This is a genomic window from Roseburia sp. OM03-7AC, from assembly GCF_003462625.1.
In the GTDB taxonomy this organism is placed as follows: domain Bacteria; phylum Bacillota; class Clostridia; order Lachnospirales; family Lachnospiraceae; genus Roseburia_C; species Roseburia_C amylophila.
This window is the reverse complement of sequence record NZ_QTZJ01000002.1, coordinates 115,344-173,014: the sequence shown is the minus strand read 5'-3', so window position 1 is coordinate 173,014 and position 57,671 is coordinate 115,344. Positions and strand designations below refer to the sequence as shown.

General features: G+C 40.9%; 62 protein-coding genes (1 of these 62 only partly in view). 3 read left to right on the top strand and 59 right to left on the bottom strand.

The genetic code is table 11. The features are described from left to right. Positions 1-15: 15 nt before the first annotated feature. The 44 genes from DXB39_RS07195 to DXB39_RS14760 form a co-directional block, all read right to left on the bottom strand. Positions 16-345, bottom strand: a complete 330-nt coding sequence (locus DXB39_RS07195; RefSeq protein ID WP_117841373.1) for a type II toxin-antitoxin system RelE/ParE family toxin — start codon at positions 343-345, stop codon at positions 16-18. 3 nt (positions 346-348) lie between these two features. Continuing rightward, a complete protein-coding gene (locus DXB39_RS07190; RefSeq protein ID WP_117841374.1) occupies positions 349-597 on the bottom strand; it encodes a type II toxin-antitoxin system prevent-host-death family antitoxin in 249 nt (82 codons plus the stop codon). 159 nt (positions 598-756) lie between these two features. After that, positions 757-1,395, bottom strand: a complete 639-nt coding sequence (locus DXB39_RS07185) for a hypothetical protein (protein WP_243006004.1) — start codon at positions 1,393-1,395, stop codon at positions 757-759. Then, the gene (locus tag DXB39_RS07180) at positions 1,325-2,719 is read right to left on the bottom strand and encodes an ABC transporter permease (protein WP_117841376.1); all 1,395 of its coding nucleotides are present in this window, start codon (positions 2,717-2,719) and stop codon (positions 1,325-1,327) included. Before DXB39_RS07180 ends, DXB39_RS07185 begins: the two co-directional genes overlap by 71 nt. Then, positions 2,716-3,594, bottom strand: coding sequence for an ABC transporter ATP-binding protein (locus DXB39_RS07175; protein ID WP_117841377.1), 879 nt, complete (start codon positions 3,592-3,594; stop codon positions 2,716-2,718). The genes DXB39_RS07180 and DXB39_RS07175 overlap by 4 nt, the downstream gene beginning before the upstream one ends. 67 nt (positions 3,595-3,661) lie before the next feature. Further along, on the bottom strand, positions 3,662-4,840 hold the full coding sequence (locus tag DXB39_RS07170) for a HAMP domain-containing sensor histidine kinase (RefSeq protein ID WP_117841378.1): 1,179 nt from the start codon (positions 4,838-4,840) through the stop codon (positions 3,662-3,664). Then, a complete protein-coding gene (locus DXB39_RS07165; RefSeq protein WP_117841379.1) occupies positions 4,828-5,502 on the bottom strand; it encodes a response regulator transcription factor in 675 nt (224 codons plus the stop codon). The genes DXB39_RS07170 and DXB39_RS07165 overlap by 13 nt, the downstream gene beginning before the upstream one ends. Positions 5,503-6,133: 631 nt before the next feature. After that, complete coding sequence (locus tag DXB39_RS07160) at positions 6,134-6,907, bottom strand: N-acetylmuramoyl-L-alanine amidase (protein WP_117841380.1); 774 nt, start codon at positions 6,905-6,907, stop codon at positions 6,134-6,136. 1 nt (position 6,908) lies between these two features. Beyond that, the gene (locus DXB39_RS07155) at positions 6,909-7,370 is read right to left on the bottom strand and encodes a phage holin family protein (RefSeq protein ID WP_117841381.1); all 462 of its coding nucleotides are present in this window, start codon (positions 7,368-7,370) and stop codon (positions 6,909-6,911) included. Beyond that, positions 7,363-8,400, bottom strand: a complete 1,038-nt coding sequence (locus tag DXB39_RS07150; RefSeq protein WP_117841382.1) for a tail fiber domain-containing protein — start codon at positions 8,398-8,400, stop codon at positions 7,363-7,365. Before DXB39_RS07150 ends, DXB39_RS07155 begins: the two co-directional genes overlap by 8 nt. Position 8,401: 1 nt before the next feature. Continuing rightward, positions 8,402-9,391 carry a BppU family phage baseplate upper protein gene (locus DXB39_RS07145; RefSeq protein WP_117841383.1) on the bottom strand — a complete coding sequence of 330 codons (990 nt, stop codon included), beginning with the start codon at positions 9,389-9,391 and terminating at the stop codon, positions 8,402-8,404. A gap of 52 nt (positions 9,392-9,443) precedes the next feature. Beyond that, a complete protein-coding gene (locus DXB39_RS07140) occupies positions 9,444-18,884 on the bottom strand; it encodes an ADP-ribosyltransferase-containing protein (RefSeq protein WP_117841384.1) in 9,441 nt (3,146 codons plus the stop codon). 11 nt (positions 18,885-18,895) lie between these two features. Beyond that, positions 18,896-20,053 carry a hypothetical protein gene (locus tag DXB39_RS07135; RefSeq protein ID WP_117841385.1) on the bottom strand — a complete coding sequence of 386 codons (1,158 nt, stop codon included), beginning with the start codon at positions 20,051-20,053 and terminating at the stop codon, positions 18,896-18,898. Further along, positions 20,040-20,222, bottom strand: coding sequence for a hypothetical protein (locus DXB39_RS07130; protein WP_117841386.1), 183 nt, complete (start codon positions 20,220-20,222; stop codon positions 20,040-20,042). Before DXB39_RS07130 ends, DXB39_RS07135 begins: the two co-directional genes overlap by 14 nt. Further along, positions 20,215-22,035: a hypothetical protein gene (locus tag DXB39_RS07125; RefSeq protein WP_117841387.1), complete on the bottom strand. Its 1,821-nt coding sequence runs from the start codon at positions 22,033-22,035 to the stop codon at positions 20,215-20,217. The genes DXB39_RS07130 and DXB39_RS07125 overlap by 8 nt, the downstream gene beginning before the upstream one ends. Positions 22,036-22,046: 11 nt before the next feature. Further along, entirely contained in the window at positions 22,047-22,412 is a 366-nt protein-coding gene (locus tag DXB39_RS07120; RefSeq protein ID WP_117841388.1) for a hypothetical protein, read from the bottom strand. 67 nt (positions 22,413-22,479) lie between these two features. Continuing rightward, complete coding sequence (locus tag DXB39_RS15045; protein ID WP_242988676.1) at positions 22,480-22,800, bottom strand: hypothetical protein; 321 nt, start codon at positions 22,798-22,800, stop codon at positions 22,480-22,482. Positions 22,801-22,811: 11 nt separating this feature from the next. After that, positions 22,812-23,792: a N4-gp56 family major capsid protein gene (locus DXB39_RS07110; protein WP_117841389.1), complete on the bottom strand. Its 981-nt coding sequence runs from the start codon at positions 23,790-23,792 to the stop codon at positions 22,812-22,814. Between the two features lie 17 nt (positions 23,793-23,809). After that, entirely contained in the window at positions 23,810-24,712 is a 903-nt protein-coding gene (locus tag DXB39_RS07105; RefSeq protein WP_117841390.1) for a hypothetical protein, read from the bottom strand. A gap of 48 nt (positions 24,713-24,760) precedes the next feature. Next, on the bottom strand, positions 24,761-25,111 hold the full coding sequence (locus tag DXB39_RS07100; RefSeq protein WP_117841391.1) for a ribosomal-processing cysteine protease Prp: 351 nt from the start codon (positions 25,109-25,111) through the stop codon (positions 24,761-24,763). Positions 25,112-25,120: 9 nt separating this feature from the next. Beyond that, positions 25,121-27,094 carry a portal protein gene (locus tag DXB39_RS07095; RefSeq protein ID WP_199535123.1) on the bottom strand — a complete coding sequence of 658 codons (1,974 nt, stop codon included), beginning with the start codon at positions 27,092-27,094 and terminating at the stop codon, positions 25,121-25,123. Between the two features lie 11 nt (positions 27,095-27,105). Further along, a complete protein-coding gene (locus tag DXB39_RS07090; protein WP_243006005.1) occupies positions 27,106-28,554 on the bottom strand; it encodes a terminase large subunit domain-containing protein in 1,449 nt (482 codons plus the stop codon). Next, on the bottom strand, positions 28,493-29,254 hold the full coding sequence (locus tag DXB39_RS07085; RefSeq protein WP_158565974.1) for a terminase small subunit: 762 nt from the start codon (positions 29,252-29,254) through the stop codon (positions 28,493-28,495). The genes DXB39_RS07090 and DXB39_RS07085 overlap by 62 nt, the downstream gene beginning before the upstream one ends. A 214-nt stretch (positions 29,255-29,468) precedes the next feature. After that, a complete protein-coding gene (locus tag DXB39_RS07080) occupies positions 29,469-29,810 on the bottom strand; it encodes a hypothetical protein (protein WP_117841394.1) in 342 nt (113 codons plus the stop codon). A 20-nt stretch (positions 29,811-29,830) separates the two neighbouring features. Then, positions 29,831-30,061: a hypothetical protein gene (locus DXB39_RS07075; protein WP_117841395.1), complete on the bottom strand. Its 231-nt coding sequence runs from the start codon at positions 30,059-30,061 to the stop codon at positions 29,831-29,833. A gap of 24 nt (positions 30,062-30,085) precedes the next feature. After that, a complete protein-coding gene (locus DXB39_RS07070) occupies positions 30,086-30,664 on the bottom strand; it encodes a hypothetical protein (RefSeq protein WP_243006006.1) in 579 nt (192 codons plus the stop codon). Beyond that, complete coding sequence (locus tag DXB39_RS07065) at positions 30,661-31,158, bottom strand: hypothetical protein (RefSeq protein WP_117841396.1); 498 nt, start codon at positions 31,156-31,158, stop codon at positions 30,661-30,663. The genes DXB39_RS07070 and DXB39_RS07065 overlap by 4 nt, the downstream gene beginning before the upstream one ends. Next, the gene (locus DXB39_RS07060) at positions 31,158-31,385 is read right to left on the bottom strand and encodes a hypothetical protein (RefSeq protein ID WP_117841397.1); all 228 of its coding nucleotides are present in this window, start codon (positions 31,383-31,385) and stop codon (positions 31,158-31,160) included. Before DXB39_RS07060 ends, DXB39_RS07065 begins: the two co-directional genes overlap by 1 nt. Beyond that, positions 31,385-31,675: a hypothetical protein gene (locus DXB39_RS07055; protein WP_117841398.1), complete on the bottom strand. Its 291-nt coding sequence runs from the start codon at positions 31,673-31,675 to the stop codon at positions 31,385-31,387. The genes DXB39_RS07060 and DXB39_RS07055 overlap by 1 nt, the downstream gene beginning before the upstream one ends. Beyond that, entirely contained in the window at positions 31,672-32,781 is a 1,110-nt protein-coding gene (locus DXB39_RS07050; RefSeq protein WP_117841399.1) for a hypothetical protein, read from the bottom strand. The genes DXB39_RS07055 and DXB39_RS07050 overlap by 4 nt, the downstream gene beginning before the upstream one ends. Before the next feature lies 1 nt (position 32,782). Further along, entirely contained in the window at positions 32,783-34,930 is a 2,148-nt protein-coding gene (locus DXB39_RS07045; RefSeq protein ID WP_117841400.1) for a PcfJ domain-containing protein, read from the bottom strand. Then, the gene (locus DXB39_RS07040) at positions 34,927-35,466 is read right to left on the bottom strand and encodes a DUF7666 domain-containing protein (RefSeq protein WP_117841401.1); all 540 of its coding nucleotides are present in this window, start codon (positions 35,464-35,466) and stop codon (positions 34,927-34,929) included. Before DXB39_RS07040 ends, DXB39_RS07045 begins: the two co-directional genes overlap by 4 nt. Continuing rightward, complete coding sequence (locus DXB39_RS07035) at positions 35,463-35,960, bottom strand: hypothetical protein (RefSeq protein ID WP_117841402.1); 498 nt, start codon at positions 35,958-35,960, stop codon at positions 35,463-35,465. Before DXB39_RS07035 ends, DXB39_RS07040 begins: the two co-directional genes overlap by 4 nt. A 68-nt stretch (positions 35,961-36,028) precedes the next feature. Further along, positions 36,029-36,235, bottom strand: coding sequence for a hypothetical protein (locus tag DXB39_RS07030; RefSeq protein ID WP_117841403.1), 207 nt, complete (start codon positions 36,233-36,235; stop codon positions 36,029-36,031). A gap of 12 nt (positions 36,236-36,247) precedes the next feature. After that, positions 36,248-36,484: a DUF3850 domain-containing protein gene (locus DXB39_RS07025; RefSeq protein WP_117841404.1), complete on the bottom strand. Its 237-nt coding sequence runs from the start codon at positions 36,482-36,484 to the stop codon at positions 36,248-36,250. Between the two features lie 140 nt (positions 36,485-36,624). After that, complete coding sequence (locus DXB39_RS07020; protein ID WP_117841405.1) at positions 36,625-36,969, bottom strand: hypothetical protein; 345 nt, start codon at positions 36,967-36,969, stop codon at positions 36,625-36,627. A gap of 152 nt (positions 36,970-37,121) precedes the next feature. After that, the gene (locus tag DXB39_RS07015) at positions 37,122-37,541 is read right to left on the bottom strand and encodes a hypothetical protein (protein WP_117841406.1); all 420 of its coding nucleotides are present in this window, start codon (positions 37,539-37,541) and stop codon (positions 37,122-37,124) included. A 2-nt stretch (positions 37,542-37,543) separates the two neighbouring features. Further along, positions 37,544-37,891: an HNH endonuclease gene (locus DXB39_RS07010; protein ID WP_117841407.1), complete on the bottom strand. Its 348-nt coding sequence runs from the start codon at positions 37,889-37,891 to the stop codon at positions 37,544-37,546. Beyond that, positions 37,851-38,306, bottom strand: a complete 456-nt coding sequence (locus DXB39_RS07005) for an RNase H family protein (RefSeq protein ID WP_117841408.1) — start codon at positions 38,304-38,306, stop codon at positions 37,851-37,853. The genes DXB39_RS07010 and DXB39_RS07005 overlap by 41 nt, the downstream gene beginning before the upstream one ends. A 2-nt stretch (positions 38,307-38,308) precedes the next feature. After that, entirely contained in the window at positions 38,309-39,079 is a 771-nt protein-coding gene (locus DXB39_RS07000; protein ID WP_117841409.1) for a rolling circle replication-associated protein, read from the bottom strand. A 174-nt stretch (positions 39,080-39,253) separates the two neighbouring features. After that, on the bottom strand, positions 39,254-39,787 hold the full coding sequence (locus DXB39_RS06995) for a hypothetical protein (RefSeq protein ID WP_117841410.1): 534 nt from the start codon (positions 39,785-39,787) through the stop codon (positions 39,254-39,256). Next, on the bottom strand, positions 39,766-40,071 hold the full coding sequence (locus DXB39_RS06990; RefSeq protein WP_147343720.1) for a hypothetical protein: 306 nt from the start codon (positions 40,069-40,071) through the stop codon (positions 39,766-39,768). Before DXB39_RS06990 ends, DXB39_RS06995 begins: the two co-directional genes overlap by 22 nt. A 176-nt stretch (positions 40,072-40,247) precedes the next feature. After that, on the bottom strand, positions 40,248-40,517 hold the full coding sequence (locus DXB39_RS06980; protein WP_199535122.1) for a helix-turn-helix domain-containing protein: 270 nt from the start codon (positions 40,515-40,517) through the stop codon (positions 40,248-40,250). Between the two features lie 11 nt (positions 40,518-40,528). Next, the gene (locus DXB39_RS14760) at positions 40,529-40,675 is read right to left on the bottom strand and encodes a hypothetical protein (protein WP_158565973.1); all 147 of its coding nucleotides are present in this window, start codon (positions 40,673-40,675) and stop codon (positions 40,529-40,531) included. Positions 40,676-40,808: 133 nt separating this feature from the next. Between DXB39_RS14760 and DXB39_RS06975 the strand changes: the two genes are divergently transcribed. Then, positions 40,809-41,180, top strand: a complete 372-nt coding sequence (locus DXB39_RS06975) for a helix-turn-helix domain-containing protein (protein WP_117841413.1) — start codon at positions 40,809-40,811, stop codon at positions 41,178-41,180. Between the two features lie 278 nt (positions 41,181-41,458). On the opposite strand, the gene DXB39_RS06970 is transcribed toward DXB39_RS06975, so the two are convergent. Beyond that, positions 41,459-41,647: a helix-turn-helix domain-containing protein gene (locus DXB39_RS06970; RefSeq protein WP_117841414.1), complete on the bottom strand. Its 189-nt coding sequence runs from the start codon at positions 41,645-41,647 to the stop codon at positions 41,459-41,461. A gap of 142 nt (positions 41,648-41,789) precedes the next feature. On the opposite strand from DXB39_RS06970, the gene DXB39_RS06965 reads away from it, so the two are divergent. Continuing rightward, entirely contained in the window at positions 41,790-42,011 is a 222-nt protein-coding gene (locus DXB39_RS06965) for a hypothetical protein (RefSeq protein WP_117841415.1), read from the top strand. 65 nt (positions 42,012-42,076) lie between these two features. Next, on the top strand, positions 42,077-43,189 hold the full coding sequence (locus DXB39_RS06960) for a tyrosine-type recombinase/integrase (RefSeq protein WP_158565972.1): 1,113 nt from the start codon (positions 42,077-42,079) through the stop codon (positions 43,187-43,189). 134 nt (positions 43,190-43,323) lie between these two features. Here DXB39_RS06960 and gdhA read toward each other — a convergent pair whose 3' ends face one another. The 14 genes from gdhA to DXB39_RS06890 form a co-directional block, all read right to left on the bottom strand. Next, entirely contained in the window at positions 43,324-44,658 is a 1,335-nt protein-coding gene (gene gdhA, locus DXB39_RS06955) for an NADP-specific glutamate dehydrogenase (protein ID WP_022243643.1), read from the bottom strand. Positions 44,659-44,896: 238 nt separating this feature from the next. Then, positions 44,897-45,358, bottom strand: coding sequence for a MarR family winged helix-turn-helix transcriptional regulator (locus tag DXB39_RS06950; protein ID WP_117841417.1), 462 nt, complete (start codon positions 45,356-45,358; stop codon positions 44,897-44,899). 12 nt (positions 45,359-45,370) lie between these two features. Continuing rightward, on the bottom strand, positions 45,371-46,333 hold the full coding sequence (locus tag DXB39_RS06945) for a beta-ketoacyl-ACP synthase III (RefSeq protein WP_117698963.1): 963 nt from the start codon (positions 46,331-46,333) through the stop codon (positions 45,371-45,373). A gap of 11 nt (positions 46,334-46,344) precedes the next feature. Further along, positions 46,345-48,057 (bottom strand): acetyl-CoA carboxylase carboxyltransferase subunit alpha, encoded by a 1,713-nt coding sequence (locus tag DXB39_RS06940; protein ID WP_227700682.1) that lies wholly within the window; start codon positions 48,055-48,057, stop codon positions 46,345-46,347. 1 nt (position 48,058) lies between these two features. After that, positions 48,059-48,496 carry a 3-hydroxyacyl-ACP dehydratase FabZ gene (gene fabZ, locus DXB39_RS06935; protein ID WP_117698965.1) on the bottom strand — a complete coding sequence of 146 codons (438 nt, stop codon included), beginning with the start codon at positions 48,494-48,496 and terminating at the stop codon, positions 48,059-48,061. 14 nt (positions 48,497-48,510) lie between these two features. Beyond that, positions 48,511-49,746 (bottom strand): beta-ketoacyl-ACP synthase II, encoded by a 1,236-nt coding sequence (gene fabF / locus DXB39_RS06930; RefSeq protein ID WP_117841418.1) that lies wholly within the window; start codon positions 49,744-49,746, stop codon positions 48,511-48,513. Between the two features lie 94 nt (positions 49,747-49,840). Beyond that, complete coding sequence (gene fabG, locus DXB39_RS06925) at positions 49,841-50,581, bottom strand: 3-oxoacyl-[acyl-carrier-protein] reductase (protein WP_117841419.1); 741 nt, start codon at positions 50,579-50,581, stop codon at positions 49,841-49,843. Continuing rightward, positions 50,568-51,482, bottom strand: coding sequence for an ACP S-malonyltransferase (gene fabD / locus DXB39_RS06920; protein ID WP_117841420.1), 915 nt, complete (start codon positions 51,480-51,482; stop codon positions 50,568-50,570). The genes fabG and fabD overlap by 14 nt, the downstream gene beginning before the upstream one ends. A gap of 10 nt (positions 51,483-51,492) precedes the next feature. Further along, positions 51,493-52,419, bottom strand: a complete 927-nt coding sequence (gene fabK, locus DXB39_RS06915) for an enoyl-[acyl-carrier-protein] reductase FabK (protein WP_022243651.1) — start codon at positions 52,417-52,419, stop codon at positions 51,493-51,495. Between the two features lie 3 nt (positions 52,420-52,422). Beyond that, positions 52,423-52,653: an acyl carrier protein gene (gene acpP, locus DXB39_RS06910; RefSeq protein ID WP_022243652.1), complete on the bottom strand. Its 231-nt coding sequence runs from the start codon at positions 52,651-52,653 to the stop codon at positions 52,423-52,425. Between the two features lie 328 nt (positions 52,654-52,981). Next, entirely contained in the window at positions 52,982-54,238 is a 1,257-nt protein-coding gene (locus DXB39_RS06905; RefSeq protein ID WP_117841421.1) for a leucine-rich repeat domain-containing protein, read from the bottom strand. A 51-nt stretch (positions 54,239-54,289) separates the two neighbouring features. Then, positions 54,290-55,405, bottom strand: a complete 1,116-nt coding sequence (srtB, locus tag DXB39_RS06900; RefSeq protein WP_117841422.1) for a class B sortase — start codon at positions 55,403-55,405, stop codon at positions 54,290-54,292. Between the two features lie 143 nt (positions 55,406-55,548). Continuing rightward, positions 55,549-56,208, bottom strand: a complete 660-nt coding sequence (locus DXB39_RS06895; RefSeq protein ID WP_117841423.1) for a hypothetical protein — start codon at positions 56,206-56,208, stop codon at positions 55,549-55,551. A gap of 1 nt (position 56,209) precedes the next feature. Next, on the bottom strand, positions 56,210-57,671 hold the 3' portion of the coding sequence (locus DXB39_RS06890) for a transglycosylase domain-containing protein (RefSeq protein ID WP_117841424.1). 650 nt of this gene lie beyond the right edge of the window; 1,462 of the gene's 2,112 nt are visible here — the last part of the coding sequence; its start codon lies off the right edge, out of view; its stop codon occupies positions 56,210-56,212.

Below are 57,671 nucleotides of genomic sequence, written 5' to 3'. Positions count from 1 at the left end.
AAATCAAATAATTTTTTACATTCTGCAAGTTCTGTATGTAAATAACAAAAAAAGGTAATCGTTCCATAATACTATTTCGTATTTTACTAAAGACTTCCTCACTACTAATGAATCAATATTGGTATAAACAACATAATTCCCGCAAATCACATATTTATAATCCGTCCGAAAGCTGACCCTCTTAGCAAGATCAGATCCCATATACGGAAATTGCTGTATATTCTCAATTCGAGCATATATCTCCTGAATGGTCTTTACTGCCATTTCTTCATTCTCTTCTGCAATATACTCTTTAATGTTTTTCAAGTCCTCTGCTACAATAGGGTTAATCCGTAATTTCATCATAAGCTATACACCGACAGATTTCTTCAGTTCATCCAAACTCATCCAGGTACTTTCATCCTTAACTGCTTCTTCTGCTTCCTGCAGCTTCATCAACAGCTTTTTTTCAGCCTTTTCACGCTCATAGTCCTCAATATCCATAACCACAAACTTGCCTCTGCCATTTTTCGTCAAAAACACGGGTTCTCCAACCTGGCAATTTTTCAACACTTCATTATAATTTCTTAAATCTGATACAGGTAATATATTCGGCATAAAATCAACTTCCTTTCCTTGATATTGCTTCTTCATTTATATATATTATACACAAGAAAGCTGTAAAATTCAACGTGGAATTTTACAGCTTCTAATTTTAGATATTACAAGCACTTTGCAATATCTGCCCTCCCATACTGACACTGGATATTATATGGTTCAGAATTTCTTCCTCTTTTCATAAATCAATGCTATTGTTATAAGCAATATGCAAAGCAAAAAAAGCCACAGTTTTTCCATATAATTACCCATTCCCATAGAAAACAGATAAAAAATACTTTTACTTGATATGTCCCCAAGAAAATTAAAGAGGAAATATCCCATTGATGTTAAATAACCTGCAATAACGGAATTACTTAATACCGATATAAAGAAACCGACACTTCCCAATGCCAACTCACTTATGATTGTTCCTGTAACATAGGGAATAACAGGAAAGGTGCAATTATTTTCTTTCATTATTCCTGCAAATATACTTGTCAAAATAATAAGTGTTACCAAGGCCATTATTAGTCGTACAAATAGGATTAGCCATTGCGGCAATTTCTTTGTGCCAATTATCTCTTGTATTGCCTTTGACTGTTCTGGAGTGTTAAGCGGAACAATAAGAAATATTCCTATGAGTGTTACTGATTGTTCCAAACACTCCGCTGAGCGTACTGCATCTAAATTTGCTGTTCCTCTTATGATAGGAATTAGCAACAGATAGCAAATTGCAAGAAGCAGATTATTTCGCAGGCTTAACCCAAAATTTGTTTTGAATATATCCAAAACATTTGCCATAGATATTCGTTGCATTTATTCTTCCTTTCCGTTTCTGTCCTAAAACACATACAGAGAGAATGACAAACATAATACTAAGCCCTACTAATAAAAGCCTGTTCATACAAATCGTTTCAAATCCCTCCTGTATAATTTCATAACCTCGCAATGTATTATGTCGTATCATCAAAGTGGCAATACTCGTATCACCCGATAAACCTGTCATTCCTTTATCAATCATCCACCACAAGAATTGTAGGACAATGGCAATCGGTGAGTCGGTCAATAAAGTGAAAAACATACCTGTTGCAGAAACAATCATTACGGTAGGAAGTAACCACCACAAAATGTATTTGACGTACGCCAAGCCATCTATCGGAATACCTTTGTCTGCCACAAAAGATATCAAAGGTATGAGCGACTCAAAGCTCAACAATATAACAGGAATCAAAGCCATTGTTATACTTGCAAAGTACCTTGAAAGTACCAGTTTGAGCGTGGATATCTTTCTGCAGTAAATCAATTCAGATGTGTTACTTGTACGGTCAAAAAGCCACATAATCACCACAATAAAAATTGGATACAAACCTAATACCAATCCCATATAATCGCAGAACAACCGAGCAAAACCGCCTGTTATCTTGTCTTTCTCAATCGTTTTATTGTACTCTGCGTATGCTTCTTCATAAGTCATTTCCGACATACCAAAATAGGTAATCATCATTTCTGTTGAATATATTGAGCCTTTTTCCCCTATGATATTTTCCATTTCTTGCATCAGTTCATTGAAACGCTCGTAAGTGACCTGTGATGTAAAATGTTTGGTTTTATCTTGCTCTGCATCAGTTTCTTCGCTATTTTCCATTTTTGTTGTTAAATCGCCATTTTCATCAATGGTCATAGCATCAAATGAAATAATTGTACCTGTTATAGCAGGGAAATAGTCGTCTGGTAAATCCTCTAATTGTTCTTCTGTTAAGCCTGTTATTTCACATATTATCTCAAGCACACGGCTTTGCTCATCGCCGCTCAATGTAATTGCTTTATAGTATCCAACCGGATATGTAGCATAACTATTACTTTCATATTCTGCCAACAACGCCCTTGTTACACCCGTCATAATTGCCTCTGGATTATCCTCCGATGTCTTGCTCCCAAAATAGTCATCATCGGGACGAGGCTTTGAAAGCAAAGCCCGCTCGAAACCAATATTTGCAGGACTAATGCCATTTGCCCAATCAATTTCTGTTTTGGTTACACCTCGAAAATTCTGAAACCAACTAAAAACTAAAACGGCAATGAATAAATAAAATATAATGCTTGTCGCTATTCTGCGACATTCTCTAATATATAGCTTCATCGTACAACACCTCCGTTCACTTGACTAAGCAGATACATATAGCCATCTTCCAAAGTAGGATTTTGGAGCTTGTGTTTTTCTTCGGGCGGTGTATCTGATAAAACTCTATACTGTGTACCAGAACGAGAAGTATTGATATTCAAAACACAATATTTGTCTTTGATAGTTTTATCAAGCTTTTTTGTAGCCGTGATAAGGTAAACTTTACCCTCGGCTTTTTGCATCAATTCTTCCGTGCTGCCGCCCCAAATCAACCTGCCTTCATTTAATACACCAATATTCTCGCAGGTGGACTCAACATCGGAAGCAATATGCGTTGACAACAAAACGATCCGTTCGTCAGCAAACTCGGAAAGCAGATTACGAAAACGAATACGTTCCTCTGGGTCAAGCCCTGCTGTTGGCTCATCAACAATGAGGATTTGTGGGTCGTGCAATAATGCTTGTGCAATGCCCAAGCGTCTTCTCATTCCGCCAGATAATGCTTTTACTTTTGTTCGGGCATTATCCTGTAGGTTTACTTGTTCAAGCAATGTAAAAATTTTTTTCTTTCGGAGTTTACTTGGAATGTTAGACAACAATCCAAGATAATCCATTGCTTCATAAACACTCATATTTCTGTAAAACGAAAACTCTTGTGGGAGATAACCCACCATCTCTCTGATTTTGGTTGTTTCTTTTATTGAAACACCATTTATCATTACTTCACCTTTTGTCGGAACTGAAAGCGTTGCTAAAATCCTCATTAAGCTCGTTTTTCCTGCTCCGTTTCGTCCGAGAAGCCCATACATTCCAGCAGGAATAGAAAGTGATATATCAGAAAGAACTTCTTTTTTTCCGTATCTTTTTGAAAGATTGTTAATTACAATTTCCATAAAAGACCTCCTTACTTGTGTTGTAAGGAGATTTTAATATCTAAAAGTCAATTTTCCGAAAAGAGCTCTAAAAAACTTCTATTTTGGCAGTTACGCACGCTCCAGAATTTTTAATATTTGAAATGCAGAGTAATCCGCCATGCTTTTCACATAGCAATTTACAAATTGTAAGCCCTATTCCAAAATGTTCATTACCTTTATCTTTACTGTAAAGCAAAGTTGTTGCCTGCATCAAATCTGTATCTGTAAAGCCCTGTCCGTCATCTTTTACTGTAACAACGATAAACTTATTTTTTCGTGAAAAATGCACATCAACCTGTTTCTCGGCATATCTTAATGCGTTCTGCACAAGATTGTCTATAATCCGAAAGAAAACGCTTTTATCTATATTTACGGTTGTCGTGGAAATATTACCTGTAAAAATAATATCCTTATCTTTTGCCCACAGACGGATATCACTTTCAATTTCATTAAGTAATGCGGCTGTGTTCTGTGGCTCTCGTTTAATTTCAATATTTTCTATTTTTTCAATGTCACGAACACAATCGACATATTGCTGTAGCCGTGTTGTAGCCCCCTGCATAGACGACAATGTCTCCATCAGCATATCTTCTGTAAGTTTATCTTGGGGGATATTCTTCTCCAGATAGTCAAGATAGCCTTTCAGAACAGTAATCGGCGTCCGAAGGTCATGTGCAATTGAAGCATTTAACAATTTTCTTTGCTCTAATGACTCCCACAATGCTTTATTATTCTGCCGTAGCTCTTTGCGCATTTTTTCCATAGAACGACATAATCGCCCTAATTCATCATCACCATCATACTTGATATTGAAATCGAGGTCATTATTTTGTATACTTTCTATTCCATTCTGTAACTGTGCAATAGGTGTGCGCAGCTTTCTGCGATAATATATTGCTGTCGCAGCACCAATACCGCCAACAATATAAAGAATAGGCAGACCTATCATTGCAACATAGCACCCGTAATAAGCTGCATTATCTCCGACACTTAACGACTGCCATTCAATTTCAGAATTATTTATATCAAATACATACGCACCTGTATTTTCGTCTAATTGAAAATTTAATGGTTTTATAGTCAAGTACCGATTTTCCAATATTTTTTGCTGTACTTGATTTGCCGTAAAAATTGTAATGCCAGATAATATGGCAATCACACATATTGTAATCAAAAATGTTATGGTCATAGACTTTTTGAGTGATGATGTTTTTATTTTATCCATTTATATCCAACCCCCCATACTGTTTCAATGTAGTTTTTGTCGGTGTAAATTGATAGTTTGTTTCGTATTTTTCGGATATGTTCTTTAATTACGATACTATCTCCCTCACCGTCATAACCCCAAAGTTTTTCATATATGGTTTCCCTATCAAAAACCATTCCAGCATTTTGCGAGAGAAATTGAATAATCTCAAATTCCTTGTTTGAGAATTCCAACTGTTCCTTCCCCCAAAAAACTGTTCTGCTGTTGTAGTCGATAATTAGTTCATTATTAAATTTTAGATTTGATACAGTACTTTTCCTTTCTTCACGCCGCAGATGTGCAGAAATTCTTGCTAACAATTCATCAACACTAAACGGCTTTGTGATGTAATCATCTCCGCCAACTGATAAGCCGTTAATTAAATCCTGTTCCGTTACCCTTGCTGTCAGAAAAACAATCGGACAGGATATATGTTTCCTAATAAATTGACATAATTCCAATCCATCCATTTCGGGCATATTTATATCTAACAGTATAATATCTGGTGTAACAGACATCAGCTCCAATGCTTTTTTTGCACTCTCTGCCGCATATACCAGAAAACCCTCTGCATCCAGGCACTTACTGAGCATCGTGCGTATCATTTCTTCATCATCTATAACCAATACTTTATATCTCATAATGCAACTCCTTTTTCATATATTCGCCTTTTATATTAAGAGATAAAAGTCAAAATAACGCCAAATTTATATTTTGCTCGATAGATCTCTTTGATTTTATCCATTGCAAATTATACTGATTCCCACACATCAAATCAACTGTGCAAATATGAACTTCCCCCCCTAAAAGTAGTGACTATATATCCTATATCAGAACAATTTCAGCAACAGAAAATCCCTGTAATTGCAATAGAACAGCCTGCAGAATAAGCCTTGTGTCATCTTGAAAAGTAAAGGATGAAATGCTTCAAAAAATCATCCAAAATCAGTAAAAATGAGTGTATACCACCTGTATATCACTTGTGTATCATGTGTATATAACGACCTCAAAACAACGTAAATTATCTTCTATTTATGAATATTCTGACAATTCGCATGTCTTATCAACACACAAAGAAAAGTCCCATAAACACTGGGTTTACAGGACTTCTCCATATCATTTATTCACTTAAAAATTCTTAATTAGCAGACACCCTGAGCGAGCATAGCCCTCGCTTAAGGTATATCTTATTTACTTACATGCACGCTATTTTGTAACCCACCAGTATACAGCTATTGTCAGACTATTTGGCTTTTCTCGCCCTATAATACACTATTTTTCATACACCGATACATACTTACTCGCTGCTGTAATATATACTCCTGAAATAAGTTTATACATACTTCCGCCACCTACTTTAATAGGTCCTTCTGCAATTGTAAAGACTTCATTTTTTGCCTCACGTTCAACAACAGCACTATCATCCCAACTTGGTTCTTTTCTGACTGCCAAATTATCTACCAGTACTTTCACATACTTTTTCTTCTCGGGCAGTTGTACCGGTGCAACTGGCTTCGATTCAGCCGCTACATAATCAGATAAAGCGTATGCGATTGCTCTGCATACCTCTTCAAACTTCTGTTCATACAGTGCTGCATCCGGATTATTCACAAAGCACACCTCAATAAGCATTGCCTTTGCCTTTGTTTTGCGGATAACATATAATCCGCTTCCGGCTTTTACTCCACGGTTAGTAAATCCAAGTGCTGCAATATGTTCACATACCTCTACAGCATCAGGATACTGTCTGCCCTTGTATGTATAAGCCTCTACTCCATGTCCTGCTCTTGCAGCATCATTGTTAAGATGAATACTAATAAAATAATCCAAATCAGTTGCATTTGCCATTGCTACTACTTTCTGTAAATATGCTGCCTGTGTTGGTGCGGAATCTACTGTGCATGGTACCACCTGCACCCCCGCTGTTGTAAGAAGCTCTGTCAATCTGTTACAGACTCTTCTTGTTTCTGTGCTCTCTGAAATAACTCCAATTGTTCCACTTCCTGCTCCAGAAAGTGTATGTCCTGCATTTAATCCAATTTTCATCTTATTCTTCCTCCTTCTCTTCTGTCTTTGCAACCTCTTCCACCTGTGATTTCAGATTTTTCAACAGTGGTAATAAAAACGGTGGAACCGGTGCACCTATATCCTTGATATTCTCCAGAATACTGATGATTTCATTGCATATAATCCATATGGCTACCACGCACGCTATGAGGAATGTTATTGGCATTGTGATTCCGATTGTGGTGGCAGCATATTTCAGTAACTGGTCAACAATTGCTCCAACCACCACCAGAAGCCACATGGAAATCTTCTTTGCAATTCCCCGGAATCCCTTATAGGAATCTACTCTCTGGTTTCGATACTTTGATGCGAAAATACCTGTTGCATAGTCAATAATGTTGCATGCCACCAATAACAATACCGGTACATACAAGATACCGAGCAGGGATGATAAGAACCCCGTTACTGCTGTTATGATTGCTTTGATTGTGTTGTTATTCATTTTCTTTTCCTCCTTCTTTGTTCATTGCTTCTTTCAATTTTTCAATTTCTTCCTGCTGTATCTGCACTATCTTAATAAGATATGGAACCAATTTCGAATAATCAATTGCTAATACCTTATTTCGAATTCCCTTCTCAGCATCAAACTCTTTCTCTGAATAGTCTTCCGGTATCGTCACGCAGGAAGGAATAATACCTAATGTATCTTCGGCAATTAAACCATGCTGATTTTTTTCACCACCGTATGCTTCAATGTAATCAAAATCTACCGGTTTTAATTGAAGAATCTTCTTTGCTTCCTCTTCTGACATATCTACAACGTTTTCCTTTACTAATTTAGAGGAAGGATTTGTAAATGATGTACCATAAACAGGTGCATAAGAACTTCCACTCCAGTCTGCTTGACAATAAATTGCACTTCCTACTATTGCAGTTCCACCTCTTAATGCTCCAAATGTTCCATTCGATTGTATCCTTGCAACTTGGCTACCACTTCCATTGCAAAACTGATGGATTCCACTGTTTGTTAAATAGTTAAAAGTTGAACTTGCATCAATTAAACGACTTGTATAATCTGCTGAACTTCCACCATAGTGGAAATCAATAAATGGTACACCTGCCTGCCCAAATATCTCTATACAAGGTGGATTGTTTGGAAGATAATCGTGTGAATGCGAACTAGGTGGATATGTTGCAGGTTTGCCAGTTATTCCTTTCCATGTCGTACTTTTTGCCGTATCTGCAACTGCCGCACTGCTAACCGTCTGCTGCTTAATGTTATCTGTTGTAATTGCTTTTTTCTTAAAGTCTACAAGCTGTTTGGCAAGTGTACCCTCTTCATTTGGATTTTTTTCCCTTCCATCAAGTACATATCCTTCCTGCGTTATATTTTCTCTCTGTGTTATTTTATCGTTCGATATTTTATTTTGGTCTAAATCATAGATTCCCTCATCCATATGATTTAAATTTTCCGCTGATATCAGTGTGGTTTTATCTGGATAATTCTTCCAATTTATTTTTTCATACGCCATTTTATACTCCTTTCGGATAGCCTATCGAATCTATTACATTCTGAAGACTATTAAATAATTCTAGTGTTTTTTCATAATAAACCTTTGCTGAGTTTTTATCTCCGGTAGCGTAATTTTTTGCTTCCGTTGCACTACTCACTGCTCCTTTCGCACTGTTTGCTGCTTCCGTTGCACTTCCGGCCGCTCCTGCGGCACTGTTCTTCGCTTCATCTGCATATCCACTAGCATCTGTCGCACTGTTCGCTGCTCCTGTTGCACTGCTTGCCGCTCCTTTCGCACTGTTTGCCGCTTCCGTTGCACTTCCGGCCGCTCCTGCGGCACTGCTTGCCGCTCCTGCGGCACTGTTCTTCGTTTCATCTGCATATCCACTAGCTTCTGTTACTGACTGGTTTATTAAAGTTATTGCATCATCTGCCTGCTGCCTCAGTGTTTCCTGCATACCTGATATCTCATTCTGATACTCCTCAAGAGCTGTTGCTTTCTCGGTAAATCCGCTTTCCATAGCAGATATATTCCTCTCTGCGTTCTCCGAAAGTGTCTTGTACTGTTCTGCCTGGTTGCAATAGTCTTCTGCCTGAGCAACCTGCTGCACCAATGATTTGTATTCATTTTGAGATTCAATGATATTCGGGTCCAGAATCTTGTTATATACATAGATTACAAACTCCGGCGAAGTAATAACTGCCCCATCCTGCATAGACAGCTCTATCTGTCCAATACATTCGCCCAACACATTAATGGTCTGTGTCGTGACTTCGTACTGTATCTCAGAGCCATCTATTACACAATCGTTGTAGCAAACTTTACCATCTGGCTTCACGATGCTTACTGCCGCCACTAATACATCCGACAAGTCGTATATCTTTCCGCTCTGCATAAGTGTAAAATGCAGGCTTCTTGTCTTTGTATCTCCCTGTCTTACAGAAATCCGGGGGCGTGTCCGTTCATGATCCAGGTCAAGTCGCATATTATTTACGATATTATTCCTCATAGATAACCTCCTTCGCCCTCATTATATAAAAAAGAAATAGGGGATTTCTCCCCTATTCCGTCTCGATTTTTGACCAATCATCAATTTTTTTATTTGCTTCCGCCTGCGTATATCCGAGGTGCATATAAACTGAGATAAGCAGGTTTTTCATGTCTGCATATTTACCCTTCTTCTTTGCTTCAAGATACTTTTTCTTGTACTTATTTGTCACTGCTGTGGCAATGTCACTATCCTTTTTTCCTCCCTTGTCTTTTGCTTCCCGGATAAAGTTAAATATCTTTTCTCTGTCTGCTCCTTTTTTCATAGAATTATCAATTGCTTTGTATAATTCCTTATACGTTCCGCCGCTGTTCCATTCTTTTAATGTGGTCCATACCTCTTCATCACTCTGACTGGCTTTTTTGTTTAAGAATTCTTTGGCTTCTTTCTCTGTTATTTCTTCATTCAGGTATCTTTCTTTGGCCTTTCTCTTAACTCCTGATATTATTTTCTTTTTTTTAAGCCCTTTATCCTTCAGTTCGTCTTCTACCTCTTTATACAACTCTTTATCTCCAGAAAGATAAGCATTTAGCATTCTCTCATATTGACGAGAATCTGTTCTTTTAATTCCTCCCAGATATTTTCCTGTGGTGGTATTATAAATAGCTTTGAAATCTCTTTCCACATTATAAATTGGAATGCCTGTTATTAAAGAAACTCCATTCATGAACGGCTCTGCCGTTTCTAACCAGGTATGTTTTTCTCTGTAGTCTGCATCTGTTGCATATTTCTGTATGCTTACCACTCCTGCATACAGTTTCGACAATCCCTGCATGTCCAATCTGTTTATATCATATCCCTGCACAACCGAAAGTACATCTTTAATGTATGGGATTAACTGTACTGGATTCAGATTATCTATTACATTGTCTTTGTAATCAGCAAGCCATCTCTCCCAATATGTAGTATCATCGTCTTTCTTATCTCTAAGTGCATCCACGAATGACTGCGCTGCTGCATTCACAACATTCGTAATAATATAGGCTTTCAACGTCTGCTTAAAAAATCTTTTACTTCCTGCATTCCACTTACCCGGCATCTCATACCAGTCTCTTATTGCATTTGCTAACATATTATAAGATTTTGTTGGCTCTGCCATGAAGGACGTTGCCATTTTATGCAAACCATTGTTGCTCCTCATGATTTGCGACCGGTGAAGTACTGAATCGACTACCTGTGTCTGGTCGATAAGCTCATCATATCTATCTACACACAATTCTGTGAATTCATCAGAGCTGATATCCACGTCCGGATGTAATGCTTTTGTTTCCAGCTTTACCGCATTCCACAATACGCCCCATGTTATGTCATCCAGTTTCTGAGCAACTTTCATAGATATATCTTGCAATCCCTCTTTAACAGTATGCTGCGCCGTAATAACCTCTTTCATGGATTGACCTATGGATGTTTCAAAATATCCCCATGACTTCCATTTTGCAATAGGTACTTTTTCCTGTACCTCTCGTACTTTCGGGAGCTTAGTAAATGCTTTCATAAGATACTTCGTATCCATTACTGCCATTGCCCGGAAATAAGCCGTTGGCTGCTGTATTGCCACTCTGATATTTGCCGCCACCGATGCTGCTTTCATGTTTCCAACCAGTCCATCAATGAATTTGACCTGTACATCTCCCGTTCCTTCTGCATTGATATCCTGTATCAATTTTTCGAAATACTCCTGATATTCTTTTCCGTAGGCTCTCTCTATCTGTGCTTTGACAGATGTTTTTGACTCCAGAATATTTAATACTTCATCCTCTGTCATGTGGTCGTCCAGCCCTGCTTTTTGTCTGTAATTAAACCATTTCATTGCATCTGATAATGCCGCTGTATAGCTTCCATAGCTTGCCATATCCGTTACATGCTTTGTAAATACATCAAAGATATCATCCACTACGATGGCATTTCTTGCATTTTTCATTGTTTTTTTTGTAAATCCCTGGTTCTTCACTCCCCAGTATGAAGTCTTGTCCTTTGTATCTACAGTATTTCCGGATGTTTTAATCGGATAATAATGCTGTCCGCCGAATCTTCTGTATCCATACATCTGCATTGTGGTAGCATTACCCCATGCAGAACATCTGTTCTGCATGAACTGTTGCATGGCATCCGCTATTTTCTTCTGTTCCGGTGTGAGTTCATTGCATATTCTTCCCACTTCATATTCAGTGAGTCTGATTCCTTCTGCACTTCTATATACTTTTATTCCTTGCTTTGTATTTGTTATTACTCCTCCATACTTGATATGTTCTTTTGCCTGATCCCGGTTCTTAAGTTCATACAATCCCATCATCTGGGCTGTCGTCATTCGTAATTTCTCACCTCTGATTTTGAACTCATGAACTTCTGCATCTTTTCCGGTCCATTTCTTCATTTCCCTTTTTAACTGTTTTTCAGTGTAACCATTTTCCTCTGCAATCTTACTAAGCTGTGACTGCATATAATCCTGTGCTTCTGCGATTTTTATTATTCTGTTATTCAGCCCTTTTCTTAATCCATTGTAGATACTTAGTGCTGAATCTCCCAGGCGGTAAAAATACGACCTTGGGTCTAACATATTTGCATTCAGCATATTTTCCGCTTTGCTGATTACTTTTCCTCTTAATGTATCTTCATTCCATAGAGTCTTGTCTTTCTTTTTCTGCAATTCTTCAATTGTACTGTCTCCGAGGTCTTCCAGCTTCTGCGTGCGCTCATTTACATAGAGCTGGTTCACGCTGTTAATTGCTCTTTTCAATCCTGAAACAAGTCTGTCCAGATATCTCAAGCCATTCATATCCATGTCCGAAATTCGTACACCCTCATTATTATTTAAGAAGTCTGCTATGTCATCCAGTAAAGAACTGGTTTTCTTATCTCCTGAACTGCCATCCATGAGTGCATTGTAAAGGTCTTCATAATCTCTGGAAATAGCTTCTCTCTCATCGGATAACTTAAGCTGCATCTGGCTTAATGCATTGTACCATTTCAGTGAATTAACACTATTGGGATTCGTCCGGTCTGTCGCAAAATCTATCGCATCGATAAAGTCTGCAACTGTTTTCTTCAATGCATCCGGTACATGATTCTTATCCGTATTTTGGTTGAATGCTGCTACGATTCCCTGTGCATTCTTTTTTATACGTTCCCGGTATCTTCTCCGCTCCTCAATATTTCTCTTCGCCGTACGGTTCTCTGACTGCGCCGCTTTCAGCTTCATATACTTATCGTTGCTCTGCTGTTTCACCTTTGCCAGCTTTGCTTCGTATGACTTTATTTTCTTTCTGATTTCCGTTTCTGCCTTTGCATCACGATAGGCCATAGCCGAGCTGAGTTCTCTTTTCTGTTCATCCAGAGCCCTTTCATACTTCTGTTTCAGGCTGTCTCGTCTGGTCTTTTCCTGCTCTTTCAGTTTTTCGAATCTTTCACGGTATTCTGCATTCAGATTCTTTCTGTATTCCTGCTGCTTTGCAATCAGCTTCTGGGTTTCCGCCAGCACCTTTTTATTTGCTGCATCCGTGCTTTGCTCTACAAAAAATCTCCGGTAAATGTCTAATGCAAGGTCATATGCTGCCTGCTGCTTATTCATTCCAAAGATATTATGCTTTGCCGGTTTCATCTCATTCATAGCATCAATCAATGCTATTGGCTGGTCATTTACAGCAATATCCATATCCAATATATAATTAGAGCTCTGACACAGTTCATCCCACAAGGAATCCAGGTATACTCCATCTTCGGAAAACGTAATGTTTCCGAAATTCATCTTCCGGAACTTCTCGTAGCTATCGTAATAATGAGCCACTTCTTTCTTCTGTGCTTCATTTAACCGGATTTTCTGTGCTTTTAATGTATTTCTGAATGAGTTATACACATCCACTTCCACACTATCCACATCTGTGCTTTCTTCAATTACCGGAGCGGCAATTTCTTGCACGATTCTTACCATATCTTCATAAGATACATTCTTTGTATCCTTCAGGTATGCAAATACCTTCGTCAGATTATCCGCCAGTTCCTTCGCATTGTAGGTACTCTTATATTCCTGCTTGACCTCGGATGCTATCTTACGCATTGTCTTATCGTCAATGCTCACATTTTTAAGTGCTTTAAAGCCGTCCTCAATAATAGAACCCATTTCCTTTTCTGTATCGGAATATTCCTCTTCCAGGATTGCCATGAGGTCTTCATCAATGTCCACTGAATGTCTGATGTCCGGGTCCGCTGTCGGCTTTTTATTATCTACGTTTTTAAACTGATTGGATTCAAACGCTACATATACTTCGCCATCTTCATACTTATTTTTTTCTATAAAACCATCATATCCAAGGAGGTTTCTTGTTGTTTTTAATACAGTTTCATTGTCTGAGCCAGTGTTTACTATCTCCGCAAGAATTTCTGCATCATTTTTATTTTGTATTAATGATTCTACTGCATCATTCATAGCTCTATTGTACCAACTTTGGGATGGATAACCCTCTCCAGTATATTCATAATTACTTAATATTTCATCTCCGGTCGGGTCAATTTCTTTTAAGATTTTCCTCAAATCCTTTGGTTTCAAGGTTACTTCTGACAAAGATAACGGCTTCTCAATGTTTAAATATCCCTTCATTACGCCAGTACCATTTTTTTGATATCCCTTGGCCTTATCCAGATTATCTGTAAAATAAAAGCCTCTTCCTTCTGCCGAACCCAATTGTCCAATATAATCATGTGAAAATACTGTAAAATCACTTCCGGTTCCATGATAAACTTCCTTAAGCCGTCCCTCTGAATCCACAACCTTTGAATCTTTAAAATACTCTTTCTGCTCTTCTGATAATTTTCTTCCTTCGGAATCTACATCAAGTGAAAAAGTTGTTGCATTTTTCTGATTCTGTGATATACTGCTTTTAGAAGCAGTTTCATTATCGTTGTAAAACCCTCGGGAGTTTGATCGTGAAACTGCTTCTTTTAATGTTACATCATATACATAATGTTCATTTCCAGTATCTTTTACATTTATTAGCACATCGAAGTAGTCTCCCTCAAATTCAATTGTTTTGATATAATAATCCCATGTTTTTGCATTTCTATGGAATCTGTTTGTTTTCCCTAGCTCTGTTTTACTTCCTGTATAAATACTATTTTCTGCAAGCTCAATATACTCTCCTTCTGCGCCTATGCTGATTTTAGCTCTTAATCCTTTCCTGCTAGATTTTTTATCTCCATATATCCCCTTTCTAATTCCGCTTTCATCATAAAGTGCATAATATACATGTCCATTTTTTACAAACTTTGCTGCACGACCTGCATATTGTTCTCTCATGATATTCAGCATTCTTTTTTTACGTTCTTTAAAAGTCAGTTTTTTCGTTTCATTACTTAGCGCATATCTTTCTATTCCATCTGGTCCAATTGTTATTGAGTATCTGATTCCACTCTCAGTTGTCTTCATCCGCTGTATACCATCTATCACAAGTGAATCCGATACGTCGTATTCCCAACTTTTTTCAAGCGGAAGTCTAAAGTGCAATTCATCCCCAAAATCATCATCCAGCACAAGCTTCTCGACCGGTATAGTAAATTCCAATATTTCCTTTCCATACCCTACAATCTGACCATCTTTCTTAGTTGAAAAGAAGATGCCGTCTTCCTTTGCAACCATTATCTTTTCTTCTCTAATTTTCTTTGCCGCTTTTTCGCTTGTTGCATGATACAATCTTACATTTCCATACTCATCTACTTCCCCGCCTGCTCTTTTTATTTCCTCTATCATATCGAGAGCATTTAGCAATTCATCTCCGCTTAATCTCTCTTCAATGTTTAAAGAATATGTTTTAAAAGGATTCTTCTTGTCATCTTTAGAAACCGTTTTTTTCGAGCTAATGTCTATTGTCTCTGTTTCTCCCTTCTCTGCCGTTACATTTTCCCGCTTATAATTTTCCTGCGCCTTTGTCAATTCACCCAAAAACATATCTCTTATCCTTTGTGCTTCTTCTGCATCTGCTCTCAGTGCTTTCTTTGCTGTGCTGGATAATACATGATCATTCAGGTATGATGTGATTTTGTCGTAAACTCCCTTGAAGAAGTCAGCAATCGTCTTGAGAATGCTCTTATGCTGGCTCTCTGTCATGTTCTCTGACATATACTTGGAAAATGCTTCTACTCCCTTTTGGTCAGCAAACAGTCCTGCTACATAGTCAAATACATACTCATTTGCAGAATCTTCATAGGTCTTTCCTTTTTCTACTGTCTTATAGGCCTTATGGTACTGTTCAATAGCATTTGTAAGGTAAGCAGCTCCTTCTTTCGTTGTAACATAATTCAATACCGTATCTACTACTTTCTGCATACCTTCATGATTATATGCCTCGGAGAATTCACCCAATTCATGCACAAGTGTTGTGTATTCATTAGTAGTATTTCCCTTTCCTGTGGTCTTTGCTAACGCTATTCTTGACAATGCTTTCTGGAAGTTACCATTTTCTCCATGCTCCAGTTCATCATTCAATTCAATGTCTAGCCCGGTTTTCTTTGCTACCATTTCCACAACCGATTTCATGCGATTGTCAGATTTATCCAGTCTGTTATCGATTACGGATCCAGTTCCCATCTTCACGGCCTGCTGCACATTGGAATTCTGTGATAACGGACTTCTGCTGTTTTCTCCGAGATAATACATTTCCAGCAAGGTTGATGGTGACATTTCACTTACAATTCTTGCATTTACCGGATTATTCATAATACTCTCATATGAAGTTTTTCCAAGTTTTCCAGCATTGTAAAATACTGCGGTTGATTCCAGGTAAGTAGGCATACTTTCCCCGTTGTAATTCTCAATGACTGCATTGGCCGCTTTTGTATCATCAAATGTTGCCGCAAAATTATACAGATTTCGCATGGTTGGATTACCTATCTCCACTGTCTTATAATCTACAACTCTTCCATCTGACAGTTTTACCATGGTTTTCTCCGGTGTGCTCTCTGCAATCTCTACAACGATATCCTGTTTTCCTGTATTTCTATTTACTGCTGCAGTTACCCCTGTCTGATTTCTGCTATACGGTTGCACCGGTGCAACTTTCTCATTTTCTATCACTATTCCTTCCGCATTTTTTACTCTGCCTGTCATGTTGCCCGTGGTGTTCTCAATTGCATTATCTTCCCTTGCAGCACTGGTATCTGCAGTATTATTCATCAGCTCCTGCGCCTGCTGCTGTGCCTGTTCCTGTTCAGCTCCTTTTCTGACAAATCCCTCTGTTATAACCTTGTCCAGATTTACGTCTTCACTTTTTGCCATGGACTCTATAATCTGGCTCATTTGCGAATCAGTAATATTATCTGCTTTTACTGTAGCAGCAATCTGCTTTGCTGTAGAATTCTCCGGCATCTGCTCTGCTGTTTCCAGGATAGTATCTCTCATTGTATTATCCTGGTTAATTGTCTTTCCCATTTTATGATACTGTACAGAATTTACAGTATTTGCAACTCCACCAAATACAGCACCGGAAATAGCACCGGCTACAAAGTCCTGCCCTACCTGATTCCAGAACTGCTCATTAGCCGCTGTTTTTGCTTCGTCTTCTGACATTCCATTTTTCATATATTCCTTTACATTTGTGCTATATTCAGATAATCCGCCATTAATCATGCGGTCTGCTGCTTCATCTGCAAAATCGGTAAATACTTCCTCACTGCCCTCGATTCCAGACTGGGCAGCCCAATCCAATATCTTTTTCTTAAATGTAGTTTTGGTTGGATTCTCCGCCATGCCATATAAATGGTCTAAGCTCAACTTTTCAAATCCTGCCTCTGCTGCTGCATTGGCAATTCCAATAGCGGCGGCTTTATTCGTATCTACACCACGCTCAGACGCATCCACATATGCCTGGGAGCCGGCACTTGCCGCCATGATTCCAAGAGAAACCGGTTCGCTTCCTGTTGCCATGGCTGCGGCCGAATCTGCCATACTCATTCCAACATCGTATACAAACTTTCCTATTGTGGAATCAATGTCATTTGATACTGCTTCTCTTTTTCGGTTTCTCGACTGTGTGAAGCGAGCGGAATACGGGTCATAAGGTGTATAGGCTTCATCTCCTCCGAAATAGTTCTTTGCCGAATGACCCAACTGGTCTACAAAGTCCGCTCCGGAAAGCAATGAATCACCTACAGACGTAGCAGATTCCTTTGCATTAATGAGGAATCCTTTTAATCCTTCCTGCTTTGTTTCCTCTTCCAGTTCTCTCCGTTTCTTTGTATCAATCTGGCGATTATGAATCCAGGAATAGTATTCTTCCATATCATCAGCGTTAATTCCCTGACTTTCCAAGTTTTCTTTTGCGCTGTTATATGCCTTTTCTAATTCGAATGGGTCTCTGCTTCCAATTGTATCTCTTATAGCCTGTTCCTGCTCTGTTGCTTCCTCCTCGTCATGGTCTGTAATATACATCTGCATGACAGCCTGTTCCTGCTCCGTAGTGAGTTTTGCATAATCCTCCGACCATTTCTTGATTGCTTTCTGGTTTTTTCTTACACTCTGCTCATTCTCGTACTTGTCGATTGCTGTATTACCTTCCAGTGCATCATGCTCTTCTGCAGACATGGTTTCCCCTGTTAATCTATTTCTGTATCCTGCGAGCTTTGTATCCTTGGTAATGTTTCTTGCCAGCACTGGACTATCAAAACTACCGTATACCGGTTCATAATTCTTAAGCTTATCTTTATTTCCTTCTTTTTCATCCTTCGCACTTGTAATTTTTGCTGATAATTCTTCATCAGAAAGACTTGCAAGCTCCGGGTCAGATAAGCTCTGATAATATTTATCTATGTAGTCTGCATATTCCTTTGCAGTTTCCGGTTCTTTTTCCGGCATCCATGCTGTATTCTCCTGCTGCTTTAACGCTTCTTCAATCGCACGTTTTCTTGCACCTTTAAAACTGCTTACTGCGTTTCCGTGCTTTCCTTTTTGATTTGAATTCAGTGTGCTTTTTGCATTATTATAATCTTCCACCGTCATTGTCTCTCCAGTGCTTTCATTTCGGTACTCTGTCGGTGTAAGTTTTTCTCTGCTTCTTCCTGTCATTGTTTTATCTTCATTGCTGCTATCATATACCGGTTTGAAGCTATCTAATTTTTTCTTTGTTTCCCGGTTTCTTTTTGCAATATCCAAAGCTCCCTGTAATGCTCTTCCATTTTTTGACATTGCTCTTGCGGTCGTATTTGCCGTGTTCCGTACCTTTTCCAGTGCATAGTCAAATCCAGCAGGTTTTTCCTGCTGGTATCTGCTCATGCTGTTGTGAAAAACTGAAACATCCGGCGAAGCATTTCTATTCATTCTTGCCTGTCTAAGTTCTTCCAGGCTCTTTCTCTCTCCGCCCGATTCTCTTGTTATTGCAGCGCTCCGTGTATTCAGTTTTCTTTCTGTATTTTCATGTGTTCCTTCCTGCCTTTTTTTCTTTAATTCTTCCAAAGATAATCTGTCTGCCATATTGTTACCCCCTACTTTTTCTTCTTTTTGTTGTTAAGAAATCCACTCAAGCTAGGTGCAGAACTTCCCCCTGCTAATGTACTTGTTGCGCTTCTAGCTGTTGGTGCATCAAAGCCAAGGTCGTCATATAGTTTATTCCATATTCCCTCGTCAATAATTCCTGCCTTATACAAGCTGTCTGCATATGAGCTTCCCTGTGATGCGGCTTTATTTTTTAGCTCATTATAGTAGCTGTTGCTGATTGTTCCGCTCGTTGCCGGCCGTGTTCCACCGGATGATGAACTAGAAGAACTCCTGCTTGAGCTACGTCCAGATGAGCCGCTTCTTGCTGCTCTTGCCTGCGACAACGCGAATTCCTGTGCCCACTGTTCATCTGCGATTTGATCTCTCTGCCTCTGATAATCAAACTGTTGCTGCCACTGGTTATCTGCAACATTATCTCTGTCTACCTGATAGTTGTAATCATTCAAATACTTATCGTTAGTCTGTGAATTCTGAAGTGCATTAAACAGATAATCTCTGTCATTCTGCCAATTACTTACTTTCTGCTGATATTCGTCAAAATCATTTCCATGAAGAATGTTATATGCATTCAATGCATTACTGGTATCATTCTGCCAATTCTGGTATTTATCCTGATACTGTCCATATGCTCTATCCTCTGCCTGTCCCAATGCGGAATACTCATTATACATATTGGTGAGGTCTGTATTGTATTTATCTAATGCCTGTCCATAAAGATCCGGAATAATATCATTCAGCTTTCCAAGATATGCCTGGTATGCCTGAGAGCCTGCTGTTGCTCCATAACTATTGCCATATCCTCCGGATAATGCTGCTGCCTGTGATGTTGTATCAAGCATTGCCTGTTTCCCCAGATTAGCATACTGCTCCTTATACTGTTGGTATAATGGGTCTGCATTGAAATCGTATGAAAATGGCTTTTTATTCTGTATTCTATTTAAAATTGTATCAATTGCCCCCTGATACCTGCTGTTATAAGCCCCAGGCTTTGCATTCTGAGTGTCTGTATAGTTTTTATAAGCATCCTGCACTCTCTGCGACTCCTGATAATCTCCAACTTTATTGTTCAGATGGTTATCAAGATTCGTCTGTGCTGTTCGTGTCCCGTCAGATATTACTTCCTCCCAGTTTTTATGATTCCCCATTGTCCTTACCTCCTGTTGATTCTTCTAGTGCCGATATCCTTGCATCTACCTGATTTAATGAATAATTCAGTGTATCAGAAAGATTGTATAGAAAGCTCTTTAAGCTCTCTATATTCTGTTCATTTGACATGTTCTCTATATCTACATTTGGATAATCAAATTTAGCCACTTACTGCACTTCCTTCCTGTATCATTTGTGCTATTGAATATACTTTAACTGCGCCTTTTCCGGATAATCTTAGTTTAAAATGGTCGCATCGTTTTATTCGAACCGGCACCTGGTATGACCGTTTTTTTGTTCCTGTATATTCCATTACCTTTTGCCAGTTTTCCGAATCATACATTATCTCTATCTTGAAATATGCATCTGCTTCTATCTCAAGCCGGATAACCAGCTCTCTGATATATTTGTTATAAATGGAGTCAAGACCCATATCCCCTGTCACTGCATACCATTCCTGATTTTCTTCTTCCTCTCCAACTGGAATTGCTCCAGGATACCACTCTCCCGGATACATATACTGTTCTCCAAACCGATCATCCATTGGAGCTATTGGCATAAATATCTGTTCGTAATTAATTACCCAGATAGAGTTATTCTTATCTAAGAAATACAGTCCGCCATCTGAATATGCAAAGGCTTTCTTAATTCCTTCATCTTCCTTTGTCCACATTCCCTTTGTAATGTCATACACATAAGTACAGTAATTACTAAGTTCATCTCTCATGCAGACATAATATTTATCACGGTATCCTCCGGCAACTGCATCATAGTACATCTCTGTTCCAAGATTTCCAGATATCTTACTTGGCATACTTCCGTTATATGCGCATATACCATCCCGGCTTTTATAATATAAAACCTCATTTAATACAATCAGGCTCTTTTCCGAACCCAACTGAACGCCACGCATAGGTTTCCATGAAAGTTCATAATTACTCGGTTTATCACCAAATAATCTGTGCATGCCACCCTCTTTAAAAAAAAGTACACTACCGGAATAAGATATTGCACCGGTAAAATCCCCTTCCGAACCCACCGTTACTGCGTAGCTGTCAGAGGACAGACCCATATAACATCTCCAGTTCTTTGGATCTCCTAGCTTGCAAGCATATATTTCATGATTTGTAGAAGAACACCCCCACAACCGGTTATCCATCTCAGTTACAAAATCCATATCCGGGACTGTCCTTGAGATGGTTATATTCTCACTGTTCGTAAATACTTTATTAATCAGACCCATCACAATTACATAATCATCCCCGCAACCATACAGAATATTGGATGTATTAAAGTCATAATTGTTATAAATCTCAGCCCTTTTATCTACTCCACTGAATGTAGCAGCATCATATACTTTAAAACCTTTCCCTATGCCTGGTGACTGTATCTTTACATAAGTTGTTCCTACAGATACCCATGCTGCAGAGTTTTCACTCCATATTTTCATTACAACTGTATTTTCAGAAGTATCTATCCAGTATTCATATTGCGTTTTATCCGGTTCTGTATCACCGGTATATGTTTTCTTTTCGGGAAATACCGTTCCGTCCATTTTGCAAAGCGTAAAGGATGGCTTTGTTGTGGTGGTTACCTTATTTTCCATATCGGTTAATGTTTGGTCATATACGTTGTACATAACCTTATCCGGGAAGACACACAAATATGCTCCCATTCTTACAAATGTTCTTTCCTTATCCTTGCATGATTCCTTTAAATCACACGCTTCTGACTGGTTATAGTACAGCTTATTCTCTGTTACCCACACCAGCTTATCCGTGCCATACAGGCCTTTACAGTCTGTAAGGTCCCGCAATTTTCCTCTCGGTATTCTCGGAGACAGTATCGGATAATAATCCGCCGTCATATTTTTCATATCCGAGAATTCCCCGTCTTGTATTCTTCCATTGGCATTGTAGCCGCCAAATGCACTCAGTACCTTGGTTTCCGACCTTGTACTTTGAAGTTTAGGTAATCTCATATGTCACCTCTCTAATACATTGTTGCCCTTAAAGAGCTTTTATGTGTCCGGTACCAGTAATTAGCAAAATCCTGGTATTTCTGATTAAACATAGCTGCTGAATTTGCGTATCTGTCCATTTCATTGTTATAATAATCAATCTGGCTCATAAGCCACTGAACATATAAATTGTCATATGGGGCAGGCACAAGAAGTTCTTTATCCATATCAGCTTCTGTATAAGGCTCTACCACTACATCCTCTTCACGTTCTCTTACGTTCAGGATTTCAATAGCAATTCTTTTATCCAATTCAGTGATCCAATCTAACTTTTCGTTATCCTCATAAGTATTTGGTTCCAGGTCATCCACCTTTGTTATTGCTTCATTTACCTTCATGTCTCTCTCCTTCTAAAAAAGAGGCACAACAATGCTGTGCCTCTCCTCGTTTTAATGGAATCTCTTATTAGTTAAAAGCCTTTCCTTTTGCAATAAGTTCCTGCTGTCTTCTCATTGCAAGCTGGTCCATTTCTGTACTGTTCTTCAGAACTTCAAAGATTGGTTTCGGAATGGTTACCTCTTCCCCTCTTTTAATTCTGTAATTATGTCCATTTAAAGCTACAAAAATGTCTCCTTTTTCACCATCCAATGGTGCCATGAACTTAACTTCTTCTTTCCATGGATCAGCTTCTACCGCATCTTTTACCTGAATTTCTTCTGTTGCCTTGGTTTCTTCTGTTGCCTTGGTTTCTTCTGCTACTTTCGTTCCTTCTGTTTTTGTTCCCATACAGTTTCCTCCTAGTTTGCCTCTACGCTTCCGCTGAATTTTGATGTTGATTCAATACGAATCATATACTGTTCTATCAGACGTTCTGCCGTTTTAATTGCTTTCCATCCTACCGTGGAGCGCTGGTTTAATGGGTCCTGTCCTGCACCTGCCGGCTTGATAATCATCTGTAATGCTCCGCCATCAATACCGGTTTTGGCATACGCATGTGCTCCAAGTACTAATGTACCAAATACTGCAGTATCTGCCGGGCATCCTGTGCCTTTCCAAATTTTTGCGTTTGAAGTAGATACAAAACGTACATTTCCAATCTTTCCAATTTCTCCTTCAAAGATTGCTTCTGGTGCTGCATATTTATGTACGTCAATCCATTCCTCGCTGCGCATAAGGTCATATGCTGCGTATGGATGAATAATGGCTACATAAGATTTCTGAATTTTTGGAGCATTCATTGTTTCAAGCATAGCTGCGGCACGGAAGAAGATTTCCGGCGTCAGTGTGTCTGCTGCTGTTAACTGGGCTCTTGTTGCTCTGTCTCCAACAATTAATACGTTTGTGCCACCGGCCATAACGTCTCTTGTTACATTGTCCAATGTCAAGCCTGCCTGAGCTCCTAATACTTTTGAAGCCTGCACAACATTGTTGTCAATGGCTGTAAGGTCCAGTACGTCAGAGATTGTGATGTAATCTCCGTACTGTTTTACCGTACTTGTAACTGTACTTACGCTTAAGCTATTTCCATCCGGTGTCACACCTTCTGTAAGTGGTGTATTCGCCGGTTTCAAAGAGTCATACTTTCTGAACTCAATCTGTTTACCACCGTTTTTAGGAATCGGATAATCATCTCCAAACTGGTCATGCACCAATTCTGGGGATGCTTCTTCAATCATTTCCTTTTCGTAAAATGTTTTATTTTCTGCTGACAGACTGGATGTACCAGTTGTCTGTGTATTCGGGTCTGCAAAAAACTGCAAGATATTTCTGATTTTCATATATATTCCTTTCTGAATTACGAGAAAGAAATACGTTCTCCTTTGAGTGCTCTCTTCTCGTATTCTCTCATCTGCTCAGACGTTAAATTTCTAACATCTACTTTCACTGTTTCTTGAGAACCGGAAGATGCTGCACCTTCAATTGGTCTTCCACTCTTTGAATTGATGCTTTTTACTACATTGTTTTTTGCTGTTTCTGCTGCCTGCGCCATTCCATATGTCATAATCTCATCATGGTGTGTGGCCATGTAAGCCGCTTCAATGCTTCCACCAACTTTAAGAATTGCCGTGAAGTCTGGATTTGCAAGTTCCTCATTAAGGTTAAAGTCCATGTTGTACTTCTTTCTTAATGCATCCGCCTGCTGTGTCCACTGTGCATAAATCTGCTCGCCTTCTTTTTTCTTCTCCAACTGTTCCATTGCTTCTGTCAGTTTCTTGTTTTCCAGTTTTACCCGGTTTACTTCCCGAAGCTGGTCTACGGACATTCCATGTCTTGCTGCTTCATCTTCCAGAAGTGCATTGTCCTGCTGTACTGCTCTTACGAGTCCTTCCACATCATCCGCTTCAAGACCATAACGCATAGCAAGCTCTCCCATGATTGGAGTCATTGCATCATACTGTTTCTGCAAGTTACTGATTGTTTCATTCGATTTTTTCAATCTGTCCTTAACGATTCCTTCTGTACGCTTTCTATATGCGTCTCTGTAATCGCCCTTAATCAGTTCCTCGAAGGCTTTTTCTGTGTCTTCCGGTGTTGTCGCATCCTGCGACGTTCCAGCGTCGTCCTGGTTACCTGTTCGACCGTCTGTGGCTCCGGCGTTGAGCCCTTCCGCCTGTCCTGCTGTTCCTTCTGCTCCAGTTGAAGCTGCGCCTGCTCCACCTTCCGCAAAAAACTGCAAGTTAAAATATTTTTTTCTCATACTTTCGTCCTTTCCGAAGTGCCATGTTTTTTTCTTAAACCACTTGCACTATATCAATTTATTTTTTTTGCAACTCCCAATTTTTGCCACAAATGAAATATTTTTTGGGAAATTTTTTTCAATGATTTTATAGCCGTTAAAAATTGTTTCTAATACTACTTCTGTCTCTTTGACCCAGTCCGTTATTTCCATTCTGCATCTCCCGGATTCTTCCATTTCCAAGACCGTAATTTTTACTTTTCCTGTTGCCTGCTGCTTTTGCAATTCCTCAAGAAGCGTAAATAAAAGGATACTGCATGCCGAGCACACAATATCCTTTCCTGCTTCTGCATAGTCAGCATGGCCTTCCATTTTTATTTCCAGCAGATTTTCTTCTTCTCTCACTCTGACTTTAAGCATATCTTTCTCCTATACTGACGTAGAATTTCTAGTCGCATGTGCCGCCTGACTTGTTAATGAGCCATTGCTGTTTCGATTCAGTACGGACTGACTCTGTGCCATAGGTTCTTCTGCCTGCTGCATTGCAAGCTGTGCATTTCCCGCTATTCTTTCTGCATAATTCGTTGTTCCGCCACTCGACATATCTACTGCCTGTGCCAGTGCAAGAGCCTGCTGCTGCATCTGTAAGTACAGGTTGTAATATGTCTGGGATTTATTTAATCTCTGCTTCACCTCGTCTTTTCCGTCAAAGTCCATCATATCCAGACATCCGATAGTCATTTCTGCATTCTGCGGATTAAAAAATCCAAGGTTGTAGAATTGTAATGCAAGCTGATTCTGTGTCTCCCTGGTGTATGCGCTCTGCTTTGCTGGTACAACCTTTACATCAAAAATTGGAACTCTTTCTGACTGTGCCTGTCCAAATCCTGTATCCATTGGTTGTCCTTTTAATGCGCTATTATCAAACGTCACATAATCTGTTTGTCCAGTTTCTCCGGTAATTCTGAATTCCCTTGGCTCATCATAAAATTGTCTGATAAGCTCAATCACCAGATAGCATATCTTTGTAAATGCTCTATAATCCGCTCTGTTTGCATCTCTCGATAATTTTCCGGATGCTTCCTGGAGACTTGCAATTCCACTTGCTGAAGTAACATTAGAGGTCTGTCCCTGTGCCGCTGCTGTATTTCCAGAAGTATCCTTCAGTTCTTCGATTTTATTATTCAAAATGGTTTCATAAATGCCCGCCATTGGTGTCGATGTGATCTGTCGAAAAGCATCCTCTCCCAAGTTTCCGCTAAAGTGCACAAGTGACTTTGAAAAATCGCAAAAATCATTTTCATTCAGCCCCACATCGTCTCTGACCGCCCATCTTGGCTTTGCCAGTGACAATCCATTTTCAAGAATACCCTGCTGCATCTTATCTATGTATGCCTGTGTATCTTTCATGACATCCACATATCCAAATCCGCAGACACTGCTCTCGATTGGAAACAATACATCAAACACAAATGGATATAGTCCATGATCATACAGCCCTGTATATTTTAATTCCTCGTCATTTTCTGTCGCATAGAGCACTTTCCCATTGCAGAATTTGCAATAATGCAGCACGTTCTTTCTTTTAATCAATCCATTATTGTCTTCAAGTACAATCGTTTTTTTATAATACCAGTCTACAACCGCAACCTTCTCTGTATTATCTTCCGCTTCCGTCTTTATGTACTGTGTAAGACTGATATCACTACCTGCCATTATCTCCTTATCTGGATAAGCAGCCTTTATGTCCTCTACGTCTTCCATGGATACATAGAATACATTCTTCGACCTCTGAATATCTTTTACTCCTGGTTCCCAGAAAAGATTCATAATGTCGACATTTTTAATTGATATGTCGCCTAATCCATTGTCTTTCGAACCATCCCAGAATACGCCTGTTACACAAGTTCCATTTTTTAATTTATACCATCCGCAAGCTGAATACGTCTCTTCAAATTCATTTCGTTCCAGTATAACCGGTATGATTTCTGATAAAGCCTTGGCTGCTCTTTCATCATTCTTTTCTCGTGGAAGCACATTTGCTTCTGGAAAATTGTCCATGATGTCAGCATGCTTATTGGCAAGTGCGTTAAAAAGCCATGCAGACCGTGGTTCTATTCTTTTTTCTGCTTCCTCTTCCTGTTCTTTTCTTGCATAATCCCAATGCCTTAACCTCCACCATTCCTCGTTTTCCACAATTGTATTTTCAAGGTTCTTTTTTCCGGCATGATATTTCCTCAATACTTCTGCTGCTTCTTTCACATCATCATCCGTGATAGCATCTACCGTCTGCTCTTCCGGCATCTCATTTTCTTTTAATTTCGTCTGCATTGATGTATCCTGCTGTTCTTTTTCCTGTTGCACCGGTGCAACTTCTGTTATTTTTCCTTTTTTATAAGCCATCTCTCATCCTCCTAAATATTTAATATCTGTACTCCTTGGCTTCTTTTTTGCTCTTTGAACATATCTAGTGGGTCGAATGCCGGTTTTTTTTGTAATACATTTCCTCTCGGAGCAATTGGGTGCTCCATAAGCACATATCTGCATTCATCATAGATGTGGTCTTCTTCTGTTGTGTCAATATCTTCTGGAATTGTCTCGCTATATGTAAGGTTTGGGATTGTTCTGATGAAGTTTCTGCATGTGTTAAAAATTTGAAACATACAATCTCCCATTTCATCGAAGGCAAACCTATAGTGATACTGCATCTTTCCCGGCAGTCTGACATGGTCTCCGCCATGGAAATATACAAAATTAGGGCTTCTCTCCATCATTCTGGCAACAGATTCTCCTCTTGACTCATCAAATATAGCCGGATCCGCTACACCTGTGATTCTCTTACCTTTCAGCAACGGATTATTTTCTTCGACTTCTCGAATCTTTCTTGCCTGTTCTACGGGATGCTCTTTTAATCCCTGATTAGCAATTCCATTCCAACCGTACAGCTCTGCTATCCGGTATATCTTTCCCTTTGTATCTACTGCATACCATCCAACTGAATACGGCTTTGCATATCCGAAGTCGAACCCCCGGTATATCTTCCAATGGTCCGGTATTTGAAATGGCTCAATTACATGCGTCCACATTCTGTCTTTATAATGATTTGGATCATCTCTGAATTCTGTAAAAACCTGTCCGCTAAAGCTGTCCCATGAGCCATACATCAGGGCATTTCTTTCTGCCTCTGGCAATGCCGCCAGGTTTGCTAAATAATCCGGGTCATTCTCTAACAGTTTTTTATTATCAAATACTGTGGCCGGTATGTATATCCTGTCTCGTGAAAGCTGTATCTTCTCACCCTTCGGATTAAGCACGCTGTACCTTTCCACAATCCTTGTATTTGGCGGTGCAGGCGTTACAAATCTCTGCTTTACCCATGCCATCCCTTTTCCATCCGGATTCGCTGTCGCTCTCATGTATACCCTTGTACCAGGTCCCATTGGTCTGTTACGAGACATCATATACTGATACTGCGTCAGTGAGAAATGTGTTAATTCATCAAATCCAATAAAATCGTATGCTTTTCCTTGGTAGTTGAAGCGGTCAGAGTCTCTTTGCATGTATCCAAAAAATATCTTTGCGCCGGACTCAAACAGCCAGCGCTTTTTATTTTCATTAAATTTGGGGCGCTGCCCCTTCAAATTGCCGTACAAGTCATAGGATCGTGTAATTAATCCTTCAAGCTGCGGTACTGTGTCTCGGAATATGATTCCTCTGTAATTTGGTATGTTTATCTGTCTTAACGCTTCCGCTAACATGGAATCTGACTTTCCACCGCCTGCTGCTCCTCCAAATAAGACCTCATACTCCGGTCTTTCCATGAATATCTTCTGCTTCGGCTGTGGCATCCACGAAGCACTCATCTTCATCCACCTCCTTTACTGGTGGCAGGAATACTACTCCTTCATTGTCCTCTCCATCGTCTTCACCTTTAAAGCCATGCTTGTCCAACCAGTCAATTGCTTTCTGCGAATCTTTCAGTTCGATAGCTACTCCATGCGCTGTATTCTTTATGGCCTTTACTGTCTGCCAGTCTATTAGATCCGGATTTTTAATGCTCATTCCATATGCAGATACATTTACAACGTCTGATAAATCAGCAAAAGCGATTCTTGATTGCAGTTCAGCTACATCCTCTTCTTTTGGAAGCATTCTCTCCATCTTGTCCCGCCGGATCTCTTCCAAGCGTTCTTTGATTTTAGGATTTTTTAGCTTATTATGTGCAGAAACGGCCGCCGACTGGTAAGAGCAGTGATAAACACGCATATAGCTTCTTACTGCATTGAAAGATTTTGCGTAATACTGGCAAAAAAGCTCGTCTCTGTCTACTGCATTCTCCTCTTCTGGCAAATCTTTTTCTTCTTCTGTATATGCATTCTTTTTTTGTGTGCACACTTTTTTTCGCTTTTTGTGTGCACACTTTTTTCCACCGCCTCTTTCCCATCCATATCGTTGCTTCCAGGACTTGACCGTATTCAGGCTGATTCCATATTTTTCCGCTATTTCTTTATATTTCATGCCAAGCATGTAATCATTTTCTGCTTCTTCATGTACTTCTCCCATACGGTCCTCCCTTCTCCATTTCTGCCTGTATTTTATAAAGAGATGCATCCTTTTTCTCCCCGAAACTGTCTCCTTTTTTATTTTTTGTGCATTTTGCAAGTAACCGGAGAACTGCTCCCTCTCATGATGGAAGATTTTAAGTAAAAAAATATGAGCATCAGCATACTTTACAGATGTGCTGACGCTCATATTTTTTCATTGCTTTATAATACGTCTATGGCATAACGATTTTCACCCTTGCATCCACAATAAATCCATTATGTATAGGGCTATAGTCTTTTTCAAACTGGATTGCTCCATTTTCTTTGAGTTTTTCGCAGATTTCACGCGCCAGCATATTTTTTGCAATTTCTACCATCCGATTTTCTCCCATTTCAATTACGTCCTGTAGTAGAATTACTTCCCGAGCTGCTAATGTTTTAATCTCTTTTCTGTCATATTCCATTGCTTTGAAGCTTAATTCATTGTTTAATCTTCTGTTTTCTCTCAAGGCAGCGTTATACTCTGCTTTCAGGCGTTTCCTTTTTAGACGTATCTCTTTCCGTTGCTTTTTCACGTTTTTCCTCCTGTTCTTTTCTATCCATTGTCACATTCTGGTCTATTATCATACTTTTCTTCCATCATCCTCTTAATCTCACACTTGCATTTATACTTGTAGCAATTCTGCTTCTGATATGTTCTTTTTCTTACCTTCGACTTAAATCCAATTGCCAATTCTGTTTTTCCCGGGCCCTCACATGTTATCTTTGTAGCTGAATCCCTTATAAAAAACGGACATTTCGTTTTTGCGTCACTTGTTTTATTCATTACCGCCTTCTCCCTCCTACACTTTCACACGCCCTTTATCTGAGAAGCTATCATATCTGCTGTATGTGTCCAAAGAACATTCGGGTATCTCCGCACCGCCCGGCTGTAAAACTCCCATTCTGACTTATCTGTGAACGCTCCCATGTGATATCTGATACACATTTTCTCTTCTTCTGTGAGGTCTATTAAGCCCATCAGCATGATAAGGCTCTTGTCTCCGTGTCCTGGGTACAGTCTTTCTTTGTTCCGTTCAATTCCAGTTTTGGCCGGCTCGTCCCCAATTGAGACAGTATGATAATCATCCAGCTTGCATACGTCATGTAGTAGTCCTATTATCTCTGGGCTTTCCGGTCTCTCCCACCTTAAACCCATCTTTACGGTTATTCTCTCAAGTTCATATGCCACCTGGAGTGAATGCTTCATTAATCCACCCTCATACGCTCCGTGATGATCCTTTGAAGCCGGCGCTGTAAAGTATTCTTTTTCTTCAAGCCATGCTATCAGTTTTGGCCACTTTCTCAATATGTCTCTTACTAGGTCTTTTTCATCATCTTTTCCCCTCTTTCCGGCTTTTATTGGAACTCTTCTCATGAATTCTCTCATTGTGCTCTACCCTCCATTTCTTTCAGCTTGGCTTCGGCTTCCTCTCTTGATAAAAACCATGTCTTCTTATACTTGTTTTCTTGCAGCGTTCGGCATGTACAGCATTCCCTGTCTATATCTCCTTCCATATACCATCCGTTTTCTGTAAAAGTAATTAAAGCCACTTTCTGGTGAAAAACTCTGTTATTTTTAGGGAACCCCTCAAAAATATTCATTCGAAAATTCGTTTCACTAGGAACTATGTATACGTCCGAGCCAATTCTGCACGGCAACTTCAGTAATAACCCCTGTTTTTCCGCATCACTCGGTGTTTCGCTCACGATTTCAAAGCATTCCTTTTTCCACTTTAAAACGTTGCTCAATTCATATGAACTGTATCCTATGTGGTGATAGCTCTCTCCGATTTCCTTGTACTTAATTTCGTAATATGGCTTTTCATCCATCATTGTCACAATGATGTCTAGACTTGATACTTTAATACGTTCGTTTTCCATCAAATCCCACTCCTTCCCACATACTCTCCGTATGTCATGCCTGCTTCTCTCGCTTTTGCATTTACCCAGGCAATGCTTCCTACCTTAAGCTCCGGCTTCTTATATGCCGCCTTTCTTCTTTCTGCTCTTTCCTTCATCCGTTCCTGCCGGCACGCTACTGAGCAGATTACTTCCTTGCCTACTGGCATAAACAGCTTTCCACACTGCTTGCATCGTCTTCTTCTCATTATGCAAATCCCTCCGTCTCTCCGCATTCATACCATGTATTCCATGGTTTATAATTGCCGTGCTTGTAAACTTTTCCGCTCAGCGGATTCTCTGCAATCATAAGAATGTACATATCCTCCTCTGCCAGTCCGTTCTTCTTGGCCAGATTATAAATATCTTCAAAAGTTAATGTCTCTTTCTCTTCCTCTGTAGGCATTAATTCCAGGCATTTAAAGGTTTCATTCTCGCTGTGGAAAAATACTCTTATTATGTCTGCTTCAATTAACTCTTCATTTTCTACTGGTTTCATTCTGCATTCCCTCCATTCTTCTGTATCTGCTCTATTCTCCAGCATATGCTTGTTAATTCTTCCAAGCACTTCTCCAATTCCCGGTTTTCCCAGAGGCGGTCCAGCTTCTTAATACTGGAACTTACTGCCGCTGCATAACCTCTTAATACATTTTTATCTAAGCCTGCTGCCGCCGGAGCTTCCTCTGTAGCTTTTTCTTCCTGTACTTCTTCCGGCTCATTGTCCACAACTTCTCCGGAAAGCACCTCGCATTCTGTTTTTTCAACGTTTTCCGGCTTTTTAGGAACGTTTTCTGGCTTTTCAGGAACGTTTTCCGGTTGCACCGGTGCAACTCCGAAGGTTTTTTCATATGCATCCGGCATATCTGCCACCGGAACAAATACCTCTCTGACCTTGGCTGCGTACTCATCCATGCTTAAGGTCTGTTTTTCATTGTCTTTGACTGCCAGAATATCCACTGGCTGCCCTTCTCCTTTGAAGGATGTGAATACCTTTCCGATTCCCTGTGGCCTGGAAGCCAATACTGCAATTCCTGATGGTGCCAGGATGCTCTCAAGCTCTTCTGAATCTCCATCCTTTGTCCACTTCACCAGCTCTTTGAACTTTTCCGGATTATCCTTTGCGTACTTGTATATGGCTTTCTGGCACAGTTCCATATCCGCCTGCTGCTCATCTGTGCCCTCAATGGCTACTTCTAATGGTGATATGGCTTCCTCTGCTTTGACCTCTGCCTTGACTTCTGCAATCTCTTTTCTTGTCATTTCAGGCGATATGAGATCTACTACCTCAATTGGAAGGGTGAGCATATCCTGGAGCTTTGCCACGCCGTACCCTTCGTACTTATCCTGGAGGCGGTCAGAATAACCGCCCTCACTGTATCTGTCATTAATGGCTATGTACCGTGATACAATATCTTTTGAAAGACCATATTCTGCCTTTGCAAATTCAGCTACTGTACTGTATCCGGATGATGCAAGGATATCTGTGTCTCTTGCCTTTTTCAGCAGGTAGCCGGTTCTTACGAAGCCTGCTGCCTGATTTGCAAGCTCTGTATCCAGTGCTTTTTTAAACTGCTCGTAGTTCTGAATCTCTCTTAATCCTTCCATATCAAACCTCCATAAAGTCTTTTTCTAATGCATCCACCAGCATGGTACCCTGCAGTCTTCCATGCCATATCAGCTTTTTCTCTTTTCTGAGCTGTCCATAGTTCTTTTTTCTTGCCTTATTACTCTTATCAGCCAGCACCGCATCCTCTTTTGAAAGGTTTTTCTTTACCCACTGCTGCCACTCTTTCAGGAAAGGCATTGCATCCTCAAGGTCTGCATAGGCTTCATTTAATACTGATTTCTTCTGTCTGATATTGCCGCCCGGCTCTACCTCCAATGTATACCATGGGGTATCCGGTGCTTCTGTCTTTCTAAGGAAAAGCAGATATGTTTCCCGGATGTCAATGCGCTGGAAGTAGATGTCGCAAGTGTGTATGCAGTGTTTTAATGCCATGCCCTCCACATAGATGTCTTTTATGCCGGTTGGGGCAACAATGCAGTATTTATCATTCTGATACTCATACTTTTTCAATGTTCCTTCCTGCATCAGCTTTTCCGCTTTCTTAAAGGTCTTTTTCTTCTCCTCTATCTCTGTGCCTTTCTTCAACATATCTTCCTGGAGCACCAGCTCATTATGTGCCACGGTCAAGTCCTTTGGCCGGATTAACATACCGTTTGTCATATCCGTCTTTCTCTTTTCCAGCATGTTTATGTAATCCTCCCAGTCCATCCAGATGTCGGATAATGCTCTCTTTCTTACCGCCTGCTGCTTTCTCAAGTAATTAGCCGCCTGCTGCACGCTGACATATTGAAGGATACTGCAGTCTGCTCCGCCCGCTCTTGCTTCTGCAAGCGTCTTAATATCTTCATCCCTCCATACAGTATTTGCCTTTTTCTCGTCCTGAAGCCATAGAAGCTCACATCTCTTTCCATTCATCTTTTTCAGGCGATTCAGTCTTGCCTTGTCAAGCTGCAGTGCCTTTATAAGTTCTGTCTGCTCCTCGTCTATTAACTCTCTGTACCAGTATTCGCTCCGTATCAGCTCTGTTCCCATTGCGTAAAGCCCTGCCTTGTACGCTTTTTCAATCAGCGGGTTGGTTTTTTCCCTCTTCATGAAGTAAATAGGATTTTCTTTATAGCCATGCTTGACCGCAATGTTATATGCCGTGTTTGTATTTTTCAGCAGAGCAGATAGATTTCTCTTGTAGATTTTTTCATAATTCCCATAATATATGTTTACTCTGTCCTGTCTTCTCCAGCACTTTCCTTTCAGTTTGAAGTCCTCATAGTGGTATTCCTCCAGCCCTTCATCTGTGAAAAGTATCCTTTTTGTCTCACGGATTGATAAGCCTGTCTCTCCTGCATGGAAATATGCTTCCGTGTCCGCCCTTGTACACTGGAATGTTCTTTCCACGATTCCATTACGGTATCTCTGCAGCAAGATGGCAGTGCCATAGGACCAGATAAGATTTCTTTTTTTCTTCCTAGAAACATAGATTATCTTTTTTCCGCAGTGCGGGCATTTTTCCCATTCATTATGCTTTGGTTTTTTATTTATCGGGACTTCGCAAAGACATCCGGTACAGTAACCCGTCTCTGCGTCTGCTCCATTATAAAAAATATAATGGTCGCTGAATGCTTCTGTTTTCCAGAATTTTTCAAATCCTTCCGGCAGTTTTTTGGGAACATCCTTCATGGCTGCGTCCCATGCATCCATCAGCCTTTTTGCCTTTTCCTCTTCCTTGTCCGACCGGATTTTTTTCTGCCATTCAATCACCCCCTCTATCCCGGTTTTTTCCGTCTTCAGCAGTGCCTTTATCTCTGCCTTTCCTGCCGGATTCAGGTAATACATTTCATCTGAATCGTAATACAAATTCCACCAGTTTTCGTCGTCCAGGTTATCTATCCTTGCTGTCCGCCATTTGTATGAGCCGTCTTTCTGCCTTTCTCTTGTGATATAAGCCCCGTCTTTAAAGTCAATGAACACATCCCATGCAGGTTCTGTGATTCCCTTTTTCACATCATCTGACCGGCATATTGCAATTTTTAAGTATTTACCAAGATTCTGGCACCGGCACACATAGGCATAGCGTCTTTTATTTAATCCGCCCCTATATCTTCTTACTTTTTTTCCCGGCATTTTCGCCATGTAAATCATGGCTGGTGTGGCTGGAAGTCTTCTCAGCTTATTCAACTCATTCTTTTTCACTGTACCTTCCTCCCTTTCACATCATAATAGGTGTCCGGCAGGTACTTTTTTCCGTCTATCGGATACTCTGCGCATTCTGTAATTTCGCCACTTTTGTCCTCTTTTATCAAAAAAACAGTGTCTCCTTTTCCGCCTGCTGCCACCGGGCTTCTCCCTCGCACGATCACATATCCGTCTGATGCTGTCCCTTTGTTTCTCACAACAGAATTTGACTTCATCTTCGGATGATTTGCCAGCCATATGACGCCTTCCCTTATCAGTTCCAGCTTTGTAAGCTCCTTGATAAGCCGTATTTCCGGAGCAGATATCCTGGTGTTATATCCGTCCTCATCGATGTTGCCTGCCAGCTCCACAATGAAGTAACGCCCATTTCTGTAGTAATTCAGCACATCGAGCGGGTTATCTGTGGCATGGAATCCATCTTTTGCACAGTGCGCCTTGTCTTCCCGGTGCCATACCCCCGGTTCATACTGGAAGGTTCCTTTTCCCATGGTGCATGTCAGGTCTTTATTAAATCCCTTGTATGCAAATCTCATTTTGTGCCTCCGTAATATGCCTTGATGGTCTTCTTGCGCTCTGCCATATTAGGGAATCCAATTGAAATTCCATGGTCGCCTGCTACTTTTGCCACTTCCTTTGCCTGCTGCACAATGCGTTTGTCTACCACCGCTTTTTCTTCAAATCCTTTTTCCAGTAAAATAGCCATATATCCGGCAAGTGAATGATTCATCACTCCGGCGCATACTTTTTCATTCTCAAGGCACTCCTGACGTATTTCATCCACCCAGTCCATAAGCACTCCGGCAATCTTTAAATCTTCTGATTCCGCTTTCAATCTTCCGTGTGCTGCGGTACATGGTGTTGCCAATACCTCCGTTTCACCTGCTGCATAGTCCTCTGCATCCTCTTCATCAAGTCCGTTTTCTGTTGCAATTTCAACAATGCTTTTATATAATCCCTCTGCTTTCAGCTCTGCTGCCTTTTTGTTTAATTTTTCTACGGTTTTGAATTCGCCAAATTTTTCAAACATAATACTTATTTCCTCCTTCTGATTTTTCCCGGCACATAGAATATGTGCGATTTTAAAAAAAATAAAATTCAAATTATTCCGCTACATGATTCTGGCAGTTCCCGGAGCGGACATTTTTCATGCCGTTTCTCGGTAAAAGTATTCTGTGACAGCCTTGATACTCCATTATTGAGTACATTCATAAGCTGGCATTTCTTAATGCCTTGAAACTCATACAGGAATTTACACATACTGCACGATTCCGGCATATCCATAACCAATATTGCTTTAGCCATATCTCACACTCCTTACCACCCAAATATTACATACCCCGGCATTAGACCATACTCCGGCACATTACGCAGAATATATTTTATTTCACGTTTTACAGTTTGACCCGTGAACTCGTTTTCGTTCCACTCCGCCAACACAACCACGTCACCGATCTGCAAATTATCTTCATCCTTACGGATTTCAAATTTTTTCTTATCATGTATAACTGCTTCGAAATATTTCGGCAGAATCTTTTTCTTAACTTCTCTCATCTACTCCACCACCTCTCAACATTTTCAAAAACTTTTCATCGTTTCTTTTGCACATCTTTGCTCTTTCACAAGGTTTTTCGCACTTAAAATAGTCACTCCCATATTTCTTGTGATCTGATTTATCGCAATGCTCGCATGGCTTATTCATCTATTCCACCGCCTTTTACAATCTCAATAGCCTTTTCATAGGCTATAAGCATTCCTAATTCCTTTGGTTTATCATTTACAATATCATCAAGTACCCTATTTACTGGGACAAGGCTTTTCAGCTTTTCCAACTGCTTCACAACCTTTTCTCTATTACAGCAATCCCAGCACTCATCTGGAGTCATCCCTGAATCTTCATAATCCTTCAGTTTTGCCAATGCTCCATATATCTTCTCTTGTACCTGCTGTGTTATCGTCTCGCCCACATGGAGCTGATTCCATTTAACACCTTTCAAAGCCCAGTTGCCTTGTTCATCCTTAATTGTCAGTCTTCCCATCACGTTCTCCTTTCTCCGGAGCATGGTGTATATGTGTGGTCTTTTGTACCTCTTCCAAAAAACGCTCCGCATTCTGTGTTTATGCGGTTTCCATGCTCCGGCTGTGACAGATTTATAAGTTCCTTTGTGTATATGTAAGTAATCTTGGAGGTCTAGACTTCTGCCGCCCTCTGGACGGTTGTTTTGCGGTTTATTTTAATGTTTCCTTTTTTAGTCTCGCTTACCATCATCTTGAGTTCACCGGTAACCTCAACAGTTACCTTTTCTGCAATTCCATCCACCACATAGCCTGCTGCCTGATGAAGCATCTGCATCCTTGCATCTGTAAGCTCCGGTTTATTTCCTGATCCGAAAAGCTCTTCAATTCTGAAATCTGCCTTTTCTTTCCGGTACAACTTTGATATATAATTCTGTGCTTCATAACAATTGCACTGCTCTGTGGCCAGTTCGTTCAATTCATCCTCGTTGAATTCCTCCAGTGCCTCTACGAGCTTTATCTGACCGCAAAATCTGCAGGCTCCATTTTTTTCTACAGCCCTGTCCTTATTTTCTTTCACTAATTTTTTCAGCATCTTCATACTCCTTTCTTATATACCAGCTTCTCCCGGTTCCAATCCGGGTACTGCTCTTTCAGGTAACATTCTGCAAATTCAAGCATTTCATCTCTTAAGCCCTTATTTCCGTTGTCCAGTAACTGATGGTGACTCCGGCAGGCGGTTACACCGTTCTGCTCCACTCCAAGCCCACCCTGGCTCCGGTTCACTACATGGGCGATATCCCGGATGTACGCCCCGAAGTCCTTCTTTACAAGCGGCCATCTGCCACTAGCACAGAATATACAGGTATCTCCGTCTCTGCTAATGATTCTTGCGATTGTGCCCTTATCGAAGGTGCACGCTTTTGTTCTTCTGCTCTTGCTCATACTCTCTCATTCTCCTGTCCTGCCACATGGAATACTTGGTGTGCTCCTCATAGCAAATATTTATATTATGTGGTGCAAGCAGCTCTGCCGCCCGCCGCCATAAAACACTGTTTTTCACCGGCTCTCCATTCTGCTTCCTGAAGTCTGCCGCTATCCAGTCATCCAAGAACCGATTCACACCGGATTCCAGATATTTACTGTCTGTGAATATCTCAAGGTCAGACGCTCTTCTCATATGCTCCATGGCTTTTATCAGCCCCAGCAAGGCTATCTGATTGGCTGTGCCGATGTCTTTCCCGGTCTCTTCCAGTGTCTTCTCTCCTTCACTGGTATCTGCTTCCAGGATGCCACAGTAACACCCTTCCGCTTTCCGGAGACCATGGTATGAAGTTCTTAAGTAAATCCTTGCTTCCATCTTCAAATTCTCCTATCCAGTTTTTCCTCGGTATATCTCATGTAGGAATACCCGGTATACCGGTTTGTGCCGCTCCGGATGCTATCCGGTACGATGTAGTATCCCGGTGTCGGCTTCGGACCGTATAGCAGCAGTTTTCTCATTGTCCACCGCCGGTATCTCTTCCTCTCCGGTTTTGGCCGGATTAAATTCCGGCTGGTGGAATAGCTGTACTCTTCTTTGGTCAGCTTCCGGGGGAGACCTTTCTTCTTTCTCTCTTCCTCATCCGGCACCTTTGCCATATACTGGGCGAGCTGTTCAAAGCCGCCCTCTTCATAGAGGTTTGAGAAAAATATCCTTCCATGCTGCCAGCACTCCTTGATTAATACATCCGTGTCTGCTCCTCTGATTCTGTTCATGATCATGTGGATATGTATGCCGCCTCTGGCTCCGATTTCAATTACTCTCATCCATTTCAGTTCTGCTCCGAACTTTCGGTAGCGTCTTGCCAGCTTTCGCAAAACGTTATTCAGGTCTTCTTTCACTCCCTGCATATCCTTCCGCTCTCCCTTCCGGTATGTGAAGGTCAGCCAGAAGTCATTTTCCACGAAGTTAGCTTTTATCGTCCTGCGGATTCTATTTTTTTTGTTAATCTGATTCTGCAATTCTATCTGCCAGGGGGAAGGTCTCTCTCTTGCGGCTCTCTTCTCTCCCTTTGCGCCGTAATTTCCTTCCCACTTATACTCATACTCAATCGAGCTGGGAAAGTTATAAATATCAACACAATATGCCATAGCCTTTGTCCTTATCTTTAATATTCCTAATCGAGTTGCGAAACAGGTCTGAAATGCCCTGTTTCCTTGCATTTTTGCGGCTTTTATGGTATATTGTTCATGCGGGAAGTTTGCAATTCGCCAAATTACTTACAACCCACTTGAGGACGTGCGCCACACGTTCTCTTTTTTTGTCTATCCTGCAGCATCCACCACCTGAATGTAGACATAATCTCCGTACATTTCTATCCATTCGTAACACCCCTCCAGCGTATCTCTGTATACATCAATGCTTGTCCCGTTGCGGATGGTCTCGCCCCTTCCGTCTCCGTCCAAGTCGATTCCATCACCGGTGTCGGTGAAATCGAAATATCCGATAAAGTCACCAATTCCGCCATCTTCTGTGACTGAATACATGATGATTGCCTTTCCCAGCCATTCTTCCTTACCGGCTACGGATAATCCCTCTACCGGCCAGCTACCATTCCGGCACTGGTTTCCAGTCCATGTGTAGCAGGTGCACCGGATGAGGAACGGTTCACCGAGCGGATTCTCCTGTTCCTGCGGTTGCACCGGTGCAACTTCCATATTTCCAACGGCATTCATAGTCTTTGCGGTGAAGCTGTTTACTTCTCCGGACACTTCCTGTGGTGATGTCATCCACATGGTGAAAAGGAAAACTGCTACCGCTATTGCCATTAATGTGATTACTCTGATTCTGTAGCGCATTTTTTCTTTCTCCTTATCTCCTCACTCATTTCCTGCACTGCTCCAATTGCTTCTTTCAGTGCGGTCTCCATCAGATGGTCAGCACTGACATCCTGCTTTTTAATCTCTTCCGCCGGCATCCCTGATATGATCATGTACCATACGCATTCGTTCCGGTACTTGTCCATCAGTTCATTAAGTCTGTCTGTAATTTCCTTGTCCTTTTTCTTCTTTTCTCTCCACTTCTTAAAAAACATATCTTTTTCTTTTCCTTTCTCTTTCTCGCTTCTGGAAGCCCGATCCAAATATGAATGTCTCCATCGATACTATCTCTCCGGTCTTTCTCCGGTATCTTGTGCTGTACCAGTAATCTCCGGCTGAATCTTTGTAATAATCCGTGATTCTTCCGTTTTCCTTTTCTGTTGAGCCGATATATTCAATACTCCGGTTCTCAGTTTCCCAGCCTTCCCGGCACTCCAGGCTATATGCTCTCTGGTATGCCTTCTGCAATTCGCTGTTCTGTATTTCCCTGTACTGGTTTTCCATTCTCTTCACCCTTTAAAGAATTCTTATAAGTATCCAGTGCAGCACGGTAAATATAGTATGTAGTTCTGCCACATCCTTCTCTTCTCACAGCGTGTCCTATAGGCAATCTTCCGGTACTCATTAAATACCGGACTGTATCATTGTCCATATTCAGCTCTGTTGCTGCCTGCTTTACTGTTACCCGTTCAAGTATTTCCTGTTTCATTGTTGTTCTCCTTATGCTACTGGAAGCTCTTCTTTTTTCTTCTCTGCTGCTTCTTCCTTTTCTTCTACTCTTCCAAGAAGATACCCTAACTCATACGTTGACATCTTCGGGATTGCTTCAATAAGTTTTTCTACAACCTCTTTTTTCTCTTTCATCATATCTTCCATCTCCTTTCTATATGTTTTGCTAACTTTGTAATCACAAGATAGCACACATTGTTATCATTGTCAATATATTTTTGTTGACAATGTGAGCACTGCATGATATTTTATTTTTACAGGAGGTGATATAATGAATGAGCGTATTCGTGAATTGCGTGAATTTTTCGGAAAAAGTCAAGAAGATTTCGCTCAATCCTTAGAGCTTTCAAGGAACTATATTTCGCTTGTAGAAAATGGACAACGAAATATGTCCTCTCATACTATTAAGGTGTTATGTACCTTATACGATGTGAATGAGAACTGGCTTCGTACTGGTGAAGGTATGATGTTTGTTGAAAAAACTGAGGATGAAGAAATTTCAGAAATGCTCGCAGATATCCAGCTTTCTGGTAGCAGCTCTTTTAAGCACCGTCTTGCTGTAGCTCTTGCCAGACTGGATGACGATGGTTGGAAATGGCTGGAAGAATTTGTAAATTCAATAGCCCTGAAACCAAACGATTAATAAAAGAACCAAGGACAATGCGCAAGTCCTTGGTTCTTTTATTATTTGACTATTTTTCTAACATATGAATATATGCATTTTATAACTTTTATTTTATCACATTTTTTTACGAGTCTTATGATTTCCTTTTTTATCAGGTCCTTTTCCATAACTCAAGCCCCCTTTCTGCCATGAGTTTACCACTGCTTCTCCCCACAGAAAAGTGTTTCGCTTAAGAATTCCGAATATCCGGAGAAATTCTAAACATTTGGCTTATTTCTTCTATCTTTCGCACAATTCTATTCTGTATACAAATCTCTAATCCTTACCCCCATTGCTTTTGCTATTTTTTCTAAAGCTCTCAGTGTTGGTGATGTTCTTCCGCTCTCATAGTCATACAGGGTGCTTTCTCCTATCCCCGTCAGTTCTGCCAGCTCTGGCATTGTGATATGTTTCTCCCTTCTGATTTGCCAGATTAGTACTTCCATGTAAATATTCTATCATTGTGCCTGCTGCACATCCACCGGTAATATATTCCATTTTGGTTTATCTCTGTCTTTCTTCATTCTTCTTGACCTTTGTTCGTATTTCTTCTATAATGTTCGTATATTATTTAAGGGAGGTAGTTATATGTATTATTTTATTTGGATTGGTTCCATTCTACTTGATTCTTTTTTTGTTTCTCTTTTCTATCAGGAGTATCTCCGGCGGCATATCATTAACCCGTCCCCGATTCCTACCCTCATATTTGCAATTGTATTATTTGTAGTAACTTTCGCATTAGATTGGCATTTTGGCAATCTCTGGTTGAAGCACGAGGCAAAAGTGGAGCGAGAAAAACGTAAAAAATGAATTTTTATCTATTAGGGGTAACATGTTTGTTACCCTTTTTTTACAACTATTTGGAGGTGTTAAGTTTGAAATTACCTAATGGATATGGTGGAGTTGTTAAGTTGCCCGGCAAGCGGCGTAAACCCTATGCCGTTCGTGTCTCTTATCTTGAAGAACAACCAGATGGAACTATAAAGCGCAAAAGAAAATATCTGGAATTTTTCACTAAACGAGACAGTGCACTTGCTTATCTCGCAGAATATAACAATGGTTCTGTTGTTTCTGAACATCAAAAATATACTGATGTTCCAACCTTTGCAGAAATGTATGAAAAATGGAAAAAATATCGTTGTTCATTGAAAAATAAGCCGGGAGCTGCTACCTGGAAAAATTATGATATTGCTTTTTCAATGTACGCTCCAGTTCATTCCAAAAAAATTATATCTATTCGGGCGCAAGACCTCCAGGACTGCATTACTGCTCACAACAGTAAATCCCGCTCTACAATAGGAAATATGCGTGCTATCGTTCGTGGTATGTGGAATTATGCAATTGCCAATGAATATACCGAAAACGACATTACCCAACGACTTGTTTTTGAATATACGGATCCGGACACTCCTGTTCATACAAGATTTACTGATGCAGAGATTACTCTTCTTTGGAATTCCTTAGGAGTCATTAACAATGTAGATATTATTTTAATTTATATTTATACTGGGCTCAGACCAGCAGAATTATTAGAAATCAAATCGGAAGATGTGCATCTTGACGAGAGATATATGGTTGGCGGTATGAAAACAGAAGCCGGTCGCAATCGTATTATCCCTATACATGAAGCTATTGTTCCTTTGGTGGAACGTCGTCTTGAACAAAAACGTCCATATCTCATCACAAATAAATACGGTAATATGTATACTCGTGCTGTTTATACAGTAAGTAACTGGCTCACTGTCATGAATAAGCTCAACCTCAACCATGCCCCGCATGATTGTCGATATACCTTTGCGTCCCTGGCAGATAATGCCCATATGAATGAAACCGCAAAGAAAATTATCATGGGACATTCTATTTCCAATAAATCCGGAACCGCATTTAAAATTGGCGGCTCTGGTGATGTAACACAGAACGTATATACCGAAAAAACAATTCCAGAATTGATAAAAGAGGTCAATAAATTACCTGTAATTTTTGTGTAACCCACTTGCAACCCACTTGCAACCCACTTGTAACCATCGACCTCGTTTTACCCCGTTTTTTCTCCCTCTACGAGAATATTCTGACAATTAAAAAAGCCCCGAAACATAAGGTTTCGGGGACTTCCTTTCTATTATTAGCAAACGCCCTGGGCGAGCATAGCCTCAGCTACTTTTTCGAAGCCTGCGATGTTAGCTCCTGCTACATAGTTACCTTCCATGTTGTAACGTTTTGCAGCATCATCAATATTATGATAGATATTTACCATAATCTGTTTTAACTTAGCATCTACTTCTTCGAATGTCCAGCTTAAACGCTCTGAGTTCTGGCTCATCTCTAATGCAGAAGTTGCAACTCCACCTGCGTTAGAAGCTTTACCACAGATGAACCATACTCCGTTATCCTGTAAGTATTTGGTTGCATCTAAGGTTGTAGGCATGTTAGCACCTTCACAAACTGCTTTACATCCGTTTGCTACTAACTGTTTTGCATCATCGATAAGGAGCTCGTTCTGTGTAGCACATGGAAGAGCGATATCACATTTAATCTGCCATACGCCACGGCCTTCATGATATTCTGCACTCTTTCTTGCAGCAGCATACTCAGTAAGACGAGCACGTTTTACTTCTTTTACTTCTTTTAATAATGCAACATCGATTCCTTCCGGATCATAAATCCATCCGGTAGAATCAGAACAGGTAACAACTTTTGCACCCATCTGCTGCGCTTTCTGGATAGCGTAGATTGCAACGTTACCAGCACCAGATACAACAACTGTCTTACCTTCCATAGATTCACCATGGCATTTCATTAATTCTTCTGTAATGTATAAAAGACCATATCCGGTAGCTTCTGTACGAGCTAAAGATCCACCATAGGTAAGTCCCTTACCTGTCAGAACACCTTCGTACATTCCACGGATTCTCTTATACTGTCCAAACATGTATCCGATTTCTCTTGCGCCTGTTCCGATATCTCCTGCCGGAACGTCAACGTCAGCGCCAATATATTTGCAAAGCTCGGTCATAAAGCTCTGGCAGAATGCCATTACTTCACGGTCTGATTTTCCCTTAGGGTCAAAGTCAGAACCACCTTTACCACCGCCGATTGGAAGTCCTGTTAAAGAGTTTTTAAATACCTGCTCAAATCCTAAGAATTTGATGATTCCGATATTTACGGAAGGATGGAGACGAAGACCTCCCTTGTACGGTCCAATAGAATTGTTGAACTGTACTCTGTAACCTGTATTAACCTGAACCTGTCCCTTGTCATCTACCCAAGGTACACGGAATTTAAGCTGTCTATCCGGCTCGGTTATTCTCTCAAGTAATGCTTCTTTACGATATTTCTCCTCATTTGCTTCGATTACCGGTCTTAAAGACTCCAGTACTTCTTCTACTGCCTGAAGGAATTCTGGCTCAGAAGCGTTTTTTGCTTTTACTCTTTCTAATACTTCATCAACGTAGCTCATATTATATCTCCTTTACATATTAATTTGAGTATTATATATACATCAACACTACTATTTTAGTATGAAATGAATTTTTTCGCAACGTTTTTTTCATATTTGTGTCAAAAACTTTATACTTTTGTGTACTTTTTCTTCTTTTTTGCAAGTTTTGTACCAGGAAAATTCATTTTTGTAATTAAAAAGAAGTAGAAAACAGTTTTTTATTTCCCTTTTCCACTTCTTTTTTTGTATAAATATACTATTTTTTATTTTTCAGATATGGTTCATATTTCTTCTGGAAGAACTTCACCAGTTTTCCCAGTGTTCCAATCAGAATCTCACTCTCCTGGTCACTCAGGCTCTCCTTGATATCATGTATCATATTGCTGTGAAAACGTGCATGATGCTCATATGCCCGGACTCCGGAATCGGTGAGTGATACACGGACTACCCTTTTATCCCTGTCATTTCTGCAACGATTTACATAACCTTTCTGTTCCAGTGCTTCAACAGCTTTTGTCAGGGTTCCTGTTGTAACATTCATCCTCGCCGCCACTTCCGACATCCGCTTTGGTTCATCCAGACCAATTGCTTCAATAATATGCATATCATTTCCGGAAATGTTCATGAATTCTCCGGAGATTAAGCATTTTTCCTCAATTTCCATCAAATCATTAAACAGCTTTACCAGAATGTCATTTAAGGTTTTATCCGCATTCATTCTTATCTCCTTTTACCAGACCAGTACCGCTGCGCCCCATGTGAGTCCGCCGCCGAAACCAGCCAGTACAACTTTATCTCCTCTATGTATCATACCATGCCGGTTGATATTATCAAGCAAAATCGGCACACTTGCTGCCGAAATATTGCCACATTCTGTCAGATTTACCGGGAATTTTTCCATCGGCTGTTTCAATCGTTTTGCTACCGCCTCAATAATTCTTAAGTTTGCCTGATGTAATACGAAAAGCGAAATTTCCTCTGCCTTTAAATCTGCCTCTTCCAGCACCTTTGTAATGGTTGCCGGAACCGTGCGGACAGCAAATTTATAAACCTCCTGTCCATTCATGCTTACATAACCCAGAGGACTTTCCATCTTATGATATGGATTATTGACCGGACGGTTCTCACATGCCAGTACCAGTCCCTTCGCACCATCTGAGCCCTGCACCACATGGCAGATATTTTCTTCGTCTGCCCGGACTACCGCTGCTCCTGCGCCATCTCCAAAAAGAACACAGGTACTGCGGTCATTCCAGTCCATAATTTTAGAAAGTACTTCTGCTCCGATTAAGAGTGCATTTTTAAATCTGCCACTGGCAATATATGCCTGTGCTGTACTCAATGCAAATAAGAATCCGGAACATGCTGCACCAAGGTCAAAGGCTACGGCATTCACTGCTCCGATTTCCCGCTGCACTTCACAGGAAAGTGTCGGCACAAGATGATCCGGTGTTACCGTCGCTGCAATAATAAGTTCCACTTCTTCCGGCTTCATGTCTGCATCTGCAAGTGCTTTTTTTGCAGCTTCTGTGGCAAGTGATGTTGTTGTCTCTTCCGTTGCAAGGTGTCTTGTTTTTATTCCTGTTCTGCTGGAAATCCATTCATCGGAAGTATCCATAATCTGACTTAAATCGTCATTGGTAATTTTTCTTTCCGGTAACGCGCTTCCAGTTCCACATATTCGAATGTTCATGCTCTGCTCCTTTAAAATTTACGGAAACGTTCATAACGTGCTTTTGCAATCTCTTCTCCGCTCTTTCCTTCATATGATTCTAAAAATTCGCGGATACATTTATGCATATAAACTGCAATGGAACTCAATGCCTCATCATCTGCTCCACCATACTCCGGTATAATTTTCTCGATAATGCCAAGTTCTAAAAGATCCTTTGCTGTTATCTTCATTACTTCTGCTGCTTCTTTGGCACGCTTGCCATCCTTCCAGAGAATAGATGCAAAGCCTTCCGGAGAAAGTACGGAATAAGTTGCATTCTCCATCATGCAGACTTCATTTCCAACTGCCAGTGCCAATGCACCACCACTTCCGCCTTCTCCTATCATAAAGGTAATAACCGGAACTTTCAACCCTGACATTTCATAAAGATTTCTTGCAATAGCTTCTCCCTGTCCGCCTTCCTCTGCTTCCATACCGCAGAATGCTCCGGCTGTATTAACAAAGGTGATAACCGGACGATGGAATTTTTCTGCCTGCTTCATCAGGCGGATTGCTTTACGGTATCCTTCCGGAGACGGCATTCCGTAATTATGACGCATGCAGTCCTTCATGTCCTTTCCCTTCTGGATTCCGATTACCGTAACCGGTTGTCCGTCAAGGTATGCGATACCGCCCACAATTGCCGGGTCATCCCTGTAATAACGGTCTCCATGAAATTCTATGAATTTGGTAAAGATACTGTTGATATAATCCTCTGCGGACAGACGGTCTACCTTACGTGCCATCTTAACCTTTTCCCATGCACTCTTTTCTTTTGTATTGTAAGCGCGTTCCCGCATCAGCTCTGTCGGTCTTCCATCTACTTCAGTTGCCGGGTCAAATTTGGCATATCCACTTACTTTATGCATACGAAGGATTTCATACAGACGTTTCTTTAAATCTTTCCGCTCTACAATGGCATCCACAAAACCATGCTCTAACTGGAACTCTGCTCTCTGGAATCCCTCCGGCAGTTTCTGTCCGATGGTCTGCTCAATTACTCTTGCTCCGGCAAATCCAATCAGTGCGCCAGGCTCTGCTAAAATAATATCACCTAACATAGCAAAGCTTGCTGTTACACCTCCGGTTGTCGGGTCAGTTAATACAGAAATATATAAAAGTCCGGCATCGGAATGTTTCTTTAAAGCTGCTGCTGTCTTTGCCATCTGCATCAGGGATACAATACCCTCCTGCATTCTGGCTCCGCCGGAACAGCAGAAAAGAATAACCGGAAGTTTTTCTTCCGTAGCACGTTCTACTGCTCCCGCAATTTTCTCTCCGACGGCATGACCCATGCTTCCCATCATAAATCTGGCATCACACACACCAATAACCGCATCTTCTCCGTAAATCTTACCTTTTCCTACGGTAACTGCTTCTTTTAATCCGGTTTTCTCACGGACTGCCGTCAGCTTATCGACATAGCCCGGAAAATCCAGCGGATTCGTTCCATGCTCTTCGGCAAACCATTCTTCAAAGCTCTGTGGGTCTAATACCATCTTCAGGCGGTTTCCGGTTTTTACGCGGAAATATGCTCCACACTCATAACAGACATAGCGGTTTCTTACTACCTCTGCTTTGTTTACCATTTTGCCACAGGCTTTACAAAGTACTTCCTCTTTCTTTTTTTCTTCCTGTAAAATACCTTCTGTGGCATCCTTTACAGCTCTATTTTCCTTGATTTTATCCAGTAATCTGCTCACTTTACTCACCACTTCCAATCGCAAATGTCAACTCTGCTGTTGCAGCTATTTTTCCATCTACTGTTGCAGTTGCCTTTCCAATTCCAATCGGTCCCTTTACTTTTATGATTTCTGTCTCTAAAACAAGTACATCCCCCGGAACCACCTTTTTCTTAAATTTTGCATTGCTGATTCCTGCAAAATATGCGGTTTTTCCTTTGAATTCATCCTGACAGAGCATTGCAACCGCGCCGGTCTGTGCCAGTGCTTCTATAATTAAAACACCCGGCATTACCGGTTCTCCCGGAAAATGTCCTGCAAAATAAGGTTCATCAAAGGTAACACATTTTTTTCCTACTGCACGAAGTCCCGGCACCAGTTCTTCAATCGTGTCAATCAGAAGAAACGGATGACGATGTGGGATGATTTCCATAATTTCTTTCGTTGTCAGTACTGACATTGTTCCCTTCTCCTTTATGCCTGATATTTTTTCAGAAGCAGACTTGCATTATGTCCGCCAAAGCCCAGTGAATTGCTGATGGCATATGGCACTTCTTCTTCATATGCCTCTTTGCAATAATTCAGATCCAGTTCTTCATCCGGTATCTCATAACCTACGGTTGCATGAATGTAACCTTCTTCGATTTCCTTTACACAGGTCAGGCACTCGATGGCTCCTGCTGCTCCAAGAAGATGTCCAATCATGGATTTGGTGGAATTAATCCGGATATCCTTTGCATGCTCACCAAACGCCAGCTTGATTGCTCTTGTCTCAAATAAGTCATTATGATGGGTGCTGGTTCCATGGGCATTGATATAAGTAATTTCCTCCGGATTTACACCGGCATCCTTCATTGCATTTATCATTGCGGTTGCTGCACCTGCACCATCCTCTGCCGGAGATGTAATATGGTATGCATCCGAAGAACATCCATATCCGGTTACTTCTGCATAAATCTTTGCTCCACGTTTTTTGGCATGTTCTAATTCTTCTAAAATTACAATTGCGGCACCTTCTCCCATCACAAATCCACTTCTGTTTTTATCGAACGGAATGGATGCATGTTTTGGATCATCTGAAGAAGTAAGTGCGGTTAAAGATGTAAATCCTGCTATTCCAAGCGGAGTAATGCAGCTTTCTGTTCCACCTGCTACCATCACTTCTGCATCACCATACTGGATGGTACGGAAGGCTTCACCAATGGCATTCGTTCCGGATGCACAGGCGGTACTGATATTTAAGCTCTTTCCTTTTAATCCAAACTGAATGGATACATTTCCTGCTGCCATATTGGAAATCATCATCGGGACGAATAACGGATTTACTCTTCCCGGTCCCTTTTCCACTAATTTGCTATGCTCTCTTTCGATTGCCTGTAAACTTCCGACTCCGGAACTGATGGAAGTACCCACACGGTATGCATCCTCTGCTTCCATGGAAAGTCCGGAATCCTCCAGTGCCTCTCCGGCTGCCGCTACGGCAAACTGGCAGAATGCTTCCATTCTCTTTGCAGAGCGGAAATCCATATATTCTTTTGCATCAAAATCCTTTACTTCTGCTGCAAGATGACATTTATAGTCTGTTGCATCAAAATGTGTAATCTCTCCAATACCTACCTTCTGCTGCTTTACTGCAGACCAGAATTCCGGCACATTATTTCCAATCGGGGTAATTGCACCCAATCCTGTTACTACAACTCTACGATTCATGTTCTTATCCTCTCTATCTAAACAATCCATCTCACGTCATTCGTCATCCGCTGTTCTTTCTAAGCTTTTTCATCAGCCAGTATTATTTCTGCATCTACATAGTCATTCCGCCATCTACAGCCAGCACCTGTCCTGTGATATAACCTGCCTCTTCGGATGCTAAGAATGCAACTGCTGCCGCAATTTCTTCCGGCTTTCCGATTCTTCCCAGTGGAATGTTATGAAGCATATTTTCTTTTACCGTATCCGGTAAATCCTTTGTCATATCGGTCTCAATCATTCCCGGTGCTACTACATTTGCAGTAATACCGCGGGTGGAAAGTTCTCTTGCAACACTCTTAGTCAATCCAATGACTCCTGCTTTGGCTGCACAGTAATTTGCCTGACCGGCATTTCCGGTAATTCCGGATACAGATGATATATTGATTATCCTTCCACTTTTCTGTTTTAAGAAATAGCGTGATGTATGATGAATGGTATGGAATACACCCTTTAAGTTTGTCTCATAGACTGCATCAAATTCTTCATCATTCATCTTCATCACAAGATTATCTCTTGTAATTCCTGCATTATTTACAAGAATATCCAGATGTCCGTATTTCTTTATGATATCCCTGATCATGGTCTGACATGCCTCGTCATCTGCCACATTGCACTGATAAGATTCTGCTCTGCCACCCATATCGGTAATCATTTTTACTACTTCTTCAGCCCGCTCTTTACTGCCATTGTAATTTACAATTACCGTTGCTTTGTCTTCTGCCAGACGAAGTGCAATGGCACGGCCGATTCCTTTGGCTGCACCGGTTACCAGTGCTACTTTATTCTCCAACATAGGCTTTATAATCCTCCAGTTTTTCAATGCTTACCGTTCTGACATCCCGGTTGATTTTACGCATAAATCCAGATAAAGTATGTCCCGGTCCGATTTCTACAAACTCATCATAACCGTCTGCAATCAGACGCTCGATGCTCTGCTGCCATCTTACAGAAGAAGATACCTGCTTCTTTAACAGTTCTTTTACCGGTTCTGTTGTGGTAACGTAATCTGCTGTCACATTGGTTACATACGGAATGCTAAATTCCTGCAGCTTTGTATTTTCCAATACTTCTGCTAATTTTTCTCCGGCTCCGGTTAACATGGCGGAATGGAACGGTCCACTTACTTTTAATGGAACCACACGCTTTGCTCCAGCTTCCTTTAATGCTGCACCAGCCTTTTCTACTGCCGCTTCTTCTCCTGTAATTACAATCTGTCCCGGACAGTTATAATTTGCTATAGATACAATTCCTTTGGTATTGCTGCATACTTCTTCAATCGCTTTCGCATCCAGTCCTAAGACTGCTGCCATTGCTCCGCCGGTTGGTACTGCTTCCTGCATAAAGATTCCTCTTGCACGAACGACACGGAATGCATCTTCCATACTCATGACACCGGATGCAATCAATGCGCCGTATTCTCCAAGGCTTAATCCTGCACAAGCTGCCGGTTCTTTTCCACCTTTCTTTAATGCTGCATAAATTGCTGCCTCTGTGGTCAGCATGGCAATCTGTGTATACTCTGTAATATTGATTTCTTCATTTTCTTCAAAACAAAGCTTTGCAATATCAAGTCCGGTTACTTTTGAAGCAAGCTCATATACGGCTTTACTCTCTTCACAGGCATCATAGAAATCTTTGCCCATTCCAATATACTGCGCTCCCTGTCCAGGGAACATGAATACAACCTTACTCATTTTCTTCTCCTTATTTCCGATTCATCAGACGTTCTGCTTCTGATACGATAGAAGTAATAATTTCCTTACAGGACAATTCATCCTGTATCATTCCGGCAATCTGACCTGCCATCAGACTTCCATTTACCACATCGCCGTCCATCACTGCTTTGCGGAGGGAACCAAGGGTAAGCTGTTCTAACTCATCTAATGTTGCGCCTTCTTTTTCCATCTTCAGATACTCACGACTCATCTTATTACGGATGACACGGATTGGATGTCCGGTACTGGAACCTGTTATTTCAGAATCAATGTCTTTGGATTTTATCAGTTTCTCTTTGTAATTTGCATGTACGATAGATTCTTTGGCTGCCACAAATCTTGTTCCCATCTGAACTGCTTCTGCACCCAACATAAATGCTGCAGCCATTCCTCTTCCATCTGCAATTCCTCCGGCTGCAATCACCGGTGCATCAATGGCATCTGCCACCTGTGGCACCAATGCCATAGTTGTAGTGGAACCGATATGACCACCGGATTCCATTCCCTCTGCCACAACAGCATCTGCGCCACCGCGGACCATAAGTTTTGCCATGGCTACACTTGCTACTACCGGAATTACTTTAACACCTGCTTCTTTCCAGAGGCTCATGAATTTGGCTGGATTTCCGGCTCCTGTTGTGACAACCGGAACCTGCTCCTCAACTACCACCTTTGCCACTTCCGGTGCATTCGGATTCATCAACATGACATTTACACCAAATGGTTTGCTGGTGCGTTCCTTCACCTTGCGAATCTGCTCCCGAACCACTTCAGGTGGAGCACTGGCTGCACCGATAATACCAAGTCCACCTGCTTCAGATACTGCAGCAGCCAGATGATATTCTGCAACCCATGCCATTCCGCCCTGGATAACAGGCTCTTCTATTCCTAACAGTTCTGTGATTCTTGTTTTCATATTTTATTCCTCAACGCCCTTTGCTTTTAAGTAGTCAATAACATCTCCTACAGTTGCGATTTTCTCTAAATCTTCTGACGGAATCTCTACACCGAATTCTTCTTCCATGCTCATAACCAGTTCAAACAAGTCTAAAGAATCTGCTCCTAAATCATCCTTGAAATTGGATTCTGCTTTTACCTCTCCATCATAGTTTAACTGCTCTTTGATTAATTCTGCTAATTTCTCTAACATTATTTTGTTCTCCTTTTTTGTCTTTTCTTTGATAATACTTTGAGTTACAAATATTTTGATTATCAAATTATTTGTAACTCAAAGTATATACATAAGCATTTCTGTTGTCAACTATATTTTTACTCAAGGAATAAAGAATGTGCCTTGGCACATTCCCGCGCCTGCGGCGGTCGCTTGCGACATCTACCTTATACGCCGCAGTGTGCATCCTCGCGGAGCGTTTTTTACTTTACAGGAAAGCAATTTCCTGTAAAGCAAAAAAGACAGTGTCGGAACTTTTCTGTTCTTTCACTGTCTTATGTTAGTTACTTCTTTTATTTTTTATCACTTATGCAGCTTTTTTACGATTTGATACTACAAAGTAAACACCTACTAATAATACTCCGATGCATAAGAAGAATACCGGATTGATACCGTCACCTGTCTTCGGTGTGCTGTCCTTCTCATGGCTGCCCGAAGTTACTGTCTTACCGGAATTGCTGTTCTTGGTTGCGCCAATCACATTTCCGCCAGTCACTGCTGTGCCGCCACCGGTTACTGTAGTAGCGGAACCACTTCCGTTGTTGCTGTTGGAAGTATCTGTTGAACCATTGCTATTGGAATTATTTCCATTATCCGGAGTCGGCTGTGGATTCTCCCCTCCAAGGCTCTGGAAACTGATTCCATTTCCGGTTGCATATACCTGTGCCTGTGTTCCTGAATAACCGGAAATTGTGGATGGACTCCAGCTGCTCTGGCTTCCGATTGACGTTACACTTGCCGGAATCAAAATTGTACTGATACTGCTGCCGCTGAACGCATCTGTTTCAATAGTATTAACAGAATCCGGAACTGTCAGTGAAGTAACCGACTTGCAGTTTGCAAAAGCACCTGCTCCGATGGTTGCAGTACTGGTCGCAATTTTTGCACCGGATTTTCCCTCCGGACAACGGATTAACCTGGTCATTGCTTTGTTATATAGACATCCATCACTGGATGCATATGTACCATTTCCTGATGCAACACTGATGGATGCCAGTCTGCTGCAGCCGGTAAATACGTTGCTTCCGATGCTGGAAACGCCAGCCGGAATTGTAATTCCGGTTAAAGAAGTACAATCATAAAATGCTTTATCACCGATGCTTCCTACGGATTCCGGAATTGTAAACTGGGATAATGAACTGCACTCTGCAAATGCCTGGGAACCAATGGATGAAATTGAAGTTCCAATAGATACACTGGTAAGGCTTGTACAGTTATAAAATGTCTCTGCCGGAATAGAACCGATATCTCCTTCTATGCTGACAGAACCAAGGCTTGTACAGTTATAGAAAACTGCGGTTCCCATTCCAGTCACATAAGATGGAATCGTTACACTTGTAATGGATGTATTGGATGCAAATACACCACTTGCAATTGTAGATACTGACTCTGGAATTGTAATTGCTCCACCAGCTCCGCTGTAGGCAACCAGTGTTCCACTGTCATCTACTGTAAATCCATTTTCATCTGTTGTCTCGTCTGCCCGGACTGTCTGTCCCGGCATCACTGCCAGCAGCAAACATACTGCTGCAAAAATAGAAAATCCTTTTTTCAATATCTGCATCTCTCATCTCTCCTAGCTTTATCTGCTTGATACATTATACTTCTTATCTGCTTACTGTACACGCTTTGCCAGTATAAACATTCTTCCGTCCTGTGTATAATTATTGCAGGTAGAAAGAGTCAGCAGCTGGTCTCCATAAGTACTGTCTATCTCTGTGCCATATACAGAAAGCTGTGCCACATTATTTAAATATTCCTGATATTCTTCTTCGGAATCTGCATTCAGAAAATTATAATACCGGAATACATTTTCATCTTGATACTGGACCTCCGATAATCCCACTTCAATGACTTCATAGACTCCTCTTTCATAAAGAGTATTAAATTCTATCGTCTTATGGGCATTGTAGAAATCTTCGTCCAGATATTTCTTTAATTCGCCAAACATCATTCCGCTTTTCATATTATGTCCGTAAATGATGATATTGGTATCCCTGTTTATGTAATCATTTCTGGCATCGATAAAAAGGGTGCCATTCAGGTCGTCATTTTTATCAAAATCATGTTTCAGATAATAATCCGGTTCTTCCTGTGAAGACTGCATGACCGGATAATCAATATCCGTATCCGGAATATGTAACCATCCGATTAATTCTGGATTTTCCGCATACAGGGAAACATAATCCTCTAACATAATCAGTGGCTGCTCTGTTGTCTCTCCTGTTTCAGTTGCATCTTCTGTGATTTCCGGATTCATCTGCTCCGTTCCTGTTATAAGGTGCTCTACTACATTATTCTGTTTCTTATTCTGTAAATCCTTAAGCCTGTTAGCAGCTTTATAATCCGCATATTCCGAAATCGCATAATATCCGATACAGGCTGTCGCAACAATGATGCATACGATGCCGACCACCTTCTGCCAGGTAAAATGAAATGGCAGCTTTGCTTCTGCTTCCGCTTCTTCCTTGGCAATTTTTTCTTCTATCATGTTCTGCGAACTATCCGCAACAATATCTGAAATGCACCAGAAGAACGATTTTCCGATTTCACTTTTAAAACGGATTTTCTTCGTGCGCATCATGGTATACAACCGGATTGCTACTTCCGGATCATAAATATCCAGTTCATCGGTAATATACTTGATTTTCTTTAAATCTTCCTGCGCCTGCCTGTATTCCCTTAAGGTTTCGAATTCATAATCGCCTATTTTATAAATCTTTTCATCCATAATTTATGATTCATCTGCCTTATCTTCTCATGGTCCAGGTAGTTTTATTATAGGTCATTTTGTCATCTTTCGCAAGATTTTTCCGCAAGATATACACAATATACCATTTCTCATTTTTATATCGTCTATATCTTGCGCTTTCTTTAGTCTAAATTGGATTTTTCCAGCAAATAACGGAACATCTGCTCCGCTGCTTCCTTATGTTCGGAGCCAAGGGCAATTCCAAGAATACATTCCTTTTCATAATAACCGTGTTCAACCGGCCAGCTTCCGGCTCCCAGACGGATGCCTGCTGCAAAAGTATCTCCGGTGTCCTTATCCTCTACATAGAAGATATAATCCTTTAACTGTTCCAGCTCGTCTTTGGAAAAGTACTGCGTCAAATCTGCTATGGCACCAGACTGGGCAAGATTTTCAAAAACCATTTCATCGGCACCCAAAACATCTACTCCACCGCCTGCAATCACTGTCTGCAGGGACTGATAGGAATAGAGATTACTGGTATCTGTGCTGGTTAAATCCACATAATATGCATCATTTACCACAACCTCCTGGGCTGCTGTATCATATCCATATTGCTCCATGAATTCTGAGAAATCCGGTTCTTCATCTGCCGGCATACTCTTTGCATTTACTAATACAATCTGGGAAACATCTTCCTTTGTGGTCATATAATGATGTACCGTCATACCAATCAAAATAATCACTGCAACTGCTGCCAGTATTACAAGTCTGTAATAGTCCCAGACAAATCCGATCCGCTGTTTCCAGGTCATTGTCTTTAAATCAGCTTTCTTTTCCATATTATCGCCTTTCTTCCTCTGCCGGAGCTATATTATCTCCTGTAGTGTCATTCTCTACGGTATCATTCTCTGCTGCATTACCCTCTGTCACATCTGTGTCACTCTCCGCATCAGCATCATTGCCTGTACCAAGAGGTGCCACAAAATCTGCATACGGTAATTCTTTATGTAAATTTTCCATATAATCATACCAGATTTCTCCCGGATAGCTGGCTCCTGTCAGTCCTGGAAGTTCTGCCGGAATATCATATCCAACCCAGACGCTGGTGGTGTAATACTTTGTATAGCCTACAAACCAGCCATCCTTATTGGAATTGGTGGTTCCTGTTTTCGCTGCACTGGCAGTCTCGGACAATGCCAGTCCCTTTGCTGTTCCTTGTGTCAGAACACCCTCTAATATATTGGTCATCCAACGGGCTGCATTGGTTTTATAAACCTGCTTTTCATCGACAATTTTCTGATAGATTGCATTTCCGTCTGCATCCTGTATCTCTACAATGCAGGTAGGCTCCCGGTATTTTCCATCATTTTCTATGGTGGCATAAGCCGCCGCCATTTCTACCGGAGAGACTCCATTGGTAAATCCACCCAGGGATGCCGCCGGTCTTTCATCCTCCGGGGACAGCTTTGCAAAATTCATCTCCTTCAGATAGGAAATTCCTGTAGTGGGAGTCATCTCTTCTAAAAGATTCCACGCCACTGTATTAATGGAATTTTCTACTGCATAACGCAAGGTTACGCTGCCAAGATACCTGCCACTGGCATTTTCCGGTCCATCCTCAATCGGTGCATCTTCCACCACAGTATCCGGGGTATAGCCCCGCTCCAGCGCCGGTGTGTATACAATCAACGGTTTGATGGCACTACCCGGCTGCCGGTAACTCTGATAGGCGCGGTTTAGCATATGCCCGTCATATTCCTGACTTCTGCCGCCTACGACTGCCTTTACAAAACCAGTCTCATTGTCAAGGCATACTGCCGCACTCTGCAATGTATAAATGCCCTCTTCATTGACATCGGTAAAATCCTGCAGCTTCTCATCCACTGCATTCTGAAGCTGCTCTTCCATATTTAAATCAATGGAAGTATAGATTCTATAGCCTCCTGTATAAAGAGACTGTTCGCAGGTTTTATACTGCTCCTGATAGGCTTCTTCATAGGTCTTTCGATCTTCCTCCGAAGAAAAATCTGTCCGGAATTCAAAACCCTGCTGCTCCATCAATGCCCGTGTTGCACAATAGCAGGCATAGGTCTCTACCGCATCATAACGCTTTGTTGGCTCTGCTGTGCTGAGTACAATCGTTTCCTGTCTGGCATCCTTATATTCCCTGCGGCTGATTTTGCCATCTTCATACATGTTTTTTAAAATGCGGTCACGTCTTCCTAACGTATTATCCGGATTCTTATAAGGATTATACATCGTCGGATTATTCGGTATCGCACAAAGATATGCCATCTGGGAC

Excerpts from the sequence above, each read along its gene's own strand:
- acpP (WP_022243652.1), bottom strand. The coding sequence starts at position 52,653 with ATGTTAGAGAAATTAGCAGAATTAATCAAAGAGCAGTTAAACTATGAT.
- DXB39_RS07120 (WP_117841388.1), bottom strand. The coding sequence starts at position 22,412 with ATGAAGGTAAATGAAGCAATAACAAAGGTGGATGACCTGGAACCAAAT.
- DXB39_RS07180 (WP_117841376.1), bottom strand. The coding sequence starts at position 2,719 with ATGAAGCTATATATTAGAGAATGTCGCAGAATAGCGACAAGCATTATA.
- DXB39_RS07015 (WP_117841406.1), bottom strand. The coding sequence starts at position 37,541 with ATGCTGAAAAAATTAGTGAAAGAAAATAAGGACAGGGCTGTAGAAAAA.
- DXB39_RS14760 (WP_158565973.1), bottom strand. The coding sequence starts at position 40,675 with ATGATGAAAGAGAAAAAAGAGGTTGTAGAAAAACTTATTGAAGCAATC.
- DXB39_RS07175 (WP_117841377.1), bottom strand. The coding sequence starts at position 3,594 with ATGGAAATTGTAATTAACAATCTTTCAAAAAGATACGGAAAAAAAGAA.
- DXB39_RS06995 (WP_117841410.1), bottom strand. The coding sequence starts at position 39,787 with ATGCGCTACAGAATCAGAGTAATCACATTAATGGCAATAGCGGTAGCA.
- DXB39_RS06965 (WP_117841415.1), top strand. The coding sequence starts at position 41,790 with ATGTATTATTTTATTTGGATTGGTTCCATTCTACTTGATTCTTTTTTT.
- fabK (WP_022243651.1), bottom strand. The coding sequence starts at position 52,419 with ATGAAAACAAGAATCACAGAACTGTTAGGAATAGAAGAGCCTGTTATC.
- DXB39_RS07185 (WP_243006004.1), bottom strand. The coding sequence starts at position 1,395 with ATGCAACGAATATCTATGGCAAATGTTTTGGATATATTCAAAACAAAT.
- gdhA (WP_022243643.1), bottom strand. The coding sequence starts at position 44,658 with ATGAGCTACGTTGATGAAGTATTAGAAAGAGTAAAAGCAAAAAACGCT.
- DXB39_RS06945 (WP_117698963.1), bottom strand. The coding sequence starts at position 46,333 with ATGAACATTCGAATATGTGGAACTGGAAGCGCGTTACCGGAAAGAAAA.
- DXB39_RS07195 (WP_117841373.1), bottom strand. The coding sequence starts at position 345 with ATGATGAAATTACGGATTAACCCTATTGTAGCAGAGGACTTGAAAAAC.
- DXB39_RS06950 (WP_117841417.1), bottom strand. The coding sequence starts at position 45,358 with ATGAATGCGGATAAAACCTTAAATGACATTCTGGTAAAGCTGTTTAAT.
- DXB39_RS07085 (WP_158565974.1), bottom strand. The coding sequence starts at position 29,254 with ATGGGAGAAGTACATGAAGAAGCAGAAAATGATTACATGCTTGGCATG.
- DXB39_RS07100 (WP_117841391.1), bottom strand. The coding sequence starts at position 25,111 with ATGCTTAAAGTCAGAGTGAGAGAAGAAGAAAATCTGCTGGAAATAAAA.
- DXB39_RS07105 (WP_117841390.1), bottom strand. The coding sequence starts at position 24,712 with ATGAGAAAAAAATATTTTAACTTGCAGTTTTTTGCGGAAGGTGGAGCA.
- DXB39_RS06895 (WP_117841423.1), bottom strand. The coding sequence starts at position 56,208 with ATGGAAAAGAAAGCTGATTTAAAGACAATGACCTGGAAACAGCGGATC.
- DXB39_RS07160 (WP_117841380.1), bottom strand. The coding sequence starts at position 6,907 with ATGAAAATTGGATTAAATGCAGGACATACACTTTCTGGAGCAGGAAGT.
- DXB39_RS06970 (WP_117841414.1), bottom strand. The coding sequence starts at position 41,647 with ATGGAAGTACTAATCTGGCAAATCAGAAGGGAGAAACATATCACAATG.
- DXB39_RS07030 (WP_117841403.1), bottom strand. The coding sequence starts at position 36,235 with ATGGCTAAAGCAATATTGGTTATGGATATGCCGGAATCGTGCAGTATG.
- DXB39_RS06905 (WP_117841421.1), bottom strand. The coding sequence starts at position 54,238 with ATGCAGATATTGAAAAAAGGATTTTCTATTTTTGCAGCAGTATGTTTG.
- DXB39_RS07075 (WP_117841395.1), bottom strand. The coding sequence starts at position 30,061 with ATGAATAAAACAAGTGACGCAAAAACGAAATGTCCGTTTTTTATAAGG.
- DXB39_RS07040 (WP_117841401.1), bottom strand. The coding sequence starts at position 35,466 with ATGAGATTTGCATACAAGGGATTTAATAAAGACCTGACATGCACCATG.
- DXB39_RS07165 (WP_117841379.1), bottom strand. The coding sequence starts at position 5,502 with ATGAGATATAAAGTATTGGTTATAGATGATGAAGAAATGATACGCACG.
- DXB39_RS07150 (WP_117841382.1), bottom strand. The coding sequence starts at position 8,400 with ATGGCGTATGAAAAAATAAATTGGAAGAATTATCCAGATAAAACCACA.
- DXB39_RS07010 (WP_117841407.1), bottom strand. The coding sequence starts at position 37,891 with ATGAGCAAGAGCAGAAGAACAAAAGCGTGCACCTTCGATAAGGGCACA.
- DXB39_RS07020 (WP_117841405.1), bottom strand. The coding sequence starts at position 36,969 with ATGGGAAGACTGACAATTAAGGATGAACAAGGCAACTGGGCTTTGAAA.
- DXB39_RS07055 (WP_117841398.1), bottom strand. The coding sequence starts at position 31,675 with ATGAAACCAGTAGAAAATGAAGAGTTAATTGAAGCAGACATAATAAGA.
- DXB39_RS07125 (WP_117841387.1), bottom strand. The coding sequence starts at position 22,035 with ATGAGATTACCTAAACTTCAAAGTACAAGGTCGGAAACCAAGGTACTG.
- DXB39_RS07070 (WP_243006006.1), bottom strand. The coding sequence starts at position 30,664 with ATGAGAGAATTCATGAGAAGAGTTCCAATAAAAGCCGGAAAGAGGGGA.
- DXB39_RS07135 (WP_117841385.1), bottom strand. The coding sequence starts at position 20,053 with ATGGGGAATCATAAAAACTGGGAGGAAGTAATATCTGACGGGACACGA.
- DXB39_RS07145 (WP_117841383.1), bottom strand. The coding sequence starts at position 9,391 with ATGAGGAATAATATCGTAAATAATATGCGACTTGACCTGGATCATGAA.
- fabF (WP_117841418.1), bottom strand. The coding sequence starts at position 49,746 with ATGAATCGTAGAGTTGTAGTAACAGGATTGGGTGCAATTACCCCGATT.
- DXB39_RS07025 (WP_117841404.1), bottom strand. The coding sequence starts at position 36,484 with ATGAGAGAAGTTAAGAAAAAGATTCTGCCGAAATATTTCGAAGCAGTT.
- DXB39_RS07170 (WP_117841378.1), bottom strand. The coding sequence starts at position 4,840 with ATGGATAAAATAAAAACATCATCACTCAAAAAGTCTATGACCATAACA.
- DXB39_RS07065 (WP_117841396.1), bottom strand. The coding sequence starts at position 31,158 with ATGGAAAACGAACGTATTAAAGTATCAAGTCTAGACATCATTGTGACA.
- srtB (WP_117841422.1), bottom strand. The coding sequence starts at position 55,405 with ATGGATGAAAAGATTTATAAAATAGGCGATTATGAATTCGAAACCTTA.
- DXB39_RS07050 (WP_117841399.1), bottom strand. The coding sequence starts at position 32,781 with ATGGAAGGATTAAGAGAGATTCAGAACTACGAGCAGTTTAAAAAAGCA.
- DXB39_RS07090 (WP_243006005.1), bottom strand. The coding sequence starts at position 28,554 with ATGAGTGCTTCGTGGATGCCACAGCCGAAGCAGAAGATATTCATGGAA.
- fabZ (WP_117698965.1), bottom strand. The coding sequence starts at position 48,496 with ATGTCAGTACTGACAACGAAAGAAATTATGGAAATCATCCCACATCGT.
- DXB39_RS07110 (WP_117841389.1), bottom strand. The coding sequence starts at position 23,792 with ATGAAAATCAGAAATATCTTGCAGTTTTTTGCAGACCCGAATACACAG.
- DXB39_RS07140 (WP_117841384.1), bottom strand. The coding sequence starts at position 18,884 with ATGGCAGACAGATTATCTTTGGAAGAATTAAAGAAAAAAAGGCAGGAA.
- DXB39_RS06980 (WP_199535122.1), bottom strand. The coding sequence starts at position 40,517 with ATGAAACAGGAAATACTTGAACGGGTAACAGTAAAGCAGGCAGCAACA.
- DXB39_RS07155 (WP_117841381.1), bottom strand. The coding sequence starts at position 7,370 with ATGAATAACAACACAATCAAAGCAATCATAACAGCAGTAACGGGGTTC.
- DXB39_RS07005 (WP_117841408.1), bottom strand. The coding sequence starts at position 38,306 with ATGGAAGCAAGGATTTACTTAAGAACTTCATACCATGGTCTCCGGAAA.
- DXB39_RS07035 (WP_117841402.1), bottom strand. The coding sequence starts at position 35,960 with ATGTTTGAAAAATTTGGCGAATTCAAAACCGTAGAAAAATTAAACAAA.
- fabD (WP_117841420.1), bottom strand. The coding sequence starts at position 51,482 with ATGAGTAAGGTTGTATTCATGTTCCCTGGACAGGGAGCGCAGTATATT.
- DXB39_RS07095 (WP_199535123.1), bottom strand. The coding sequence starts at position 27,094 with ATGGCTTATAAAAAAGGAAAAATAACAGAAGTTGCACCGGTGCAACAG.
- DXB39_RS07060 (WP_117841397.1), bottom strand. The coding sequence starts at position 31,385 with ATGAGAAGAAGACGATGCAAGCAGTGTGGAAAGCTGTTTATGCCAGTA.
- DXB39_RS07000 (WP_117841409.1), bottom strand. The coding sequence starts at position 39,079 with ATGGCATATTGTGTTGATATTTATAACTTTCCCAGCTCGATTGAGTAT.
- fabG (WP_117841419.1), bottom strand. The coding sequence starts at position 50,581 with ATGTTGGAGAATAAAGTAGCACTGGTAACCGGTGCAGCCAAAGGAATC.
- DXB39_RS06975 (WP_117841413.1), top strand. The coding sequence starts at position 40,809 with ATGAATGAGCGTATTCGTGAATTGCGTGAATTTTTCGGAAAAAGTCAA.
- DXB39_RS07190 (WP_117841374.1), bottom strand. The coding sequence starts at position 597 with ATGCCGAATATATTACCTGTATCAGATTTAAGAAATTATAATGAAGTG.
- DXB39_RS15045 (WP_242988676.1), bottom strand. The coding sequence starts at position 22,800 with ATGGGAACAAAAACAGAAGGAACGAAAGTAGCAGAAGAAACCAAGGCA.